The 45,221-nt window shown below is 39.4% G+C and carries 38 protein-coding genes, 3 tRNA genes and 1 rRNA gene (1 of these 42 only partly in view); 38 read left to right on the top strand and 4 right to left on the bottom strand.

What is annotated here, in order from left to right; all coding sequences use genetic code 11:
* From rrf to proC, 7 genes are all read left to right on the top strand, one after another.
* A 5S ribosomal RNA gene (rrf, locus tag HB912_RS13400) occupies positions 1 to 74 on the top strand; the annotation flags it as partial.
* A gap of 13 nt (positions 75 to 87) precedes the next feature.
* Positions 88 to 162 (top strand) — tRNA-Asn (locus tag HB912_RS09690).
* Positions 163 to 188: 26 nt separating this feature from the next.
* Positions 189 to 261: transfer RNA gene (locus HB912_RS09685), tRNA-Thr, on the top strand.
* A gap of 13 nt (positions 262 to 274) precedes the next feature.
* Positions 275 to 347, top strand: a tRNA-Thr gene (locus tag HB912_RS09680).
* A gap of 108 nt (positions 348 to 455) precedes the next feature.
* The gene (locus tag HB912_RS09675; protein WP_185374142.1) at positions 456 to 1,346 is read left to right on the top strand and encodes a TetR/AcrR family transcriptional regulator; all 891 of its coding nucleotides are present in this window, start codon (positions 456 to 458) and stop codon (positions 1,344 to 1,346) included.
* Between the two features lie 94 nt (positions 1,347 to 1,440).
* Entirely contained in the window at positions 1,441 to 2,925 is a 1,485-nt protein-coding gene (locus HB912_RS09670; RefSeq protein WP_185374140.1) for a DHA2 family efflux MFS transporter permease subunit, read from the top strand.
* An 83-nt stretch (positions 2,926 to 3,008) separates the two neighbouring features.
* Positions 3,009 to 3,809 carry a pyrroline-5-carboxylate reductase gene (gene proC / locus HB912_RS09665; protein ID WP_185374138.1) on the top strand — a complete coding sequence of 267 codons (801 nt, stop codon included), beginning with the start codon at positions 3,009 to 3,011 and terminating at the stop codon, positions 3,807 to 3,809.
* 87 nt (positions 3,810 to 3,896) lie between these two features.
* Here the strand turns inward: proC and HB912_RS09660 are convergent, their stop codons facing one another.
* A complete protein-coding gene (locus HB912_RS09660) occupies positions 3,897 to 4,574 on the bottom strand; it encodes a cyclic nucleotide-binding domain-containing protein (RefSeq protein WP_185374136.1) in 678 nt (225 codons plus the stop codon).
* A gap of 356 nt (positions 4,575 to 4,930) precedes the next feature.
* Here HB912_RS09660 and HB912_RS09655 point away from each other — a divergent pair, with 356 nt between their 5' ends.
* From HB912_RS09655 to fdhD, 10 genes are all read left to right on the top strand, one after another.
* Positions 4,931 to 6,019, top strand: a complete 1,089-nt coding sequence (locus HB912_RS09655) for a PA14 domain-containing protein (RefSeq protein ID WP_185374134.1) — start codon at positions 4,931 to 4,933, stop codon at positions 6,017 to 6,019.
* 49 nt (positions 6,020 to 6,068) lie between these two features.
* A complete protein-coding gene (locus HB912_RS09650) occupies positions 6,069 to 6,683 on the top strand; it encodes a class F sortase (protein ID WP_185374132.1) in 615 nt (204 codons plus the stop codon).
* Complete coding sequence (locus HB912_RS09645) at positions 6,683 to 7,954, top strand: glycosyltransferase family 2 protein (RefSeq protein WP_185374130.1); 1,272 nt, start codon at positions 6,683 to 6,685, stop codon at positions 7,952 to 7,954. Before HB912_RS09650 ends, HB912_RS09645 begins: the two co-directional genes overlap by 1 nt.
* Before the next feature lie 4 nt (positions 7,955 to 7,958).
* On the top strand, positions 7,959 to 8,582 hold the full coding sequence (locus HB912_RS09640; protein WP_185374129.1) for a carbonic anhydrase family protein: 624 nt from the start codon (positions 7,959 to 7,961) through the stop codon (positions 8,580 to 8,582).
* Between the two features lie 37 nt (positions 8,583 to 8,619).
* Complete coding sequence (locus tag HB912_RS09635) at positions 8,620 to 8,799, top strand: hypothetical protein (protein WP_185374127.1); 180 nt, start codon at positions 8,620 to 8,622, stop codon at positions 8,797 to 8,799.
* Between the two features lie 48 nt (positions 8,800 to 8,847).
* Positions 8,848 to 16,545, top strand: a complete 7,698-nt coding sequence (locus HB912_RS09630; RefSeq protein WP_185374125.1) for an Ig-like domain-containing protein — start codon at positions 8,848 to 8,850, stop codon at positions 16,543 to 16,545.
* Between the two features lie 114 nt (positions 16,546 to 16,659).
* A complete protein-coding gene (locus tag HB912_RS09625; protein WP_185374123.1) occupies positions 16,660 to 16,935 on the top strand; it encodes a hypothetical protein in 276 nt (91 codons plus the stop codon).
* Between the two features lie 201 nt (positions 16,936 to 17,136).
* Positions 17,137 to 20,121, top strand: a complete 2,985-nt coding sequence (gene fdhF / locus HB912_RS09620) for a formate dehydrogenase subunit alpha (RefSeq protein WP_185374121.1) — start codon at positions 17,137 to 17,139, stop codon at positions 20,119 to 20,121.
* The gene (locus HB912_RS09615; protein WP_185374119.1) at positions 20,114 to 20,590 is read left to right on the top strand and encodes a helical membrane plugin domain-containing protein; all 477 of its coding nucleotides are present in this window, start codon (positions 20,114 to 20,116) and stop codon (positions 20,588 to 20,590) included. Before fdhF ends, HB912_RS09615 begins: the two co-directional genes overlap by 8 nt.
* 58 nt (positions 20,591 to 20,648) lie before the next feature.
* Positions 20,649 to 21,446, top strand: coding sequence for a formate dehydrogenase accessory sulfurtransferase FdhD (gene fdhD, locus HB912_RS09610; protein ID WP_185374117.1), 798 nt, complete (start codon positions 20,649 to 20,651; stop codon positions 21,444 to 21,446).
* A gap of 31 nt (positions 21,447 to 21,477) precedes the next feature.
* On the opposite strand, the gene HB912_RS09605 is transcribed toward fdhD, so the two are convergent.
* Complete coding sequence (locus tag HB912_RS09605; protein WP_185374115.1) at positions 21,478 to 22,332, bottom strand: alpha/beta hydrolase; 855 nt, start codon at positions 22,330 to 22,332, stop codon at positions 21,478 to 21,480.
* 128 nt (positions 22,333 to 22,460) lie between these two features.
* On the opposite strand from HB912_RS09605, the gene HB912_RS09600 reads away from it, so the two are divergent.
* The 13 genes from HB912_RS09600 to HB912_RS09540 all read left to right on the top strand — a co-directional run bounded on the left by HB912_RS09600 (position 22,461) and on the right by HB912_RS09540 (position 34,162).
* Entirely contained in the window at positions 22,461 to 23,282 is an 822-nt protein-coding gene (locus HB912_RS09600; RefSeq protein WP_185374113.1) for an HAD family hydrolase, read from the top strand.
* Between the two features lie 66 nt (positions 23,283 to 23,348).
* On the top strand, positions 23,349 to 23,609 hold the full coding sequence (locus HB912_RS09595; protein WP_185374111.1) for a hypothetical protein: 261 nt from the start codon (positions 23,349 to 23,351) through the stop codon (positions 23,607 to 23,609).
* A gap of 116 nt (positions 23,610 to 23,725) precedes the next feature.
* Positions 23,726 to 24,751, top strand: coding sequence for a zinc-binding alcohol dehydrogenase family protein (locus HB912_RS09590; protein ID WP_185374109.1), 1,026 nt, complete (start codon positions 23,726 to 23,728; stop codon positions 24,749 to 24,751).
* On the top strand, positions 24,741 to 25,265 hold the full coding sequence (locus HB912_RS09585; protein WP_036073249.1) for a dihydrofolate reductase family protein: 525 nt from the start codon (positions 24,741 to 24,743) through the stop codon (positions 25,263 to 25,265). Before HB912_RS09590 ends, HB912_RS09585 begins: the two co-directional genes overlap by 11 nt.
* A gap of 2 nt (positions 25,266 to 25,267) precedes the next feature.
* Positions 25,268 to 25,900: an isochorismatase family protein gene (locus HB912_RS09580; RefSeq protein WP_185374107.1), complete on the top strand. Its 633-nt coding sequence runs from the start codon at positions 25,268 to 25,270 to the stop codon at positions 25,898 to 25,900.
* Between the two features lie 27 nt (positions 25,901 to 25,927).
* Complete coding sequence (locus HB912_RS09575; RefSeq protein ID WP_185374105.1) at positions 25,928 to 26,542, top strand: DUF1648 domain-containing protein; 615 nt, start codon at positions 25,928 to 25,930, stop codon at positions 26,540 to 26,542.
* A gap of 154 nt (positions 26,543 to 26,696) precedes the next feature.
* The gene (locus tag HB912_RS09570) at positions 26,697 to 28,361 is read left to right on the top strand and encodes a peptide ABC transporter substrate-binding protein (protein WP_185374103.1); all 1,665 of its coding nucleotides are present in this window, start codon (positions 26,697 to 26,699) and stop codon (positions 28,359 to 28,361) included.
* Positions 28,362 to 28,506: 145 nt separating this feature from the next.
* Positions 28,507 to 29,463 carry a glycosyltransferase family 2 protein gene (locus HB912_RS09565; RefSeq protein WP_185374101.1) on the top strand — a complete coding sequence of 319 codons (957 nt, stop codon included), beginning with the start codon at positions 28,507 to 28,509 and terminating at the stop codon, positions 29,461 to 29,463.
* Positions 29,464 to 29,475: 12 nt separating this feature from the next.
* Complete coding sequence (locus HB912_RS09560; RefSeq protein ID WP_185374099.1) at positions 29,476 to 30,957, top strand: DUF6056 family protein; 1,482 nt, start codon at positions 29,476 to 29,478, stop codon at positions 30,955 to 30,957.
* A 21-nt stretch (positions 30,958 to 30,978) separates the two neighbouring features.
* Positions 30,979 to 31,467, top strand: a complete 489-nt coding sequence (locus HB912_RS09555; protein ID WP_244964468.1) for a YxeA family protein — start codon at positions 30,979 to 30,981, stop codon at positions 31,465 to 31,467.
* Between the two features lie 25 nt (positions 31,468 to 31,492).
* Positions 31,493 to 31,693 (top strand): hypothetical protein, encoded by a 201-nt coding sequence (locus HB912_RS09550; RefSeq protein WP_185374097.1) that lies wholly within the window; start codon positions 31,493 to 31,495, stop codon positions 31,691 to 31,693.
* Between the two features lie 301 nt (positions 31,694 to 31,994).
* Positions 31,995 to 32,831, top strand: a complete 837-nt coding sequence (lipL, locus tag HB912_RS09545; RefSeq protein ID WP_185374095.1) for a lipoyl-[GcvH]:protein N-lipoyltransferase — start codon at positions 31,995 to 31,997, stop codon at positions 32,829 to 32,831.
* 17 nt (positions 32,832 to 32,848) lie between these two features.
* Positions 32,849 to 34,162 carry an HD domain-containing protein gene (locus HB912_RS09540; RefSeq protein ID WP_185374093.1) on the top strand — a complete coding sequence of 438 codons (1,314 nt, stop codon included), beginning with the start codon at positions 32,849 to 32,851 and terminating at the stop codon, positions 34,160 to 34,162.
* A 33-nt stretch (positions 34,163 to 34,195) separates the two neighbouring features.
* Here the strand turns inward: HB912_RS09540 and HB912_RS09535 are convergent, their stop codons facing one another.
* Entirely contained in the window at positions 34,196 to 34,381 is a 186-nt protein-coding gene (locus tag HB912_RS09535) for a 2-hydroxymuconate tautomerase (protein ID WP_185374091.1), read from the bottom strand.
* 73 nt (positions 34,382 to 34,454) lie between these two features.
* Between HB912_RS09535 and HB912_RS09530 the strand changes: the two genes are divergently transcribed.
* From HB912_RS09530 to HB912_RS09505, 6 genes are all read left to right on the top strand, one after another.
* Entirely contained in the window at positions 34,455 to 35,111 is a 657-nt protein-coding gene (locus HB912_RS09530) for a site-2 protease family protein (protein ID WP_185374089.1), read from the top strand.
* 73 nt (positions 35,112 to 35,184) lie between these two features.
* On the top strand, positions 35,185 to 35,631 hold the full coding sequence (locus tag HB912_RS09525; RefSeq protein ID WP_185374087.1) for a YwiB family protein: 447 nt from the start codon (positions 35,185 to 35,187) through the stop codon (positions 35,629 to 35,631).
* Complete coding sequence (argS, locus tag HB912_RS09520) at positions 35,618 to 37,288, top strand: arginine--tRNA ligase (RefSeq protein WP_185374085.1); 1,671 nt, start codon at positions 35,618 to 35,620, stop codon at positions 37,286 to 37,288. The genes HB912_RS09525 and argS overlap by 14 nt, the downstream gene beginning before the upstream one ends.
* 139 nt (positions 37,289 to 37,427) lie before the next feature.
* The gene (locus HB912_RS09515) at positions 37,428 to 37,577 is read left to right on the top strand and encodes a hypothetical protein (RefSeq protein WP_165849995.1); all 150 of its coding nucleotides are present in this window, start codon (positions 37,428 to 37,430) and stop codon (positions 37,575 to 37,577) included.
* Positions 37,578 to 37,695: 118 nt separating this feature from the next.
* Positions 37,696 to 38,238 (top strand): DNA-directed RNA polymerase subunit delta, encoded by a 543-nt coding sequence (rpoE, locus tag HB912_RS09510; protein ID WP_185374149.1) that lies wholly within the window; start codon positions 37,696 to 37,698, stop codon positions 38,236 to 38,238.
* Positions 38,239 to 38,599: 361 nt separating this feature from the next.
* Entirely contained in the window at positions 38,600 to 40,201 is a 1,602-nt protein-coding gene (locus HB912_RS09505; RefSeq protein WP_185374083.1) for a CTP synthase, read from the top strand.
* 112 nt (positions 40,202 to 40,313) lie between these two features.
* Here HB912_RS09505 and HB912_RS09500 read toward each other — a convergent pair whose 3' ends face one another.
* Entirely contained in the window at positions 40,314 to 43,049 is a 2,736-nt protein-coding gene (locus tag HB912_RS09500) for a GW domain-containing glycosaminoglycan-binding protein (protein ID WP_185374081.1), read from the bottom strand.
* A gap of 300 nt (positions 43,050 to 43,349) precedes the next feature.
* Here HB912_RS09500 and HB912_RS09495 point away from each other — a divergent pair, with 300 nt between their 5' ends.
* Positions 43,350 to 44,267 carry a diacylglycerol kinase gene (locus tag HB912_RS09495; RefSeq protein WP_185374079.1) on the top strand — a complete coding sequence of 306 codons (918 nt, stop codon included), beginning with the start codon at positions 43,350 to 43,352 and terminating at the stop codon, positions 44,265 to 44,267.
* Positions 44,268 to 44,468: 201 nt separating this feature from the next.
* On the top strand, positions 44,469 to 45,221 hold the 5' portion of the coding sequence (fba, locus tag HB912_RS09490; protein WP_036073218.1) for a class II fructose-1,6-bisphosphate aldolase. It continues 102 nt past the right edge of the window; the window shows 753 of its 855 coding nt (coding positions 1-753); it begins with the start codon at positions 44,469 to 44,471; the stop codon falls past the right edge of the window.

Below are 45,221 nucleotides of genomic sequence, written 5' to 3'. Positions count from 1 at the left end.
AACACGGTAGTTAAGCTTCTCCGCGCCGATGGTAGTTGGGGGCTTCCCCCTGTGAGAGTAGGTCGCCGCCGGGCAAGGTGTTATTGTTCCACAGTAGCTCAGTGGTAGAGCAATCGGCTGTTAACCGATCGGTCGTAGGTTCGAGTCCTACCTGTGGAGCCATTTTTTTGTATATCTGGCCTTGTTTTGCCGCTTTAGCTCAGTTGGTAGAGCGCTTCCATGGTAAGGAAGAGGTCGCCGGTTCAAGCCCGGCAAGTGGCTTTTATATGATTGAGCCGGCTTAGCTCAGTTGGTAGAGCAACTGATTTGTAATCAGTAGGTCGCGAGTTCGACTCTTGCAGCCGGCATCGGATAAAGACATTCTTAACAGGAATGTCTTTTTATTTGGCATTAACTTGAACTATGCGTTTATTTTTATTATACTTAGGGTGTAATTATCTTGAGGAGATGAAGAGTTGAAAGATAAAAAACGGAGAATTATAAGTGAAGCAAAAACAATTTTTAGAAAAAAAGGTTATTTATTAACTTCTGTGACTGATATCGTGGAGGCCAGTGAAATTTCCAAGGGAACATTTTATAATTATTTTACATCAAAAGAAGAACTGGCTATTACAATTTTTAAACAAGAGTATTCGGTTCTTTACCAGAGGTTAGATCAGATCATGCAAGAGGAAGATAAGACCCAGAAAGAAAAGTTCAAAACTTGTATTGAACTGCTGGTGAAATTCCATATCAAAAATGCCGAAATTTTAAATATTAGTTTTTCTCAAGCTACACTTGATGATGACTTTAATCAATTCCTTCTCAGTGTGCGTTCGAAAAGTGTTAAATGGATAAAGGAACAGATGCTACTAGTATATGGGAAAGAGACTGAACCTTATTTGAATGATCTTGCAATGATGTTAACGGGAATGATTCTTCTTTTTGTATTTGTTTCAAGCAAACGCAATAAAGAAAGGGCAAGGATTCCTGAAGCTGTAGACTATGTGATGAACCGAATGGAAGTTATTGTGAAGGATGTCGTTAGGACGAAAGAAATTGTACTCACAGATGAAGATATGGATGGGTTTACGCCTGACCACTTGTCACTCAAGAAACGGCGGATGGGTAAATTGAAAAATTTGGTGGAAGACTTGCTGATGAAAATTGATGCCGGGCAAATTGCTGATTCGGATAAGTGGCAGTTTAAGGAAACTTTAAATGCTCTTTTAGCTGAATTAAACAATAAGGAAACTCCACGAAGCTTTATTATTCAAGGCGCAATTTTATATTTAAAACAACAAGTACCCAAGAACTTGGAAACTGAAATAAGCAAACTTGAATCACAAATTAATGAATTATTATAAATTGACTGCGTGGTCATTTTTTCTTGACTAACTAGTATTATTGAATTATACTACTAATATTCACAGAAATGCTATTTGGGAAGGGGAAGTCTACGTGAACGCAATTTCAGAAGGAAATCCAGTAGATGCTAACGGAAAACCGTTTAATCGAACTCTATTGGTGGTAACGATGGTCATTGGTGCGTTTGTGGCTGTGCTGAACCAAACGCTACTTGCTACAGCGCTACCGATGATTATGGATGATTTAAAAATTACAGCAGCAACTGGGCAGTGGCTGACAACGGCCTTTTTACTTACAAATGGGATTATGATTCCAGTTACGGCGCTATTGATTGAAAAAATAAATTCGAAAATTTTATTTATCACAGCGATGGTTGTTTTTGCCACAGGTACTTTGATTGCTGCTCTTGCGGGATCATTTTCGGTGCTACTGATTGGACGGATTGTTCAAGCGGCTGGTGCGGGAATTATGATGCCGCTATTACAAACTATTTTTCTTTTAATTTTTCCAAGAGATAAACGGGGAGCAGCGATGGGAATTATGGGACTCGTCATGGCATTTGCTCCAGCCATTGGACCAACGCTATCTGGATGGATTGTAGATAGTTTTGATTGGAGAGTTTTATTTTGGGTTCTTATTCCAATTGCTATTGTTGATATTTTGCTGTCATTCTTTGGTATGAAAAAAGTTGTGACGTTGACTGACATTAAGATTGATTTCTTTTCGATTGTGCTCTCGTCTATTGGTTTTGGATCACTTCTTTATGGATTTAGTGCAGCCGGCAATGATGGTTGGGGAGATCCAATTGTAGTTGCAACCTTGATTGTTGGGGTAATTGTGATTGCATTATTTATTTGGAGACAATTGAAAATTGATAATCCAATTTTGGAATTTCGTGTCTTTAAGTACCCGATGTTTTCACTTTCGGTAATTATTAGTTCGATTGTGACAATGGCTATGATCGGAACTTCGATCGTGCTTCCATTGTATATTCAAAGTATTCGCGGGGAAACGGCGTTACAATCTGGATTGCTTTTGCTTCCAGGTGCACTTTTGATGGGAGTTATGAGTCCTATTACAGGGGTTATTTTTGATAAAATTGGGGCACGTTGGCTAACGATTATCGGCTTAACTATTTTAACGGCGGGAACGATACCGTTTATGTTTCTTACGGCAGATACGCCAATGTGGCATGTGATGCTATTTTATGCGATTCGCTTTTTAGGGATTTCGATGGCAATGATGCCAGTAAGCACAGCGGGGATGAATGCTTTGCCTAATCATTTGATAAATCATGGCTCGGCGGTTAATAATACGATCCGGCAAATTGCTGGTTCGATTGGAACGGCGCTGATGATTACGGTTTTGACAAATGTAACAAAGGATCATATGCCAGGAAAATCGCTTCTTGCAACGAATCCGCAAAGTTACGCGCAACATGCGGCGGATGCTAGTTTAAGTGGAATGACTGCGGCGTTCTTTGTTTCTGCGGCCTTTGCGGCACTTGGCTGGTTGCTTAGCTTTTTAGTGAGAGACCGGAAGCCGGCAGCTGTTGTACAAAAATTTGAAGCGAAATAAGCGAAAAACGCACCCTTTAAGGGTGCGTTTTTTGTGGAAGAATGCTATATTTTTACTGGATACATCGAAAGGAGCGGAAAACAATGAAAGTAGGATTTATCGGCGTTGGAAATATGGCGCAAGCGATTATTAGCGGTCTCGTGAAGGAAATGCCCGCAGAAGATATTTTGATTTTTAATCGTACGAAGGAAAAGGCAGAAGACTTTGCAAGAAAAACTGGCGTGAAAGTGCTAGATGCTTCTGAGGATTTAGTTTTACAAGCTGATATTGTCGTTGTGGCAGTGAAGCCTTATGTATTTGAACTGATTTTACCGGATTTGAAATCGGCTTTTGAATCGAAGCGCCCACTTATGGTTTCGATTGCGGCTGGACTTAGTCTGGAACAATTGGCGGGGTTTGTTGGAGAGAAAATGCGCATTGTTCGTGTCATGCCTAATGTAAATGCAACAATTGGCGAATCTATGTCTGGGGTTTGCGGGAACGAATTTGTGAGCGCGGAAGACTATCAAAATGTTGAGGAGATTTTTGCTGCGGTAGGGAGCACGGCGCGTATTCCTGAAAAAGATTTCAGTACGTTTGCGGCTCTTGCTGGAAGTTCACCTGCATTTATTTATATTTTTATTGACTCGCTTGCACGTGCGGGAGTTAAGGCCGGACTTGCTAAGAAACAGGCGCTCGAAATTGCGGCTCAGGCGGTTCTTGGTAGCGCTAAAATGGTACTTGAAAGCGAAACACACCCGTATGAGCTTGTGGATCAGGTATGTTCTCCTGGTGGTACGACAATCGCTGGTGTGAGTTCGCTCATGGATGATGCGTTTGCAGCGAGTGTGATGCACAGTGTGGAGGCAACTATGAAGCGTGAAGCGGAACTTTCGGATAAGTAAAAGTGACTGGTTTTAACAAAAAGCAGAAATCAAATGAAGTTTTTTTAGAAACTTTTGTTTGATTTCTACTTTTTATTTTGTGATGCTTTATCTTTCTATGGATACTGTTGTTTTTGAAAGAAGTTGTTTTTTACAAGGAACCATTTGTAGTGGATGGTAAGCTAGAATGATGTTTTTTGTCTGTAATTCATTTAGCGTTTTATAGACTCGGCTTCGGTTACAACGTGTGTAGCGAGTGATGAAAGTCTTAGTTACGAATTTAGGAAAGGTAATTTTATTTCCGATGATTGGTAAGTCGAGGTTTTTGGCTATTTCACATAAAGCGTTGTAAATTCTTTCTGATGGAGGAGAAAAGACCTTTAGATAATGATTGGCATATTTAATCATCGATTGAATTACGCAGTCCCGCAATAGTTTTTGAAAGCCCTCTGTTCCGTATAGGTGGTTTAAAATGTATTCTCTATCTAAGAAAAAGATTTCTGATTGTTGTAATGTGGTGATTCGATATTGTACTGGATCATATAGCAAGGAAGAATCATCTAAAAGTATTTCAACACCAAAAATGTCTTCACTTTTTAGAATACCAAGTAACACCCATTGTTCATTTAGATAACCTTCTAATTGGCAGAAACCACTCTTTATAATGCCGATTTTGTGATTGTGATTAGGAAATGAATAAATCATTTCCTGTGGTAAGAAAGTTGCTTGCGCAACATCCGATGTGATTTTTTCTTCATTTTGTAAAAATGATAATATCTCTAACATAATTATTTCCTCCCGTAAAAATAATTACAATTATACTGATAAAAATAATTGTAAAACAAGTATTTGTGGGACGATTTAAAGTAAAAGATATGTAAAAAATATAAAAATTTAATTTTTGAGCGAAAATAATATAGCTTATGGTGCCAGATTATATATATATATGGTTGTTCACATTTTCGTAACAAAAACAGAGAATTATATTTCATGTTTGATATGTATAAATACTTATTCACATTTTTGTAACAAAAATCAATGGAAATAGTCTTAGGCGTAATTTAAAAGGACTTGGAATAAAATTAAAATAGTATAGAAGGATAAACAAATATGAATAAAGGAAGAGGAGAAAAATGTTGAAAATGAAAAAGTTTTTTTTAATGGGAGCAATGATTTTACTTGCTTGTTCATCAATACTAATGAGTCAGAGCAATTTTGCTTCAGCAGCAGGCATTCAAAAAGCTGAGACGCAGACTTCAAGAGTAACTGGGAAGTTAGTTCACGGAACATTTACAGAATACTTTAAGCGAGATGGCGTAAGCTATACACCAGTTGCAAGTCAATATGAAAATACAGATTTGAATTTTAGCTGTCCTACAAACAGAGAACCTTATCCGGGACTAAATCCTAACACTGGCTTTAGAGTTGCAAAAACTGCTTATATTAAAATAAATGAAACTGGCACATATAGATTTTATGCTTCTTCATCAGGTAATGCACAAGTTTATATTGATGACATGCTTGTCCAAAGTTATGCACCTGTTTATTTGCAAACGGGACAAATTGTGAAAGTGAAAGTTGTTAATTCATTTCCGACAATGGATTCTGCTAGACAAGGTGTGTACAGTACGGATCTATATTGGTCAACTCCGTCAATAGCTAGTGGCGTTATACAACCATATCGCTTAATTCCTCAAGAAAGTATCTACACGACTCCAGATTTGCAAGGTGTGGATACTGAAGTGCCTGACAAACTCGTTCACGGAGTTTTTACTGAATACGCAAAACGTCAGGATAATCTTACTTTGAATTTCATTCCGGTTGCAAGTCGTTATGAAAATGCAACCCTTGATTTTAGCTGTGCAGCTAACAAGGAGCCGTATCCGGGAATAAACCCAAGTGCTGGTTTCCAAATAAAGAAAACAGCTTATATTAAATTAACTGAAACAGGGACTTATAGATTCTATTCAACGGGAAGTGCTCAAGTGCAAATCTATGTTGATGACACACTTGTTCAAAATACTGCGCCATTATATCTACAAGCAGGACAAATTATTAAAGTGAAAGCTGTGGCACCTTACTACACTGCAAGTCAAGCTTCTACAGGTAGATACTACTATGACTTAAGATGGTTAACTCCTTCTGCTGCAAGTAGTTTTAAACCATATGCACTTATTCCACAAGAATTACTTTACACAACTCCAGATTTGAATGGAGTTCCAAATAACTAAATAAGAATTCTGTTTGTTTATCCTTCAAAATTAATACTGAGGAAAAATCATGGTAAAAAAAGTATTTATATTTTGTGTAGTACTATTTATTTTGCTGAATTGTGTCAATGTTTATCATTATTTTTTGAAGAATCATCAAGAAGTGGAAGTGCAAGTTGAAAGCAAAACGATTAAGGAAGAGAAGAAAGAAAAAGATTCTATCAAAAAAAAGGTTCTTCCAGTAAAATTAAAGTTTTTAAAACCATCAATATCCGTGCCTATTCGTCTAGTTAGTGTGGATGAAAAGCAGAGAATGGAGGTGCCGGAAGGGCTAAAAGAAGCCGGTTGGTTAAAAAATAGCGCGATTCCTGGAGAAAAAGGAACATCACTTATTGCGGCTCATAGGGATTGGAAAAATGAGCTTGGTCCTTTTTCTTATTTAGAAAAAATGGATCAAAAAGATCAAATTGAAATTACGTTTTCCAATGGAAAGAAAAAGTACTTTGAATTCAAACGAAAAAAAAGGGTAGACACGGAAGCGGATCCTGATGCTTCGATCGATGTAAAACAAAAAACAACTTCACAAGTCATTTTGATTTCATGTACAGGAAAATTTAATCATAGAACAGGAAATTATAATCAGCGGGAATTAGTTTATTTAATTCCAGGGAAGGTGAAGAAGTAATGATGTTGATAGATGTTCTTGCCACTATTTTATTTGGTATATATGTGTTTTATGTATTTTTATTAATTACTTCTCCTAAAATGATTAAAAAGGAGAAAATGGTCTATCAAGATCTGCTTCATTACGTTGTTTTTATTCCTTGTTTAAATGAAATGAAGGTTATTGATAAAACAGTTAGAAATATTTTGGATTCGGGAGGCAATGTCCATGTAGTGGTTATTGATGATGCCTCTGATGATGACACACTCAAAGTGGTCAGGAAGATAGCTAGTAAGAACGTTCATATTATTGAACGAAAACTTCCTAATGCGCGAACTGGTAAAGGAGAAGCCCTAAATGAGGCTTTTAAAAAGTTGATGCGAGTTGTGCGTATGTTAAAAGTGGATGACACAAAGCTAATTGTCACTGTGCTTGATGGTGATGGTGAATTTTCAAAGAACGCACTAAAAGAAGCATCCATTGCCTTTCAAGATAGTAGCACTTCAGCTGCTCAATGTCGTGTTAAAATTCGCAATAACAAGCGTTTGTTACCATTATTGCAAGATGTGGAATTTTTTACAATGGTTGCAGATATACAAAATGTTCGAAATTATACGAATAGTGTAGGGTTAGGCGGGAATGGACAGTTCATTCGTTTGTCTGCCTTGGAGAAATTGAGTGTGGAAGCGCCTTGGGGAAACAGCCTGTTAGAGGATTATGAAATGACTTTACGGTTATTTTTGAAAGGTGAAAAAATTAAATTTTTACCAAGAGGCATTGTTGCCCAAGAAGGTTTGACCTCAGTGAAACAGTTAATTATGCAAAGAAGTCGCTGGGTACAAGGAAATATTGAATGCTTGAAATATCTACGTAGGATTCTGAAAAGCAAAAAAATCGGTTTGTCGGGTAAAATAGATATTTTTTACTTTTTTTCACAACCGTTTTTGAATTTATTAGGTGGAATTTTAATCTTTTTTTCTTGGATTATTTTAAGTGTATTTTTATATCACTTGGTACACACGGAACTTTTATATAGCGGGAAATTAGACAATACATTAGCTTTTATTTTGATTCTTATTGCGATTTCTATTGTACCAGGTATGTTTTTTGCCATTAAGTATTATTGGAATGTACGTGCGTTTAAAGAGATTGAATCCATTTCTTTTTTTCGATGTATTGAAGCGGGACTGTTCATGCCGATATACAACATTATAATGATTCCAAGTGTTTTGATTGCTTTTAAGCGCTATTTATCGAAGGAGAATGGTTGGATTAAAACGGAGAGAGTGTGAGGGAATGAAAAAGAAATATTTTTTAGGAATAGGCTTAGCGGTACTTGTAGTTCTTGTTGTTGGAGCTTTGATTTGGAGTGCTCAACAAAATAAAAATGCGAAAGAAACAACCATTCATCAGAATGATGTAAAACAAATAAAACTTACAAGAGATGAACTTAAGTTTCAACCAGATTTTTTTGAAGTTTCACGAAGTAAAGGAACGCTTTGCTTGACGCCGGTTAAAGCGGAACACAAAAAAGAAAGTGAAGTTTTTTATCAGAAACAAAATTATAAATTAAAAAAGATTCAGTTGTTTTTCCCAAGTAAAAAATTGTTGAAGGATAAAAAGTATCCTGGTGAAATTCGCATGCAACATCAAGCGAAGTCAGGCGATAAATTAACAATTGTTTCGTATGTGGAACGGGGGAAAGAGAATTTCGCTCTGAAGGAAACAAGTGAAATCGCTAAAAAATTGAAAAATAATGAAGAAATAAAAACTCGAGATCCTATTAGCACGCTAGCTTTAATCAGCCAAGATTATCGAGTAGTTCAATATAAACAGTCAGAAAAACAATTATATATAGTGTTCAAACAACCGATTACGTTATCCCAAAAAGAGTTTGACAGTTTTAAAAGTATGAAATAAAACTAGCTTTTTTGGATGGGTGAAGGAGGTGACAGCAGTGAGTATTTCAGGAGCGAATGTTTTATTACCTATAACTGGTGGTGGAATTTCCGCAGTGGCGTTAGTAACGAATGGTTTCCCAATTTCAGTTGTGTTAGCAGCAGCGGCATTAGCAGTTGGCACGAATTTGTTTTTAGTAGTAAAAAAGAAACGCAGCATGAAATTAGAAGGAAAATAATTAGGTGTTTTACGGGTCTAATAGGGAAAATAAGAGGTGAATATTTTTTTGAAAAAGCTTAGATTGATTAACATTTGGCTCACAGTACTAATGATTATGAATATTTTGGCGCCTAGCATTTCTGCATTCGCTGTGGAACGCTCGAGCGGTAAAAGTCTTGGCAAGGCCGGGACGGCTTCTGTTAGTGCAACTTTTTTCGAAGATTTAAATGGAAACTATACGCAAGATCCCGATGAAGCAGGTGTTCCGGGAGTTACTGTGACATTGTATGATGCGAGTACACTGAAAGCAGTGGGAACTCAAGAAACAGACGCATCGGGTAAATATAATTTCGCTAATCTACCAGCTGGTAGATATTATTTGAATGTTAAAGCACCTGAAGGCTATAAGTTGTTCACACAAGGCTCACTTGGATTTGGACCAGATGGAAATTCGGGTTACTTTTCAATTAGTGAAGGTCAGGTTTTCACAGAAGGTTGGGGAGGATTGTACCCTACAACAGCGATGGTATCAGGTTTAGTGTTTGGTGATGAAAATAAAAATGGTGTGCAAGATGGCTCAGAAAAAGGAATTCCAGGGATAGAATTAGGTTTGTATTTATCTGGAAGTTCTACGCCGCTACAAACTGTTAAATCTGACACGACGGGTAAATACCTTTTTAAGAAAATAACAACGGGTCAAACTTATGAAGTGCGAACCATTTCTGTACCGCCAAAATATCAAGTTATTAAAAATAGTAACTTCGATAACACGGGTAAAAGTATTCCTCTTTTCTTAAATTCAGGAGACAATAGACAGAATATTAATTTAGCCCTTTATGAAAATGTTCCTGTTACAGGATTAACCGTGACACCAGATAAGCTTTATGAGGAAGTTGGAAACAAAGGAAAAATTACGGCTAATGTTTTACCGATCAATGCAAGTAATAAAGAGGTTTTATATACCTCAGAAGATAGCTCAATTATTAGCGTGGATAGTGTCGGAAATTGGGTCGCAAAAGCTGCAGGAACAACTAGAATCAAAGTATCTAGTGTAAGCAATCCAGAACAGGTTGCATATGTAGACGTTACGGTAGTGGAAACGAAGAATTCTGCTATTAATGGGATTATTTCTAAAAGTGATGGCACGGGTTTTAGTGGTATAAGTGTTTCACTGATTGAAGTTGGAACGGATAAAGTTATTGGAAGTACGACGACTTCTCAAACGGGTTCCTACTCATTTACCGGATTGAAAAAAGGGAATTACTATGTTTCTGTTTCAATTCCAAAAGATTATGAGGTTAAAAATGGAAACGGCTATTTTGATACAACCGGAAAAACAGGTTATTTAAAAGTGGATGGAAGTAACATCTTGTCAGGCATTAATTTGCAGTTGAAAGAAAAAGATGTATATGCTTCGTCTATTACTGTTACGCCAAGCAAAATTGATGCGATAACAGGGGATACAGGTAACATTACGACGACATTTGAACCAGCGAATACAAATCACAAAAAAGTTACGTATACGGTTGGGAATCTCGGAATTATTTCTGTAGATCCTGTTACTGGAGTATGGACAGCGAAAAATCCAGGAACTACAACAATTACAGTAACAGCAGAAGGTGGAGCGAGTAAAACCATTGATGTCGTTGTAAGAAGTAAGGCAAATTCTCATATTGGTGGTAAAATCGTGGATTCGAATAATGTTGGGGTTGCGAATGCGCGGTTAACGCTTTACAGATGGAATGGAGAAATTGTTGGAACACAAACTACTACAAGCGATGGTCTTTATGACTTTGGCGGTTTGTCGGCAATGGATTATTACGTCAAATTAGAAGTACCAGATGGTTATAAATTTGTTTCTTCTAATTATTTTTTCCAAAGTCAAACAGGTTATCTTAAGGTAGATGGGACTCAAAATATTAGTGATGTTAATGCGATTGTTGATGTTGCTAATCCGAAAAGTTCGGCGATAAGTGGGAAAATTACAGACTTATCAAATGGAAACATTGGGATGAGTCAAGTGAAAGTCTCGCTCTTTTATGCAAGTACTGGTGAAAGTGTTTCGACCGTGACGAGTGCGGATGGAAGTTATTCATTTGACGATCTGAAAGCGGGCTATTATTATTTGAAACTAACAGCTCCGGAAGGCTATGAATTAGGTAGCTCAGAGAAATTCTATCAAGATTTAACGACAGCCTATATTTACGTAGATGGTAAAAGTAAAGCTGCTGATTATAATGCGGCGCTAAAGAAAAAAGTTCCAGCCAATCAGTCTAGTTTATCTGGAAAAATTAATTTGTTAAATGTAGGTGGATACGGTGATGTTGCATTAGATTTGTATTCTGCAAATGGAATAAAACAAGCAACAGTCCAAACGGACGCAAGTGGTGCGTATTCTTTTGCGAATTTGGAAAAAGGAACTTATTACATCAAACTGAACATACCAACAGGTAAAGAAATTTTTTATTCAAATGGTTTTGGCGGTGATGGTGTATCAGGTTTCTATGAAATAACAGGTAGTAACACAATTGTTGGTATTGACGCGACTTTACGGGATAAAGATGTTCCTGTAACGGGTATAACTGTTGAACCGAAAGAATTGAACCAAGTTGTGGGGGATACAGGCAAACTAAAAGTAACATTCACACCAAGTAATGCAACAAATCAAACCTTGACTTACACAAGTGCGAATCCAGAAATTATGACAGTGGATAAAGATGGGAACTGGAAGGCTGTTGGACCAGGTGAAACAACGATTACCGTGAAAACAGCGAATGGTTTAACAGCTGAAGTTCAAGTTACTGTTAAGCAGAAAGAAAAATCTTCACTTGCAGGTACTGTTAAGGATAAAACATCGGGCTTAGGCTATAGCGGACTAACTGTCATTCTTTATGATATTACGGGGAAACCAATCGGCCAAACAGTCACAAGCTCAACAGGAAGTTATTTGTTTGATAGTTTAGTGCAAGGAACTTATTATTTAAAATTAAGTATTCCAGCAGGTAAAGAAATCACAACCCCAAGTTCGTTTGGTGGCGATGGTGTATCTGGTTTTTATGATGTAACAGGAGTAAATTCTATTACCGGAATTGACGCAACTTTGAAAGACAAAGAAGTACCTGTAGAAAATCTTACGGTTGAGCCGAAAGAACTCAACCAAATTGTTGGAGATACTGGTAAGTTAAATGTAACGATTACACCAAGCGATGCAACGGATAAGACGCTAACTTATACAAGTGCGAATCCGGAAATTATGACAGTGGATAAAGATGGGAACTGGGTAGCGGTGGCACCTGGTAAAACAACGATTACCGTGAAAACAGCGAACGGCTTAACGGCAGAAGTGCAAGTTACAGTCAAAGCGAAAGAGATTCCTGTAGAAAGCATTACAGTAGAACCGAAAGAATTGAATCAAATCGTTGGGGATACAGGTAAGTTAAATGTAACGATCACGCCAAATAATGCGACGGATCAAAGCTTAACCTTTACGAGTGCGAACCCGGAAATCATGACGGTGGATAAAGATGGCAACTGGAAAGCCGTAGCGCCAGGTAAAACAACAATTACGGTGAAAACAGCGAATGGACTCACTGCCGAAGTTCAAGTAACAGTAACTCCACAAGAAAAATCTTCACTTTCAGGGACTGTAAAAGATAAAGTTTCAGGAATCGGTTATAGTGGCTTAACCATTGTTTTGTACAGCTTTGATGGAAAACCAATTGGACAAACGGTTACCGGGGTTTCTGGTAGCTACGCATTTAATAATCTTCCAAAAGGAACTTATTATTTAAAATTAACGATTCCATCAGGAAAAGAAATCGCAATTCCAAGTTCATTTGGTGGGGATGGTGTATCGAGTTTCTACGATTTGACTGGAGCAAACTCTGTAACTGGAATTGATGCAACGCTTAAAGATAAAGAGATTCCGGTGACAGGGATTACCGTTGAGCCAAAGGAACTTAATCAAACTGTTGGGGATAAAGGCAAACTAAATGTAACCATTACCCCAAGCAACGCAACCGACAAAAGCTTGACGTATACAAGCGCTAATCCAGAGATTATGACAGTGGATAAAGACGGTAACTGGGAAGCTGTGGCGCCAGGTAAAACAATGATTACGGTAAAAACAGCAAATGGGCTAACGGCAGAAGTGCAAGTCACGGTCAAAGCAAAAGAGATCCCGGTAGAGAGTCTTACTGTTGAACCGAAAGAACTCAACCAAATTGTTGGCGATACTGGCAAGCTAAATGTAACAATCACACCTAGCAATGCGACTGACAAAACGTTGACATATACGAGTGCTAATCCAGAAATTATGACAGTAGATAAAGATGGCAACTGGAAAGCGGTGGCGCCAGGTAAGACGACGATTACGGTGAAAACAGCGAATGGTCTTACTGCTGAAGTGCAAGTGACAGTAAATCCGCAAGAAAAATCTTCACTTTCAGGAACTGTAAAAGATAAAGTTTCAGGGATTGGTTATAGCGGGTTAACGGTCATTTTATACAGCATTGATGGAAAACCAATTGGACAAACAGTCACCGGAGTTTCTGGGAGCTATGTGTTTAGTAATTTGCCAAAGGGAACTTATTATTTGAAGTTGATGGTTCCTACAGAAAAAGAAATTACGATTCCAAGTTCATTTGGTAGCGATGGCGTATCGAGTTTCTATGATTTAACTGGAACAAATTCTATAACTGAAATTGATGCGACACTTAAGGATAAGGATATTCCAGTTGAAGGAATTACAGTCGAGCCGAAAGAACTCAACCAAATCGTTGGCGATACAGGTAAGTTAAACGTGACGATCACGCCTAGCAATGCAACAGATAAAACATTAACTTATACAAGTGCGAACCCAGAGATTATGACGGTAGATAAGGATGGCAACTGGAAAGCGGTAGCGCCCGGTAAGACAACAATTACAGTGAAAGCGGCGAATGGACTTACTACTGAAGTTCAAGTAACGGTTAAAGCGAAAGACATTCCAGTGGAAAGTATTACAGTCGAGCCGAAAGAACTCAACCAAATTGTTGGGGATGCAGGTAAGTTAAATGTAACGATCTCACCAAATAATGCGACAGATCAAAGCTTAACCTTTACAAGTGCAAATCCAGAGATTATGACAGTAGATAAAGATGGCAACTGGGTAGCGGTAGCACCCGGTAAGACGACAATTACGGTGAAAACAGCGAATGGTCTTACTGCCGAAGTTCAAGTGACAGTAAATCCACAAGAAAAATCTTCGCTTTCAGGAACTATAAAAGATAAGTCTTCAGGACTTGGATATAATGGTTTAACAGTCACATTATATAGTTCTGACGGAAAAGCTCTTGGACAAACAGTTACAGGGATTTCTGGTAAATATGTATTCAATAACTTGCCTAAAGGCACTTACTATTTGAAATTAAATATTCCTGATGGAAAAGAAATCGCAGTCCCAAGTTCGTTTAGTGAAGATGGGGTTTCGAATTTTTATGATTTGACTGGAACAGATTCGATTACTGGAATTGATGCAATGCTAAAAGATAAGTCTATTCCTGTAGAAAGTCTCACAGTCAAGCCGAAGGAATTAAATCAAATTGTCGGGGATACAGGTAAGCTAAATGTGACCATCACACCAAGTAACGCGACTGACAAGTCGTTAACTTACGCGAGTGCTGATCCAGAGATTATGACAATAGATCAAGCTGGAAATTGGGTAGCCAAAGCACCTGGTAAGACAACGATTACAGTAAAAGCTGCGAACGGCATTACTGCCTATGTTCAAGTAACAGTCAAGGCGAAAGATGTACCAGTGGAAAGTATTACAGTTGAACCAAAAGAGTTAAACCAAATTGTTGGGGATACAGGTAAGTTAAATGTGACCATCACACCAAGCAATGCAACAGATAAAACATTAACTTATACAAGTGCGAACTCAGAAATTATGACAATAGATAAAGATGGCAACTGGAAAGCAGTAGCGCCCGGTAAAACAACAATTACAGTAAAAACAGCGAATGGACTTACTGCTGAAGTTCAAGTAACGGTTAAAGCAAAAGATATTCCTGTAGAAAGCATTACGGTTGAGCCGAAAGAGTTGAACCAAATTGTTGGGGATACAGGTAAACTAAATGTGACCATCTTACCAAGTAACGCGACTGACAAGTCGTTAACTTACACAAGCGCTAATCCAGAGATTATGACAGTAGATAAAGACGGAAATTGGATAGCAAAATCTGTTGGTAAAACAACTTTGATTGTAACGACAAAAAATGGCTTGATGTCCTTTGTTCAAGTGACTGTCAAAACAAAAGACGTTCCAGTGGAAAACATCACAGTGGAACCAAAAGAATTGAATCAAATCGTTGGGGATACAGGTAAACTAAATGTGACCATCTCGCCAAGTAATGCGACTGACAAGACATTAACTTATACAAGTGCCGATCCAGAGATTATGACGATAGATCAATCAGGAAATTGGGTAGCTAAAGCTCCAGGTAAGACAACGATTACGGTGCGTACTTCTAATGGAGTTACAGCTTATGTTCAAGTAACAGTTAAAGCAAAAGATATTCCAGTGGAAAGCATTACAGTGGAGCCAAAAGAGTTGAACCAAATCGTTGGGGATACAGGTAAGCTAAATGTGAGCATCTTACCAAGTAATGCGACTGACAAGACGTTGACATATACGAGTGCCGATCCAGAGATTATGACGATAGATCAATCAGGAAATTGGGTAGCTAAAGCTCCAGGTAAGACAACGATTACGGTGCGTGCTTCTAATGGAGTTACAGCTTATGTTCAAGTAACAGTTAAAGCAAAAGATATTCCAGTGGAAAGCATTACAGTGGAGCCAAAAGAGTTGAACCAAATCGTTGGGGATACAGGTAAGCTAAATGTGAGCATCTTACCAAGTAATGCGACTGACAAGACGTTGACATATACGAGTGCCGATCCAGAGATTATGACGATAGATCAATCAGGAAATTGGGTAGCTAAAGCTCCAGGTAAGACAACGATTACGGTGCGTGCTTCTAATGGAGTTACAGCTTATGTTCAAGTAACAGTTAAAGCAAAAGATATTCCAGTGGAAAGCATTACAGTGGAGCCAAAAGAGTTGAACCAAATCGTTGGGGATACAGGTAAGCTAAATGTGAGCATCTTACCAAGTAATGCGACTGACAAGACATTAACTTATACAAGTGCAAATCCAGAAATCATGACGATAGATCAATCAGGAAATTGGGTAGCCAAGGCACCTGGAAAGACAACGATTACGGTACGCACATCCAATGGCATCACTGCAACTGTTCAAGTGACCGTTACTAAAAAAGTGAGTCAAGGAGTTGGCGTTACTTTCTACGATTATCCAAGATCACTTGGTTACTTTGTCGAGAAAGGAACGGGAACTGCCACAAACTTTGACGACGATTACAACAACGAAGAGCCATATCCAGGCCTTGGAACGGATTATTATAAAGTGAAAAAAGTTGGATATGTGACAGTTAAAGAAACGGGTAGATATACTTTCTCTGTTGAGACAGATGACGCTGGAACCGTTTATTTAGATGATGAAAAAATTATTGATCATGATAATGTGATTGGTGGAGCTCTATCAAACTTCCGCTACTTACAAGCTGGGCAAACGATTAAGATTACAACGGAACATTTTAACAAGGAGGCGCCAGTTTCTTACTTCCACTTGAAATGGCAAACACCAAGTAATCCATATTCGCCAGCTTCAATTCCGGATGCGGATATTGTGATGGATACAAAATGATTTTTGAGGGATTGTAAATTTTATTAAAGTTGTTTGACAAATTGTCTGTAGGAACGAGAAACTTCGAATTCTGTGTTATGCTTGATGGCAAACAAAACCGAAGGAGGCGTTTTTATGCCGCTATTTGATCAATTGAAAAACTTGGCCGGGGACAAGCTTTCGGAATTCCTCGGTGGCACTGGCGAACAAATTTCGGAAAGCGCAGACGAAGTGACGAATCAAGTTGAAGCAGGTACGGATAAAGTGACGGAAACTGTTGAACAAGTTGATCCAAGTGAAATAACGGGCGGTCTTAGCGACAAGGTGGATGAAGTGAAAAATTCTATCGGGGAACAGCTAGGCTCACCTACTGATTTGTTAAACAACGTCAAAGATTTTTTCGGAAAATAGTTAGAAGAATGCTGTAATCGGGTATATATTCCCGGTTGCAGCTTTTTTTTATTTGAACAATCACTCAAGATGGTGAAATTGGCTATATCATGCTATTTGATAAGCGTTCTCAATTAAGTTTTTACTGTATAATTCACATAAAAGCTGATATAATAAAAAGTATGTAATCGTTTTCTTAAATAGTAAGGAGGAGGAGCTTTTATGGCAGAAAGAATCACCGTTCAGATTAACGGGAAGCCTCATGAAGTGGATGAAGGGCAACGAATTTTAGACTATCTGAATGAACAAGAAATAAAACATCCGCATATTTGCTATAGTGAGCAAATGGGACCTATCCAGTCTTGCGATACTTGTATGTGCGAAGTGGACGGCGAATTGATGCGTGCGTGCAGTACTGAATTTAAGTCGGGGATGCAAATTGAAACGGATTCGGAAAAAGCAACGGATGCCCAGCTAGAAGCGATGGACCGGATTTTGGAAAATCATTTGTTGTACTGTACGGTTTGCGATAATAATAACGGGAATTGTCGTGTACATAATACAACGGAACTTCTAGGTGTTGAAGGGCAATCGCGCCCTTATCGCGAAAAAGGCTACCTGAATGATTTTTCGCATCCGTTTTATCGCTATGATCCAGACCAGTGTATTCTTTGCGGACGCTGCGTGGAAGCTTGCCAAAGTGTTCAAGTAAATGAAACATTATCGATCGATTGGGAAAGAGATCAGCCAAGAGTGATCTGGGATGATGATAAACCGGCGAACCTCTCATCTTGCGTTTCTTGCGGGTTGTGTTCAACGGTTTGTCCTTGTAACGCGATGATGGAGAAATCCATGCTCGGGCAGGCTGGATTTATGACGGGGATAGACGAAGATGTACTTGATCCGATGATTGATCTTGTGAAAAAAGTGGAACCGAACTATCAAACGGTTTTTGCGGTTTCTGAAGTTGAAGCGGCGATGCGTGATACACGGACGAAGAAAACGAAAACGGTTTGTACGTTCTGTGGTGTGGGTTGTACGTTTGAAGTTTGGACGAAAGATCGTAAAATTTTGAAAGTGGAACCAACAGGCGAAGGTCCGGTTAATAAGTTTGCAACTTGTGTGAAAGGGAAGTTCGGCTGGGACTTTGTGAATGACAAAAAACGTCTAACTTCACCACTCATGCGGGAAGGTGACGAATTTGTACCGGTTAGTTGGGAAAAAGCGCTTGAAACGATCGGAACGAGGTTGCGGGAAATTCAGGCAAAATATGGCAGTGATGCACTTGGATTCATCAGTTCTTCGAAGACTACAAATGAAGAGAACTATTTAGTGCAAAAGTTGTCGCGCCAAGTTTTTGAAACGAATAATGTGGATAACTGCTCGCGGTACTGCCAAGCGCCGGCTTCTGATGGTCTTACTCGGACAGTTGGAATCGGGGCGGATTCGGGAACGGTTGAAGATATTGAATCGGCAGGACTAATCATGCTTGTTGGCTGTTCGCCTGCGGATGGGCATCCGGTTATCGCGAGTCGAATCAAGCGGGCGCACAAATATAATGGTGCAAAACTGTTTGTTTCAGATTTGCGTAAACACGAAATGGCAGAGCGAGCAGATAAATTTGTTCGACCAAAACAAGGAACGGACTTTGTTTGGTTAACGGCGGTCGCGAAGTACATCATTGACCAAGGCTGGCATGATGAAGCCTTTATGAATGAACGTATTTCGAATGTGGATGAGTATTTGGAATTCTTAGCACCGTTTACGTTGCAATATGCGGAACAAGAAACGGGGCTTTCTGTAGATACGCTTAAAGAAATTGCCGAAATGGTTCACGAAGCAGACGGGACTTCAATTTGTTGGGGAATGGGCGTTACGCAAAATATTGCTGGTTCGCATACTTCGTCTGCTATCTCAAATCTACTTCTTGTTACCGGAAACTACGGAAGAAATGGAGCTGGGGCATTCCCACTTCGCGGACACAATAATGTTCAAGGTGCTTGTGATATGGGCTCACTTCCAAATGTACTTCCTGGCGTGCAACCAATTGGTGATGCTGATGTAAGAGCTCGCTTTGAAGCGGAATATGGGGTCTCAATTTCGGAAACTCCAGGTCTGAAAAATAACGAAATGCTTGATGCGATTGAAGCAGGCACGTTGCACGGTATGTATCTAGTTGGTGAAGAAATGGCTTGGGTGGATTCAAACTCGAATCATGTTCAAGATACACTCGCAAAACTTGATTTTCTTGTCGTACAAGATGTCTTTCTTTCAAAAACGGCGCAATTTGCTGATATTGTTTTACCAGCTTCGCCTTCTCTTGAAAAAGAAGGAACGTTTACGAACACAGAACGCCGGGTTCAGCGTCTATATGAAGTTATGAAGCCGCTTGGTGATTCGAAACCTGACTGGTGGATTACGCAAGAAGTAGCACGTGCTTGTGGAGCGGACTGGAATTACAGTCACCCTAGCGAAATTATGGACGAAATTGCAAGTCTCGCACCATTTTTCCGTGGCGTAAGTTATGACCGGATGCAAGGCTTTGATAGTTTAGTTTGGCCGGTTGATGAAACGGGTCAAGATATGCCGCTTCTTTATAAGGAAAGATTTAATTTCCCTGATGGAAAAGCGCAATTCTCGACACTTCCTTATGTACCGCCAATTGAATTCCCGGATGATTATGACTTGCAGCTCAATAATGGGCGTTTGCTAGAGCAGTTCCATGAAGGGAACTTGACGGACAAATCGAAGGGTCTGGATTATAAACTTCCAGAGGTATTTGTTGAGGTTTCGCCAGAACTTGCAAAAGAACGTGGCGTTGAAAGTGGCTCGCTCGTTCGTCTAAGCTCGCCGTATGGACATATTAAATTGCGCGCGGTTGTAACGGATCGGATGAAAGGCAAGGAAGTCTATGTGCCAATGCACTCTGTAAGTAGTGAAACGGCTGTAAACTTGCTAACAAGTAGTACGGGAGATGTTCGTACGAAGACGCCAGCGTTTAAACAAACGAAAGTTGCGATGGAAGTGTTGCAAAAAGAAGGTAAAAACCCACTTCCTGATCATAATCCGCGGAACCGCAAACGTTATCCGCAACAAGGCGTGGAAGTAGAACGGAAATGGAAACGAAATGACTATGTTCCAATTTCAAAAGTGAATTGTGCTTGTGGCGGAAGCTGCGGTTGTAAAGGAGAGAAAGAAAATGGCTGAACCAATTTCAAAAATTCGTGATGTTTCACCTTCTCCGGAAGAAAAGGAAGCGGAACAATTAGAAGAACTAAAACAAACTATCGCACAAGATGAGTCGGGCTTTAAAGAAATTTTGGAGTTTGTTAAATTGCTTCACGATGCAGGAGCGCTTGAAGCAGTAAACAGTGCAATGAAAGCGAAAGAAGATATCGCTAAAACTTTCTTAAATGAATGGCGCAAAGAACCAACGACGAATGCGATCAATAATTTGATGATTTCTGGTCAATTGCTTACGGAAACGAAACCTGAACAAACGGAAGCGATGATTGGTCAAATGAAAAGTGCTGCGAGCGAGGCAGATAAAGCGGCAAAAGATGAATCGATTGTTGGATTGTTCGGTTTAGTGAAGGCGATGAAAGATCCGGATGTGAACCGGGCATTACGTTATGGCATTGCTTTTCTGAAGGAAATGGGTAAAGGATTAAAATAACGAAGAGGGCCTCCAAGTCAATTTTGTTTGGGGGTCTTTTCTTGAAAGGGGGAGCGTGATGGAGACAAGTGCAAGCGAAAAAATGGTTCGTTATGAACGCGGGGAAGTGAAGCGTGATCAAGAAGCACTTGTTGCGGTGGAATACCCGCTGACTATCTATGTGAACCGAGAAGAGCTCGTTACGATTGTTTGTACACCGGAGTATTTGGAAGATCTAGTCATTGGTTTTTTAACTTCAGAAGGTGTCATTCGTGGCGTACAAGATGTGGATCAAATTGAAATTGTAGAATCAACGGGGCATGCTTATGTGACGGCGAATTTTGTTAACAAATTTAATGCGAAATATCGTGCGAAGCGTTATATTACCTCTTGTTGCGGGAAATCGCGTGAAAATTTCTATTTTCAATCGGATGCATCCTTGCTTGAAAGCTTTAATGAGACTTCGATTAGCTTAAAGCCGGAAACGATTTTTCGATTGATGATGGACTTTGAGGAAGCTTCGCAGACGTTTCACCGGACAGGCGGAGTGCATAATGCCGGTTTGTGTTCGGTAGAAGAAGTTTTGCTTACGCGGATGGATATTGGGCGGCACAATGCGCTTGATAAGATTTATGGGTACTGCTTGGAAGCGGGAATGAGCGTAAATGATAAAATTGTGATTTTCAGCGGTCGGATTTCTTCAGAGATTTTAGTGAAAACTGCTAAAATTGGATGCGGCATTATTTTGTCTCGTTCTGCTCCGACAGAACTCGCAATTCAAATGGCAGAGGAACTGGGAATTACTGCTGTTGGTTTTATCCGAGATGAAACCATGAATATTTATAGTCGTCCAGAACGAATTTTGATAGAAAACTAAAAACTGCAGCTCTATCTTAGAGCTGCAGTTTTTAGTTGGCCAGTTGATATACGTTTTTTTCTGGGGAGGTGTATTCAGCTAGGAACCAGTAAATGAGTTGGATGGACTCCGCGGATTTATAGATGGCATGATGACTCGCTTCTTCGCCGCGTTCGACTTTTTCCATGTATACGTGGATGTTGTCAAAAATGAGTCGCGAAGAAAGTGCACTTTGAAGCGGGACAACGCTATCTGTATTGTGCTCAGCATCTGAAATGCCTGCAATCGAAAGAAATTCTAAATCGCTTGGATTTTGCTTCTTTTTGGATAGAAAACTCTTGAGCATTGCTGTTTGATGCGCAACCTTTTTAAAATTGGCTCCGCCCGCATTGTCTTCCTCACTTAAGTCGTTAAATGGTGCCCCAAGTGTGATGATTTTTTGAAAACGCGGAGTTGCTTGATTGCCCTGTACGTAAGCAGAAAGCGCTAAGCCGCCGTTTGAATAGCCCACGCCATCCATTTTCTTGAACTTAAAGTGCTTTTCAAGGTCGTCTGTCGCAATTCGGAGCCACTTTGCCCAGTCGCTAATAGGAGCCTCATTGTCTTCAAACGCCACCGCGATAATAGGATGTTTCGAATTTTTGGTCAGTTTTCCCCGATACGAGAGCTCGCCTTTCGAGCTAATTAAAACCTCTAGTTTCTCGTTCGAAAAATGGTATTTATCTCGTAGGTTTTCGCTGATTTCATCAAGCGTGTGCTCATTTCCGCCACTCCCATGGACAAGAATGATCGGGACGGTGTTGCTCAAATTGACGGAATCTGGCGCTTCGAGTGTTTCTGGCTCGGAACAACCGGCTACGAGAAAAAGCAGAGCAGTAAGGAAAAGGATTTTTAGGCAGTTGCGCAAAAGAATGACCTCCAGATTTTGAAAATTTGGCTTTATTATAGCATATTAACGAGAAGCAGGCGTGACAAACTGGTCATTTCGGGCTATAATTCGAGTAGACTGAACCTGAAAGAAGGACGTGTAAAAGAATGATAAATACGATTGTAACGGATATGGATGGAACGCTGCTTGTCACTAAAGGAGATCAGATAGAAGCGAACAACAAAGCGGTTCTTTTGGACTGGCAAAAATCCGGAAAAAAACTTTTTTTGGCAACAGGACGGCTGGATTTGGCAATTTTACCGTTTATTCATGAACTAAAAATCACCCTTCCAGTGATTTCGTGTAACGGCGGGCTCGTTCGCGATTTTACAACGGGAGAAATTTTATATAAAAGTAGTTTGGCGCTCGAAACGATTGAAGCCGTTCTCGCCGTGCTTGCTGAGCTAGAAGTCGATTACCATATTTACACAACGGAACGAATTTTAGGGCCTTCGAATACTGGGAAAATTGCTTTCTTTAATGAGCAAAATAAGCAGCTTCCAGAAAATGAACAAGTGCCAATCACGCTCACGAAAATACCGCTTGAAGAGCTTAGTGAAGGTGAATTTCCGCTTAAAATTTTAGCAGTTGATGAAGACGAAAATAAGCGCAAGAAAGTGAAGGATGCCTTGGATCGATTTGATTTGTCTGTGATGTCCTCTGGGAAAAACTTGGTGGATATTATGAATAAGGGAATTGATAAAGCTCATGGTTTGCGCTACCTAGCGGAACATGGTTATCTCGATCTTGCGGAAACGGCTGCATTTGGGGATAACGAAAATGATGTTGGCATGATCGAACTCGCAAAAGTCGGTGTTGCGATGGGAAACGGGATTGAGCTTGCACGCGAAAAAGCAGACTTTATCACGACGGATAATGATGCTGGCGGACTTGCGCAATTTGTTCGCGACGAAATCCTGAAGGGCTAGCAGTCGCTTCCTTCTTTTGCTTCATGATATGATGAGTGTAGAAGTAAATGTGAGGAGCTGATGAAGATGGAAGAAAGTTTTGATCTTGGGTATTTCTTGAAGAAAGCTTTTGTGATTGCGGTGAGTCTCAGTTTGTTTTTTGTTGCGTTTATTGCTATTTTGACGCTTGTGGGTGTCATCATCGCGATTCCGCTACTTAAAAAGGGGAGTGAACTACTTTTTAGGAGCGATGAAAAAGCGATTGGAAGAAAATTGAAATGGAAAACGCCAGAATATGAAGCTAAAGTAAAATTCAGCGATAGTCACTTGCTAGATGAAAAAAGTTGAGATAGTGAAAAAGCTTGTTTAGGAGCCATTTCTAAGCAGGCTTTTTTTGAATTTAAAATTAGAAGCTTTATTTTAGTGAGATCGGGGAATAGAAAAAGGAAGAAAGGGTGAAGAGGATGAAAGCGGTAGGACTTTATCGGTATTTGGATATTGAGGATTCTGAGAGTTTACTGGACCTTGAACTTGAAGTACCTGTTCCAGAGGCACGAGATTTACTGGTTCGCGTCAAAGCGGTATCAGTTAATCCAGTGGATACCAAGCAGCGTGCGCCAAAAGAGCGGGTTGAAGCAACACCGCGGGTTCTTGGCTATGATGCAGTTGGAGAAGTTGTAAAAGTGGGGCGTGATGTCAATTTGTTCGCTGTTGGCGATGAGGTATATTTTGCAGGTGATGTGACAAGACAGGGAAGTAATGCGGAATATACAAGGATTGATGAGCGGCTAGCGGCGCACAAACCACAGAATTTAACAGCTTCGGAAGCAGCTGCGATGCCGCTTACGACTCTTACAGCTTCGGAAGCTTTGTTTGATAGACTGCTCATTACACCAGAAAAAGATAAAGGGAAATCCATTTTGATCATTAATGGTGCAGGTGGTGTAGGTTCAATTGCAGTGCAACTCGCCAAGTTTTCGGGTCTAGAGGTGATCGCGACTGCGAGCCGGCCAGAAACGATTGACTGGGTAAAGCAGCACGGGGCTGATTTTGTGATTGATCATCATTTGTCGATCCCAGAGGAGCTTATGAAAATTGGATTTCCACACGTGGATTATATTTTGTGTTTGCATGATACCTATCGACATTTTGAAGCGATGGAGCAGGCGATCAAGCCTGAAGGGCAAATCTGTTCGATTGTTGAGCTTAGCCATCCTGTTCAAATGAGCATCCTTAAAGATAAAAGTGCAGGTTTTCATTATGAGTTTATGTTTACACGATCCAAATATCAAATGGCTGACCAAATTCGACAACATGAAATTTTAGAAAAGGCGCGAGTGCTTTTTGAATCGGGAGAACTAAAAAGTACGCTAACGAAGGTATTGACACCGATTAATGCGGAAACAATGCGAGAAGCACATAAAATTGTGGAATCCGGCAAAATGATCGGAAAACTGGTTGTGAAAGGATTTGATGAAGATGACAAGTAAACGTGTCTCACTCTATATTGCAGTCAGCTTAGATGGTTATATTGCGGATGAACTAGGGAGCGTAGAATGGCTTGAGAAAATCCAAAGCGCGGGGGATAGTGGCTACGAAGCTTTTTTTGATAGTGTAGATACCGTCGTGATGGGACGCACGACTTACCAGCAAGTTTTCTCGCTCACAGATACTTTTCCGTACAGTAGAAAAGATGTTTATGTATTCTCGCGTTCAAAAGCAGATTCGGCCGATGAATATGCTGCTTTTGTTTCTGGAAACGTGCGGGACTGGCTTGCAACAATTGAAGGAGCGAACATCTGGCTAGTTGGCGGTGCAGGTCTTGTGAGGCAATTCTTGAAAGAAGAAGCGATTGATAAATTTGTGCTTACGATTGCACCAGTTATCCTTGGGAGTGGGATTCCGCTATTTGAAGCTGACCATCCGCACAGTCTTAAACTGGAAGACGTCACACGCTTCGGCGAGTTTGCGCAATTAACTTATGGAAAATTGGAGGAAGAATGACAATGAAAATTGCAACGTTCGATGTGGATGCACAAAATGGATTCAGTCCGGTATGCCCAGAGGAGCTTCCGGTACCAGAAGCGGAAGAGATTGTTCCAGAATTAGAATTTATGGCTACGCTTGCTGACTTTCGGATAGCGAGTAAAGATGCCCATCCAGCAAATGCAGTTTGGGTGGTAGACAAAAGTGAGGATATGCTTCAACCGCTCGACTTTCCAAATGCAGACTTAACTTGGGTGAGGCACTGCGAACCGGGGACGAAAGGCTTTGAGCTTCTTCAGGGGCTTCCGCATCCAACAGAATATGACTATTTTGTTTGGAAGGGAATGGAAGCTGATCTGCATCCATATGGCGCTTGCTATCATGATATTAAAGAAGAGCTTTCAACAGGTGTTATAGAATTTTTGAAGCAAAATGATGTAGGGACGGTAATTGTAGGTGGACTTGCTTTTGATTTTTGCGTTAAAACAACTGTGATTCAGCTTGAAAGAGCGGGATTCCAAGTTATCGTTTACTTGGGAGCAACACGCGCGCTTACAAGCGAGGGGTATCAGGAGACGAAGAAAGAGCTAGAACAAATGCCAAACATCAGACTGATAGAAACGCGGAATGACCTCGCTGTGCTTTTAAATTAATTTTTTAAGTATAGGAAGGTGAAGGAGATGAAAAAAATCGGGATGTTTCCAAGTTTGGTTATTTTGATTACGGTGGCAGCTTCCCTAATTAGTTATCCGCTACTTCCGGCGGAAATGGCCGTTCATTTCGGCAGTGACTTCTCTCCAGATATGTTTATGCAGAAGTGGCTTGGACTTATCCTGATCCCGTTTTTAATGGTGATGTTTACCGGGACGGAGTATTACGGCAAGGAGAAAGTAAAAGAAGAAAGTAAATTGGAATTTGAATATTGTTTCCGACTTTTGCTAGTTCTACTTGCTATTGTGCAACTAAGTTTGATTGCTTATGGACTGGGTTATGAGATTCCGACAGGGCGTTTTGCGTTACTTTCGGCAAGTGCTTTTACATTGTTGCTTGCTGTTTATCTAAGCTATTCGAAAAAGGTCTTCCTTTTTTTGCGGCTCGTCGGATTCAAGAAAACGGATGCCTATGCGAAAAATTTGTGGAAAAAGATCACGATCGCATCGCTCGTCTTTTTCGGTGTGGCTTGTTTAATTCTTGCGGTCTTTATGCGAAATGATCCAAGCTACTTTATGATGATTATGGTGGCAGCAGTGTGTATTATTGTTGTTGGTTCGGGCGTTTACTTGAATAAAAGATGATAATTAATACAGATTTTATTTACAATAGATACAGTTGATACTATAATGAAAGACGGAAGACTTATTTTGATTTTAAGTCTTTCGTCTTTTTTGAGTTATTTGGAAAGCGCTTCCTAGGAGGAGAAAGGCAAACAAAAAAATAAGGAGGAAAAAAATGCGTAAAAGGGGACAAAAATTTCTAGTTGGAAGTTTGATTTTTGGAGCTTTAGCACTTTCGGCATGTGGTGCGAATGAAGGGAAGTCAGGGGGAAACCAAGGTAAGCAGGCGGGAGACAGCAAGATCGTTAATGTTATGGAAACGTCTGCTGTGCCAAGTGTCAATCCAATTACGGCGGACAATGGAGCTAGTTTTAAGGTTGTTAATCAGGTTTTTGAAGGGTTGTACCGTTTGGATAAGAAGGGAAAACCTGAACTTGCGCTGGCTGAAAAAGAGCCGACTGTTAAAAATGATGGAAAGACATTTATTTTCGACATTCGAAAAGACGCCAATTGGTCGGATGGAAGCCCTGTAACGGCAGCAGATTTTGAGTTTGCTTGGAAGAAAGTAGTAGATCCAAAAACAGCAGCAGCCTATGGACCTCAGATGGAAGAAATCGTAAAGAATGCTACGCAAATTTTAAAGGGGGAGCTTCCACCAAGTGAACTGGGCATTAAAGCGCTTGGGAAAAAACGCGTACAAATTGATTTGGAAAATCCAGTACCTATCTTCAAGGAACTCCTAACAACAGGCACCTTCTTCCCACAAAAAGAGGCTCAGCTTAAAAAAGAAGGTAATCGTTACGGGACAAATAGTGATACGCTACTTTCAAATGGACCGTTCATTTTGAAAAATTGGGATAGTACAAGTCAAACGTTTGATTACGTTAAAAACCCGAGGTATTGGGATAAAAAGAACGTGAAGGCGGATAAAATTCATGTAACGGTAGTAAAAGATACGAATGCAGCGCTTAATTTATATAACACTGGAAAACTCGATCGTGTTGAACTTGATGGCGATTTTGTCAAACAGTTTGAAAATGATAAAGAGTTTCATAAAATGACAACGGGCAGATCGGTTTACATGAAAATGAATCAAGGTAAAGATGGCGTGAAAACCGATTTAGCCAACTTAAATATTCGGCGCGGTCTTGCAATGGCAATCGATAAAGCTGGGCTTGTTGATACGTTACTTGCAAATGGTTCAAAACCGCTTGACGGAGATGTTCCAGGTGGGATTATGTTTAGTCCAGAAAATGGTAAAGATTTTCGGGAGATTAATGGGCCGCTCTTGACTTATGATAAAGATGAAGCAAAAACTTATTTCGAAAAAGGGCTAAAGGAACTTGGTAAAACGGAATTAACGTTTACTTTGACCGCGGGAGATACCTCGCTTATAAAAAAACAAACTGAATTCATTCAAAATCAACTTGAATCTAATTTACCTGGCTTAACAGTAAAACTAAAAAATGTTCCGACGCAAGTTAGTTTTAAAGCAGATGTCACGCAGGACTTTGAATTACTGCTTGGCGGTTGGGGCGGAGATTACCAAGATCCTTTGACTTATCTCAACTTATTCCTAACTGGAAGCCCTGGGAATCATACAGGATTTTCAAATGAAAAATATGATGAACTGGTGCTAGGTGCGAAAGGGAAACTTGCGAATGATTTGAATAAGCGATTCGATGCGCTTCTTGAAGCAGAAAAAATCTTGTTAAAGGATAATGCGGTTTTAATTCCTCTTTATCAAGGGGGAAGAGCCTATCTAGAAAAATCAACTTTAAAGGATTACATTGCATACCCAATTGGGACAGAAAACTATAAATGGATACACAAAAAATAAGAATATAGGTTAAACAAAGACAGTAGCTTGAGAGCTGCTGTTTTTTTGTCTAAAATTATAGTGATATAAAGAATTTTTTATGATAAACTATGAATGTAATTGCATTAGACAGATAGCGAATACAATTAAAGGAGGAACATTCCAATTGAAGCTTTTGACTATCTCTGTTCCGGCATACAACGAAGAAACAATGATTGTGCCACTCTATGAACGTATTGTAGAAGTCATGAATGAAGTAAAAGAAACCTATACATTTGAATTGCTGTTTATTAATGATGGAAGTAAAGACGGGACTCTCGATCAGATGAAGGCTTTACATAAAAAAGATAATCGAGTTGTATTTGTTGACTTGTCACGTAATTACGGGAAAGAAGTTGCGATGGCTGCTGGATTTGATTACGCTAAAGGGGATGCACTTGTTACAATGGATGCTGATTTGCAACATCCGCCAGAAGTAATTTTAGAGATGCTTAAACTTTGGGAACTAGGCTATGAAGATGTGTATGCGAAAAGAAATCGACGTGAAGGTGAAACGTGGCTTAAAAAAGCTACTTCAAAGATGTATTATCGGATTCTTCAAAAAGTCGCTCGGATTCCCGTTCTTCCAGACGCGGGAGATTTTCGTTTATTGGATAGACGTTGTATTGAGGCGCTTAAGCAAATGCGAGAAACCAATCGTTATACAAAAGGTCTTTACAGCTGGATTGGTTTTAAGAAAATAGAAGTGACTTTTGATGCGGCTCCCCGTTACGATGGACAATCTAAGTGGAATTACCAGTCATTAATTAACTTAGCGCTTGAAGGGATTACTTCTTACACAACTTTTCCACTTAGACTTTCTACATATAGTGGGTTTATTGTGTCGGCAGCAGCTTTTATTTATATGATCTATCTATTTATCAAAACACTGCTTTTTGGAGCAGATACGAGTGGCTTTCCTTCACTCATGATTATTATCCTATTTTTAGGTGGCGTACAACTTATCAGTATAGGTATCATTGGGGAATATTTGGGACGGATTTTTCAGGAAGTTAAGAAACGCCCCCTTTATTTTGTAGAGAGCTATAACGAAGACAAAGAAACAGTTAATGAGAAGGGATAGAGAGAAAAAATAATGACAAAAAAAATTAACAGTCTGCATCTAGCGATTTTCAGTTTCATCTTGTTTGTATTTTACTTTTTCCTATCATATATGACGCCGCTCACACACGATGATTGGACATGGGCGATTCATTTTGGTACAGATCGCTTGGGAGAGTGGTTTAAAGATTACAACGGCAGATATCTAGGGAACCTGACAGAAATTTTAATTACGCGTTCTAGTTTTATTCGTTATTTTTTGATGGGGGTCTTAGGAGCGGCATTAGTTGTTCTACCACTGCTTATTGCGAGAACTAGTAAATGGACGCTAAGCTTCTTAAGCTTTTTTCTTGTGCTTTCAGTTCCACTTGGCATGTTGAAATCTACTTTTACTTGGGCAGCAGGATTTGCCAATTATAATACAGCTATATTGTGTATTTTATTATATATCTTGATCATTAAAAATGTCTTTTATGATAAAGCGCCGAAATATAGCCTGTTTGTTGTTTGTATAGCCCTCCCATTTGGTGTTATTTCTCAGCTTTTTGTAGAACATGCAACTATTTATAATGTGTTTGCAGCACTTTTTATTATTATTTATAGTTTTGTGAAGTTCCGTAAATTTTATTTTTTCCAAGTTTTATATTTTGTTGGAACCTTAATTGGTGCCATACTTATGTTTACAAATGGAGCTTATGTTAAAATTTTCAGTGGGTCTGACAATTACCGCTCTGTTAAAACGGATCAAGGCTTGTTTTCCAGAATTTATGAAGTCTTCTATACAGATATGTACAAGCTTTTTATCATGAATAATATGTGGCTTAATATAGTTCTAGCACTCGTTACAATCTTGCTGCTCGTTAAAGCAGGTAAAAATCTTTCAACTGGACTACTGATTTTAAAGAATAGCTTTATTTTTATTTTAACTATCTATGCTTTTTACGTGCCTATTGTTAAGAACACACTACATTTAAGTTTTTTTACCAATCCAGTGAAAAATGCAAATTTTGAAGCATGGCTATCCGTTCTATTTTATTTAGTCTTGATTCTAAGTGTGTTTCTTTTTGTTTTGAATCGTAATTTAAAAGTTGAACTTTCTTTTTATTTGCTATCGGCAGCATTTGTTTCTGCGCCACTTTTCTTAATCACGCCAATTGGCGCGCGTTGCTTTGTTATTCCGTATTTAATGTTTGTACTCTACATCATTCGCTTACTTGTTTTTGCCAATGAATCAAATTGGATTGATTTTTCAAATTGGATTATTCCAATTGCTGGTTTAACGATTGTGGTTGCACTGGCTTATAGCGTTGTCTTTTATCACATCAAGTCCGCTGACAATGAACGAATGGAAGAAGTCAGACAACAAGTTAAGAGCGGCGAAAAGGCGGTTACTTTGAAGCGGCTCCCATACGAAGACTTTTTATGGAATAGCACTCCTGTTCCAGGGAGCTTCCAAGAAGAAACCTTTAAAGTGTATTTTAAAATTCCAAAAGAAACGAAACTGATTGTTAAATAGGACTATGAAGTGCTGCTATGTATGCGTGCGCCTGATGAATGGGCAAATGCGTATATAGCAGTTTTTTTGTGGGCTGATTGTGATATCAGACTAAGGAAGGATAGAAGATTCATTCTGCAGCCTTTTTTGATCGTGCTAATTTCCCTTTATAATAAGTTTATCAAATCAAATAAGGGAGCAAGAAAAATGAAAAGGGCAATGTTTGGATTGTTAGCTACAGTTTTTGTGATTGTGATGGTTTTTATTGAATTAGGATCACCGTTTGCGGAGGCTTCAGATACATACACAGTGACGATAAATCATTCAGGTGAAAAAGTTCAGAAAGCCAATTTTAAAGGATACGCATTTAAGGAAGAATGTAAAACATCATCGGGAAGAAATGTTCAACTGAAATTTTATTCAAATGATAAGCTAGAAATGAATAAATCATACCGTTTAGTTATTCAAGATAATCAAATGGTAGTTCGTTCAAAGGAGCTTTCAGATATACAAGTCGTTTCATCAAAATAATAAAAAAGAAATGAGGAGATTGATTATGAGTAACTTTTGGAAATACTTTTTAACAGTTGTTTTAGCACTTATTGGTTTAAATATTGTTTTGAAAATTATTGGTGTAACTTTACACTTCTTGTTCCCGATTTTAATTTTGGCAGGGATTATCTTCTTGCTTTATAAACTTTGGTCGGGGGACGATCGCAAGAACCATAAAAATGGCCGTGACCCCTATGAATACTAATATTGCTTAAAAAGCTCCCTAGCTTTTCTATATAATAAAACGAGACTTTCCCCAAAGAGTCTCGTTTTTTTGTTTGAGTTGAAAAAAGAGAAGGAAAAGAAAGAGAAACAAGAAAGTTGGATGAGCATGAAAAAACAAATTTTGTTTTTAGTGGCTATTTTATGTTTTCTTTGGTTTAAACCTAAAAAAGTGAAGGGAAAAAAACAGATTTAAAACCAAATGGCGATTTTAAGGGACTAGCTCCCATAGAAAGGCTTGGTGTGCTATAATAGCAAAAAAGAAAAGTGAAGGAGTTTGCACCGTGACTTTATTGGAAGAAGGCTTACTCAAGCAACCTAAATGGCGTTTTATTGATCAAACGAATGTTAATCCTGCTTTTGGGGCGCTTGAGTCTTACGCAACTGATGACACGCTTTGCCGAACTGTTGGAAAAAAAGTCAGCCCCCCTACTTTACGTGCTTGGGTTCATGAAAAAACGGTTTCGCTAGGGATTCAAGATACAAAACTTCCTAAATTACAAGAAGGTATTGCTTTTTTGAAAGAAGCCGGCTATAAAGTAGTTTTGCGTAATTCTGGCGGGTTAGCAGTTGTATTAGATCAAGAGGTTTTAAATTTGTCGCTTATTTTACCGGATGTTGAACGGGGGATTGCCATTGATCGTGGCTATGAAACGATGTTCACATTAATTAAAGATATGTTTGCTGATTTTGATCAAGTGATTGAAGCACGTGAAATTGAACGTTCCTATTGTCCGGGAAGTTATGATTTAAGCATTGAAGGGCGAAAGTTTGCTGGAATCGCACAACGACGCATGGCAAAAGGGGTATCTGTACAAATTTATCTTGCGTTGAATGGTAATCAAGATGAACGTTCGACTCTTATTCGTGAGTTTTACAAGCGAAGTGGAAAAGATTTGCAAGAAAAATATAAATTTCCAGATGTTGATCCAAGTGTGATGGGGACATTGTCAGGCTCTCTGGGACAGGAACTAACGGTAAATGATATTGTACGACGTTTACTAAATAGTTTGCGCTATTATGCAGGTGAACTTTATTCAAGCACGCTGTCGGCTGAAGAGCTTGACTTGCTTCCGCAATATTTTGAACGAATCATTCAACGTAATGAAAAAATCAAGTGAAGGGAATGTGACGAAATTTGAGCTACTTACAACAAAAGATGCCTGAAGGAAAAGTATTCAAAGATCCAGTTCATGGACTTGTACATGTAAAAGACCAAATTATTTGGGATTTGATTGCAACAAAAGAATTTCAGCGTTTGCGCCGGATTCGTCAGCTAGGAACAACTTCGCTTACTTTTCATGGGGCTGAGCATAGCCGGTTTAATCATTCACTCGGGGTCTATGAGATCGTTAGACAAATTTTGGATGTTACCTTTGCTGAAGATACGTTTAATGAAACAGAACGAGCTACAGCACTTTGTGCGGCTCTTTTACACGATCTTGGTCATGGTCCGTTTTCACATGCGTTCGAGAAAGTGTTTCACACGGACCATGAAGAGTTCACACAAAATATTATTACGGGAAAATCAGAAGTAAGAGACGTACTCATGCGTGCTGGGAAAGACTTTCCGTTTCTTGTCGCCTCTGTTATTAATAAAACACACGCTAATCAAACGCTCGTAAAGCTGATCTCAAGCCAGCTTGACGCAGACCGGATGGATTATCTGCTTCGCGACGCTTATTACACAGGTGTGAGCTACGGAAAGTTTGATTTGGAGCGAATTCTTCGTGTTTTACGGCCAAGTCCTGATAGCAACGGCGTAATTATTAAAGAATCAGGCATGCACGCGGTGGAAGATTATTTGATGAGCCGTTATCAAATGTATCAACAAGTCTATTTTCACCCAGTAAGTCGAAGTGGTGAAGTGCTTTTATGGAAAATCTTAGACCGGGCAAAATCACTTTATCAAGAAGACTATGAATTTGCGGTCACGCCGAATGAAGTTTTACCGTTTTTCTGTGAAAATGTAACGCTTGACGAATATTTGGCGCTAGATGATTCAATTTTGATGTTTTATTTCTCTATCTGGCAAAAAGAAGATGATGAAATCTTGCGCGATTTATGTAACCGGTTTTTAACAAGACGTTTACTCCATTATGTGGATTATGAGCCATCACAAGATCAAGCCTTTTACAATCAAATGAAGGGGCTCTTTGAAAAAGCGGACGTGGATCCTTCTTACTATCTTGTGATTGATTACTCTTCTGACTTGCCATATGACCTTTATAAACCAGGAGCAAGTACTGGAAAGTCGCCAATTCAGCTTCTAATGCGTAACGGAGAGCTGCATGAACTTTCGACGGAATCTCCTGTGGTTGAATCGATTGGCGGGAAAATCCGAACGGATGTCAAACTATATTTTCCGCTTGATTTTATTGAAAATGGGCGAATTCCGATTGAAGTGGCAAAAGAGATGGTCTCACTGATCCATAAAAAAGAAATGCAATAAAAAAACCTTGCCGCAAGCGGCAAGGTTAGGCGATTATAGGTCTGAGCTGCGGATGCCCGCAACACCGTAATCAGTTTTCTTCATTTCTTCCAAAACAACATGAATCTTTTCTTTAGGTGCATTTAGATCAGATGAAACAACGTCTGTTACATTTTTTACGAGTGCTTTTTTTTGCTCGTCGCTTCTACCTTCTAGAAATTTGATGGTTACAATCGGCATGGTTATCACCTCTGCTATTATTTGGATAGTGCCATTATAATATAAATTTTAAGGAAACGAAAGGAATAATTAAATGAGTAACTTTTTAGCTTATCCGCTTGAGACACTTCCATATGTCGTTGTCACCATCTTGATTGCGTTTACTGTTCACGAATGGGCACACGCTTATACAGCCCTTTTATTTGGCGATGATACGGCTAAGAGAGAGGGAAGATTATCCCCGAATCCCTTTGTGCATGTTGATCTTATTGGTTTATTGATGGTTGTTTTAGTTGGATTTGGTTGGGCAAAGCCAACTCCTGTTAATCGTTTTAATTTAAAGAAGCGCCGTTTAGGAAGTATCCTCGTTTCTCTTGCGGGGCCAATCAGTAATTTATTATTAGCTTTTATCGCGATGGGCATTTTTATGTTTCTTGTTAGCCATAATCATTCTATTTTAACAGTAACTATCTGGTCTAATTTTTTCACGATTTTTATTCAATTAAATTTAGTTCTATTTGTATTTAATTTAATTCCTTTCCCGCCTCTTGATGGCTATCAAATTATACTGGAGTTTCTACCGATGCGATTCCGCGAGAAAATCGCACCAGTTGAGCAATACGCTTTTTTAGTTTTTCTTATCATTGCGCTAACGCCGCTATATAATTTTACAATTGGTCCGATTTTTAGTACAGTAATTCCGTTTTTCATTAACGGTATGACCGAATTCTATCAAGGGATTTTCTTCTAAGTGATTTGCTTTTCTATGTTTTTTTTTCTATAATATAGTACGTCTACACTTCTCTTCGAAAGGAATCTGAAGGATGGTAAAGGAACGTAAGCCGGTAAGAATTCAAATTACTAATCTAGTGCGGCAAATGGATGCTCTGGAAAAAACTGAAATCACTGTTCCAGGGGTTTTTTATCGTGACGAGGGGAATATTTATCTTCACTATGAGGAACAACAAGTGGAAGGAAAAATCCGCTCGGTTCTTAAAGTTTCAGAAACAGAGCTTCTTTTGCTTCGAAATGGCGCTGTTAATATGCGTTTACACTTTTTTAAAGATAAAAGCAAAAGCACTGCTTCGGTTGAGTCTGGCGCAGGTAAGTTTTTATTTGAATCGGAACTCGTCAGCTATAATGAAGTGTTCAATCAAGATACGGCACAAGGAGAAGTTGCATTTCAGTATGATTTGCTGAGTGCAGGAACCTACGTGGGTTCATATGAGGTAACAATGCGGATAGAGGAGGACCCAAATGAATTTAATTAAAGAAACACAGGAGAATTTGGTTGGGCAAATTAAGCAGGCTGTTCTAAAAGCAACGGGGATTAGCGAAGCTGATATGCCAGAAATTCTTCTTGAAGTACCGAAAGAAAAATCGCATGGTGACTATTCCACAAATATTGCGATGCAGCTTGCTCGTGTAGCGAAAAAAGCACCTCGAGCAATCGCTGAAAGTATTATTCAAGAATTTGATACGAAAAGTTCTCAAATTGAAAAAATTGAAATTGCTGGTCCTGGATTCATCAACTTTTTCTTGGATAATCGTTATTTGACAAAGGTTATTCCTGCGGTTCTTGCAGAAGATGAGTCTTACGGGCAGTCTGATTTTGGTAAAAGAGAGCGAATTCAAATTGAATTTGTTTCAGCGAATCCAACAGGAGACTTGCATCTAGGCCATGCTCGTGGCGCCGCAATTGGAGATTCGCTTGCAAATATCATGGATATGGCTGGGTTCGATGTTGAACGGGAATATTATGTAAATGATGCAGGAAATCAAATTCAAAATTTAGTGCTTTCTGCTGAAGCACGTTATTTTGAAGCGTTAGGCATTGAAAAAGCTTTCCCAGAAGATGGCTACTACGGAAAAGATATCATCGAGCTTGGTAAGGAACTTGCTGACAAATATGGCGATCAGTATGTGAATGTGAGCGAAGAAGAACGCCGTGAAGTATTCCGGAAAGATGCACTAGCGTTTGAAACAGCAAAATTAAAAGCAGATCTAGATGAGTTTCGGGTTCATTTTGATAGTTGGTTTAGCGAAACGTCGCTTTATGAGAATAATAAAATTTTGCCGACGCTCGAGAAGCTGCGTGAGAATGGCTATGTGTTTGAACAAGATGGTGCAACTTGGTTACGAACCACGGACTTCGGGGATGATAAAGATCGTGTTCTGATTAAATCAGATGGGAGCTATACGTATTTCTTCCCAGATATTGCGTATCATTTGGATAAGCTAAATCGTGGCTTCGATATTTTGATTGACGTCTGGGGGGCCGACCATCATGGTTATATCCCGCGGATGCGTGCTGCGATTGAAGCACTGGGTTATAAGCCTGGCCAACTTGAAGTGGAAATTATTCAACTGGTTCATCTTTATGAAAATGGCGAACAAGTGAAAATGAGTAAACGGACAGGGAAATCTGTTACAATGCGGGATTTGATTGAAGAAGTTGGTTTGGATGCAACACGTTACTTTTTTGCAATGCGGAGTTCGGATACGCATATGAATTTTGACATGGGGCTTGCGAAGTCGACTTCAAATGAAAATCCGGTGTATTACGTACAATATGCTCATGCGCGGATCGCAAGTATTTTGCGTTCTGGCGAAGAAAAAGGAATTCAAGTTTCTGATCAGGCAGATATTTCGTTGCTTGAATCGGAAGTCGAATTTGACCTCTTAAAAGTAATTGGCGACTTCCCTGATGTTGTTGCTGAAGCCGCTTCGAAAAGAGCACCACATCGAATTGTGAGATTCTTGAATGACCTTGCCGCAGCATTCCACCGGTTCTACAATACGAATAAAGTATTGGATGAGGAAAATGTTCCGCTTACTAAAGCGCGTTTAGCTTTGATTAAAGCGGCAAAGATCAATTTGAAAAACGGCTTGAAATTACTTGGAGTTGAAGCTCCAGAGAAAATGTAATTAGGTGCAAGACAAGAGGAGAAAAGCTTCTTTCATGGCTTTTGCCTTCTAGGTCTGTTGATGCTTGTTATTGACGGAAGAAATAAAATGTTTTAAAGTTAAACAAACAGAGGCATTTTAATGACGGGGAGAGCAATAAATGAAGCGAATCATTATATTAACGCTGCTTTTCGTGTTTCTGTGCGTCGCAATCTATGTTCTCTATAATTTTCAACTTGGATCAATTCCAATCTTACTGATGGCGGTCCTATTCTTTTACATTGGCTACCAAATCGTAAAACGAAGTTGAATTTTCGGATTGTGCTTGCGTCTAGTAACATGTAAAATAGTGAAATGAGATAAAAGTTGAATAAATGAGTTGAAAAAGTCATTGAAGCGAAAACGTGTGAGGAAAGGGCGTGCCAACTTTGGATTTAAGTAAGTTAACGCAAGAAGAACGGAAAGAAGTCTCACTAATTGAGGTTGCACATTATGTGCTAGAAGAAAAACGTGAAGTCATTAATTTTCAAGAATTAGTTACAGAAATCGAGAAATTTTTGGGGATTTCAAGTGACGACATGAAGGAACGCTTAGTTCAGTTTTATACGGACATGAACATTGATGGGAACTTTATTTCGCTTGGTAATAATACATGGGGACTTCGAGCATGGTATCCAATTGATGCGATCGATGAAGAAGTTCAAACACACTCAGCTCCGAAGAAAAAACGTAAGAAAGATCAAGACGATGATGAAGATGAAGAGTTAGATGATCTTATGGATGACGATGTTGAGTATGAGGAAGACGATGTAGTTGAGGAACTGGGTGAAGAAGAAGTTTCGCTTTCTGATGGTCTAGTTGACGAAGATGAAGATATGGATGATCATTTGCCGGATGGTATCGAAGGAGATTTGGCAACGGTAGAAGATGATTATAGTGATGGTGATTATACAGAAGATCCGGAAGAGTAATTCGGAAAAAATCAGCTAAAAATTTTTTAGTTGATTTTTTTCTTATTACACGTAGCTAGCGGATTTGAGCTAGACGGGCATGAAGTTTGTCGAAAGAAAAGCTTGACTTATTTGGGTTTCAACTGTAGTATTTTAATTGGGCTCCCTTAATTGGGACAATTGATCGGAAGAAAAAGCGCTCCCGTATTTATTTTCGGGGGCGCTTTTTTTTATTGGATCCGTGGATAGATAAAAATTAACCAAGTGCAGAATCAGCATTTCTTGCATTTGGTGCTTTTATTTGTAGGGCGGTTTTGTTCTTACCCCAAGCGACTGAGAAGCGCTGATATATTTATTTTTTGGAAGGAGTAGATTTTAAACGATGACGAAGTATATTTTTGTGACGGGTGGCGTAGTTTCTTCAATCGGAAAAGGAATTACAGCGGCTTCACTTGGCCGTTTGCTAAAAAACCGTGGTCTCAGTGTGACGATTCAAAAGTTTGATCCGTACATTAATGTCGATCCAGGTACAATGAGTCCTTATCAGCATGGTGAGGTGTTTGTAACGGATGATGGTGCTGAGACTGACTTAGATCTTGGGCATTATGAGCGTTTCATCGACATTAATTTAAACCGTTACAGTAACGTAACAACTGGAAAAATTTACTCCGAAGTTATAAAAAAGGAACGCCGAGGCGATTATCTTGGTGGGACTGTTCAAGTCATTCCGCATATCACGAACGAATTAAAAGATCGTGTTTTTCGTGCTGCAAGAATGACAAATTCTGATATTATTATTACGGAAATCGGGGGCACCGTTGGGGATATTGAGTCGCTTCCCTTCCTTGAGGCCATTCGCCAAATTAAAAGTGATGTAGGTTCAGAAAATGTGCTTTATATTCATACAACACTTATTCCTTATATTAAGGCTGCTGGTGAGATGAAAACAAAGCCAACCCAACACAGTGTAAAGGAATTACGCAGTTTGGGTATTCAACCGAACTTGATTGTTGTAAGAACGGAACAACCGGTTTCGACGGAAATGAAAGAGAAGATTGCGCTATTCTGTGATATTAAAGCTTCAGAAGTTATTGAAAGTCGCGATGAAGACACCCTTTATAATGTGCCACTTTCTCTTCAAGCGCAAAAAATGGACCAAATTGTGTTAGACCATTTAAAACTAGAAGCACGAGAGGCAGAAATGACAGAATGGAAAGAGCTAGTACATCGTGTGAAAAATCTGTCCAAGAAAACACGGATTGCGCTAGTCGGCAAATATGTGTCCTTACAAGATGCTTATCTTTCAGTGGCTGAAGCTTTACGTCATGCTGGATATGCACATGATACAGAAATTGAAATTGACTGGGTCGACTCCGAGAAAGTGACAGAGGAAAATGTTACAGAACTACTTGGACATGTGGATGGGATTCTTGTTCCTGGTGGCTTTGGAGACCGAGCAATCGAAGGTAAAATTGCTGCTATTCGCTATGCTCGTGAAAACAAAGTGCCATACTTTGGCATTTGTTTAGGCATGCAGCTTGCGACAGTAGAGTTTGCTCGAAATGTAGTGGGGCTTAAAGGGGCACACTCTGCAGAGATTGATCCTGAAACGCCGTACAATATCATTGATTTACTTCCAGAACAAAAAAATATTGAAAATCTTGGTGGAACCCTTCGCTTAGGTTTATATCCTGCTCGAATTAAAGAAGGAACCAAAACGGCTGAAGCATATGGCACAACACTCGTTGAGGAACGTCACCGTCACCGTTATGAATTCAATAATGATTTCCGTGAACAAGTGGAAGCAGCGGGTATGATTGTTTCAGCAACAAGTCCAGATGGTCGTTTAGTTGAAGTTGTTGAATTAAAGGATCACCCGTGGTTTGTCGCTTGTCAATATCATCCTGAATTTATTTCCCGCCCAAATCGTCCGCAAAGCCTGTTTGATGGATTTGTAGGCGCAGCTTTGGCAGCACAAAACTAAAAGAAAAAGCATAAAAAAAGCTTAGTTTGACTCGAATCAATCATATTCGAGAGAACTAAGCTTTTTTCGACAGATGAAAAATCCCCTGAAAGATTTCAGGGGATTTTTAAAATTAAGCTTTTAAATTAGATGCAAGCGTCCAGCCAACAATGGTTGAGCCATCTTTCATACGATTCCAAACAGCTCCATCGACTGTTACTTCACGGTCAACAGTTAAAGTTTTACCCGCATATGCAGCAAGTGTTCCTTTTCTGTCAACAGGTTCAGGAACAGGTAATTGGTAATACTCACCATTTGTATTTTTCACTGTCCGCTTCACAGAGATAATTTTCTCCATAGAGGATTTATAGAAAACATTTAGCGAGCTATTGTTTACCCAACCAATTACTTTTCCATCGACACTAAATTGTGATGATGTAGTAGTGCCCACTTTGGCTTCTCTGATGAGCCGTAACTGCTTACCGGAATAGCTTGATAAATTACCCGCAGATGCGGCAGCGGCGGAGCCGACAGGCGCAGAATAAATAGGTGTATTTGCCGTTTTTACTCGAGCGTAAGCCCAGATGATATTATTGGAGGAAGCGGCAACCCCAAGGTTACTAGCCTTCGTCCAACCAACTAAATTCGATCCGTCTTTCATACGTTGCCAAACTACGCCATCAACAGTTACTTCACGGTCAACAGTAAGGTCTTTGCCATACACGTTCTTCAAAGTTCCACGTTTATCTGCAGCTTCTGCAACAGGTAACATGTAGTAGCCTTCTCCTTGACTTGTGGCTTTAACCATTCGTTTTAAGGAAACGACCTTTTCATTCGCAGATTTGTAGAAGATATTAAGGGCAGAGTTGTTTACCCAGCCGATCACTTTTCCATCAACACTAATTTGCGAAGAAATGGTATTTCCGACTCTAGCTTGCCGAACAAGGCGCATTTGTTTACCAGAATAACTGGACAAGTTTCCTACAGAAACAGCTGTTGCAAAATCAACAGGACCAGAATAAATGGTTGTGTTTGCTGTTTTCACACGAGCATAAGCCCAAATGATGTCATTTGTTGAGACGGTAAGTCCCAGATTGCTTGCTTTTGTCCATCCAGCAATAGCAGTTCCGTTTTTCATACGATTCCAAACCACGCCGTCAACGGTAACTTGTCGGTCGACTGTTAACACTTTATTATAAAGGTCTTTCAAAGTACCCTTTTTATCAACCGGCTCAGCAACAGGCAACATGTAGTAGCCGTCGTTTTGATTTGCCGTTTTTACCATGCGATAGCCAGAAAGTGAGGTTTCGTTGGCTGTTTTATAAAAGATATCGAGTGAGTTATTGTTTACCCAGCCGATCACTTTTCCATCAACACTAATTTGCGAAGAAATGGTATTTCCGACTCTAGCTTGTCGAACAAGGCGCATTTGCTTACCGGAATAACTAGACAAGTTTCCTACAGAAACAGCTGTTGCAAAATCAACAGGGCCAGAATAAATGGTTGTGTTTGCTGTTTTCACACGAGCATAAGCCCAAATGATGTCATTTGTTGAGACGGTAAGTCCCAGATTGCTTGCTTTTGTCCATCCAACAATGGCTGACCCGTTTTTCATACGATTCCAAACCACGCCGTCAACGGTAACTTGTCGGTCGACTGTTAACACTTTATTATAAAGATCTTTCAAAGTGCCCTTTTTATCAACCGGCTCAGCGACAGGTAACATGTAGTAACCATCATTTTGATTTGCCGTTTTTACCATGCGATAGCCAGAGAGAGAGGTTTCGTTGGCTGTTTTATAAAAGATATCAAGTGAAGCATTGTTTACATAGCCAATCACTTTTCCATCAACACTAATTTGTGAAGAAATGGTATTTCCAACTTTTGCTTCACGGACAAGGCGCATTTGCTTGCCAGAGTAGCTAGAGAGATTACCAACAGATGTTGCTCCTTTTGCACCAGTTGGTTTTGAGTAAATAACCGTGTTTGGTGTTTTCACGCGAGCATAAGCCCAAATCACTTTGTCATACTGAATAACGCCGTTGTTAATTTGATTATATTTTTCTTGGATGAGGGACATCATGCTGTTCCAATTATAGCCATATTGATTAAAGTAACCAATTGGATCGGTATGAGTGGTTCCACCAAGGTATTTGGTAACCGCATTGTGTGACCAAACGGTTCCTTTACCATCGCTTTCCGCACTGTCAACTTTCATATTGTATTTTGTAAGCAAATATGCCGAATAATACGCATAATTATTGATAGAACGAGCAAAATCGTCAAAAGTTTTGGAACGAACAAGCTCAAATTGGACAAACCGAGCATTGGCATACTGTCCGGCTCCCCAAACAGCATTATCAGTTGGATGAATCTGAATAATACGAGATTTATCAACAAAAGTATGAACAAATGCATTTTGCCAATTTCCACTCATATAATCAATTTCATTTTGAATAGTGGAATTATTGTTCGCTGTTTCGTGCAATACAATTCCTTCAGGTTTCCCGTAACCATTCCGATAGTTGAACTTCGGGAATTGACTTTTTAACTGATATTCAATACTAGCCGTACTGAAGTTTTTAGATTTGATGTAGCTGTTTACATCTGGATAACCAGCAGCACGGAGCATAGGAACATCAGCTAATACATTCGTATCCGTCCCATCTTCAAATCCATCATTTTCTTCCGTGACTTTTCCTTCACGGATTGCTTGAGGAACATAAATAGATTGTTCATCCGCGGATTTTAAGTCGTCCGTAGTATCGTGAGGCCGCGGGGTATTTACTTCATCAGCGGAGGCAACGCTTGGAATGGCAACAAGAGCCAGCCCAGTTGCAAGAAATGCTGAATGCAGAAGTATTTTCAAATGTTGATCAACTCCTCTTTTTTTATTGTCGAAAAATGAAAAAAATGTCACTTTCTATTTCTATTATGACAATCCTATCTGGTAGCGTCAATATACCAATCAAAAATGATTCTTTTGGCTGGTAAAGTGTTCAGTTTTTTCAAGGCGTTTAGCGAATATATAATATTTAACATAAAAAAAGGGTATTTTTTAGGAAAGGAAATAGTTAATTTTAGGAAAAAAGTTGAGGGCGCAAAGCCCTAAAATTGACAGATGAATGTTTTTTGTAGGAAACTAAAAAAGTGAAGTGGGGGGATGAATGTGTTGAAAACAGCGATGATTATTTATAATCCAGCGGCGGGACAGAATAAATTCCATAAAATTATGCCTGAGGTTGAACGATTATTAGTTCAAGCTGGTTATGAAGTAACGTTAGTATCTTCAACAGAAGAGCCGGGAAACATTACAAAAATAGCTTTTCAGGCAGCAAGTGAAGGGTGGCAAGCCATTATTGCCGCTGGAGGAGACGGAACTGTTAATGAGGTTGTTAATGGCATCATGCGTTCTAATAATCGACCAGTTTTAGGGATACTGCCGATTGGGACAACGAATGATTATGCCCGAGCACTTGGTTTCCAAAAAGATCCCATTCTGGCAGCAAAACAAATTGCTAAGCGCAACATTGTGAAAGTAGATATTGGAAAATGCAATCAAGATGAATATTTTATTAATAATGCAGCGATCGGTAAAATAACAGAAATTACATATGCGGTCTCTGAACAGAAGAAAAAACGTTTCGGGAGGCTGGCTTATCTTTTTGACGGGTTAAAGATGCTCCCTCAATTGAAATCTGTAGATGTGCAGATGGATTTTGATGGGGAAACATTTGAAGGGCCGATCTTACTGAGCTTTATCAATAACTCGCATACAGTTGGCGGACTGGAATCGCTTGTCAAGAAAGCGAAAATTAATGATGGCTATTTTGATCTGCTGATTTTAAAAAAGGTAAGTCCAGCCCGTTTGTTCTCGCTTTTTCTATTACTCAAGCGTGGAACACATCTGGAAAGCGATGATGTTATTTATCGGCGAGTCAAAAATGTTGAGATTACTGGGCGCACGCCTTTGAATTTCAGCTATGATGGGGTGTATGGTGGTGAGACTCCTTATACTGTTCAATGTTTGCATCAAGCCTTAGAGGTTTTTGCTGATCAAGATAAGTTGAAAAACGCTCCTTACTAACTGATAGCAGTAGATTTTCAAAGTGATTAGGAGTAAAGCGTTTTCAGAAAATAATAGGTATTCTTTATGGTAAATTGCTCACAAATCTGTTATGATATTTTTGTTAGGGAAAAATAGCTGCCACTATTTTTCACGGCGGAAATTCAAATAAGTTAAGAAAACATCAAGTTTTCTTAAATTCCTGAGGGAGGAAATTGTATTATGCCTATCGTTAACATGACAGACATGCTGAACAAAGCATTGGCTGGAAAATATGCTGTTGGTCAATTCAATATCAACAATCTTGAATGGACACAAGCTATCTTGAAAGCTGCAGAAGCTGAAAAATCACCTGTAATTCTTGGTGTATCTGAAGGTGCTGCAAAATACATGGGAGGATTCAACACGGTTGTAAAAATGACTCAAGGGCTTGTAGAAGACTTGAAAATTACAGTTCCAGTTGCTATCCACTTAGACCATGGTTCAAGCTTTGATTCTTGTAAAGCTGCGATTGATGCAGGCTTCACATCGGTAATGATCGATGGTTCTCACCATCCAATTGATGAAAACGTAGCTATGACAAAAGAAGTTGTAGACTATGCACATCCAAAAGGTGTTTCTGTAGAAGCTGAAGTAGGAACTGTTGGTGGTACAGAAGATGGTGTTACTGGTGGAATTAACTATGCTGATCCACAAGAATGCTTACGCGTTGTGAAAGAAGCTGGTATTGATGCGCTTGCAGCTGCACTTGGTTCTGTACATGGCCCTTACCACGGCGAACCAAAGCTAGGCTTCGACGAAATGAAAGAAATCTCCGAACTTACAGGTAAACCGCTTGTACTTCACGGTGGATCAGGAATTCCTGAACATCAAATTAAAAAAGCGATTGAACTTGGTCACAGCAAAATCAATGTTAACACTGAGTGCCAAATTGTTTGGACTGCAGCTGTTCGTGAAAAACTTGCTGCTGATAAA

The sequence above is a fragment of the Listeria aquatica genome, from assembly GCF_014223975.1.
Taxonomy (GTDB): domain Bacteria; phylum Bacillota; class Bacilli; order Lactobacillales; family Listeriaceae; genus Listeria; species Listeria aquatica.
This window is presented reverse-complemented; position numbering and strand designations above follow the sequence as displayed.

What these genes read in the sequence shown, in the direction of transcription:
- HB912_RS09590 (WP_185374109.1), top strand. Translation starts at nt 23,726, where the DNA reads ATGAAAGCGGTAGGACTTTATCGGTATTTGGATATTGAGGATTCTGAG.
- HB912_RS09570 (WP_185374103.1), top strand. Translation starts at nt 26,697, where the DNA reads ATGCGTAAAAGGGGACAAAAATTTCTAGTTGGAAGTTTGATTTTTGGA.
- HB912_RS09555 (WP_244964468.1), top strand. Translation starts at nt 30,979, where the DNA reads ATGCGTGCGCCTGATGAATGGGCAAATGCGTATATAGCAGTTTTTTTG.
- HB912_RS09515 (WP_165849995.1), top strand. Translation starts at nt 37,428, where the DNA reads ATGAAGCGAATCATTATATTAACGCTGCTTTTCGTGTTTCTGTGCGTC.
- HB912_RS09595 (WP_185374111.1), top strand. Translation starts at nt 23,349, where the DNA reads ATGGAAGAAAGTTTTGATCTTGGGTATTTCTTGAAGAAAGCTTTTGTG.
- HB912_RS09505 (WP_185374083.1), top strand. Translation starts at nt 38,600, where the DNA reads ATGACGAAGTATATTTTTGTGACGGGTGGCGTAGTTTCTTCAATCGGA.
- HB912_RS09650 (WP_185374132.1), top strand. Translation starts at nt 6,069, where the DNA reads ATGGTAAAAAAAGTATTTATATTTTGTGTAGTACTATTTATTTTGCTG.
- fdhF (WP_185374121.1), top strand. Translation starts at nt 17,137, where the DNA reads ATGGCAGAAAGAATCACCGTTCAGATTAACGGGAAGCCTCATGAAGTG.
- HB912_RS09530 (WP_185374089.1), top strand. Translation starts at nt 34,455, where the DNA reads ATGAGTAACTTTTTAGCTTATCCGCTTGAGACACTTCCATATGTCGTT.
- HB912_RS09640 (WP_185374129.1), top strand. Translation starts at nt 7,959, where the DNA reads ATGAAAAAGAAATATTTTTTAGGAATAGGCTTAGCGGTACTTGTAGTT.
- proC (WP_185374138.1), top strand. Translation starts at nt 3,009, where the DNA reads ATGAAAGTAGGATTTATCGGCGTTGGAAATATGGCGCAAGCGATTATT.
- HB912_RS09560 (WP_185374099.1), top strand. Translation starts at nt 29,476, where the DNA reads ATGACAAAAAAAATTAACAGTCTGCATCTAGCGATTTTCAGTTTCATC.
- HB912_RS09585 (WP_036073249.1), top strand. Translation starts at nt 24,741, where the DNA reads ATGACAAGTAAACGTGTCTCACTCTATATTGCAGTCAGCTTAGATGGT.
- argS (WP_185374085.1), top strand. Translation starts at nt 35,618, where the DNA reads ATGAATTTAATTAAAGAAACACAGGAGAATTTGGTTGGGCAAATTAAG.
- HB912_RS09645 (WP_185374130.1), top strand. Translation starts at nt 6,683, where the DNA reads ATGATGTTGATAGATGTTCTTGCCACTATTTTATTTGGTATATATGTG.
- fdhD (WP_185374117.1), top strand. Translation starts at nt 20,649, where the DNA reads ATGGAGACAAGTGCAAGCGAAAAAATGGTTCGTTATGAACGCGGGGAA.
- HB912_RS09580 (WP_185374107.1), top strand. Translation starts at nt 25,268, where the DNA reads ATGAAAATTGCAACGTTCGATGTGGATGCACAAAATGGATTCAGTCCG.
- HB912_RS09625 (WP_185374123.1), top strand. Translation starts at nt 16,660, where the DNA reads ATGCCGCTATTTGATCAATTGAAAAACTTGGCCGGGGACAAGCTTTCG.
- HB912_RS09600 (WP_185374113.1), top strand. Translation starts at nt 22,461, where the DNA reads ATGATAAATACGATTGTAACGGATATGGATGGAACGCTGCTTGTCACT.
- HB912_RS09525 (WP_185374087.1), top strand. Translation starts at nt 35,185, where the DNA reads ATGGTAAAGGAACGTAAGCCGGTAAGAATTCAAATTACTAATCTAGTG.
- HB912_RS09550 (WP_185374097.1), top strand. Translation starts at nt 31,493, where the DNA reads ATGAGTAACTTTTGGAAATACTTTTTAACAGTTGTTTTAGCACTTATT.
- HB912_RS09575 (WP_185374105.1), top strand. Translation starts at nt 25,928, where the DNA reads ATGAAAAAAATCGGGATGTTTCCAAGTTTGGTTATTTTGATTACGGTG.
- HB912_RS09535 (WP_185374091.1), bottom strand. Translation starts at nt 34,381, where the DNA reads ATGCCGATTGTAACCATCAAATTTCTAGAAGGTAGAAGCGACGAGCAA.
- HB912_RS09655 (WP_185374134.1), top strand. Translation starts at nt 4,931, where the DNA reads ATGAAAAAGTTTTTTTTAATGGGAGCAATGATTTTACTTGCTTGTTCA.
- HB912_RS09660 (WP_185374136.1), bottom strand. Translation starts at nt 4,574, where the DNA reads ATGTTAGAGATATTATCATTTTTACAAAATGAAGAAAAAATCACATCG.
- HB912_RS09615 (WP_185374119.1), top strand. Translation starts at nt 20,114, where the DNA reads ATGGCTGAACCAATTTCAAAAATTCGTGATGTTTCACCTTCTCCGGAA.